The sequence below is a fragment of the Pseudomonas sp. PS02303 genome (genome assembly GCF_029959925.1).
Taxonomy (GTDB): domain Bacteria; phylum Pseudomonadota; class Gammaproteobacteria; order Pseudomonadales; family Pseudomonadaceae; genus Aquipseudomonas; species Aquipseudomonas mandelii.
The window spans coordinates 53,412-110,007 of the sequence record NZ_JASCOM010000002.1 but is presented as its reverse complement, the minus strand read 5'-3'; the positions used below and the strand labels follow the sequence as shown (position 1 = coordinate 110,007).

The following is a 56,596-nucleotide window of genomic DNA, read 5'->3' as shown; positions in this document are numbered from 1 at the left end:
TCTCGAAGAGTGATAGGCCGACTCAGGTGGCGGGGGCATTTTTATGATGTTGTCGTACAACTGGGTTGGTTTGTATCGTATTCGAGTAGGCCGGGCAAGAGGGTTTCGAGCGTTGCAGGCTCTGGTATTGCGTTGGAGGGGTGATTTTTGCTTCTTTGGTTAATGATTGGAGATCGTATGACTAGGGTGCGCAGGCCTATTCCGACCATATTTTTGCTGGTTATGGCGATAAAAATGTTCGGCCAGACGAGAGCCTTTCAGGCCCTCTCCAATTGCCATACATCTTTAAACTAGCTATTCGCTTGAGGACTTGCTTGTCCGTTGCTTACCTTGAACCGATCCACGCTGCTCGACGCAAAGCGTGAGTTCCATGATGGCGGCCTCAAAGGCAAGCTGGTTCTGATAGATCTTGAGTAGCAGGGAAGGGAGCAGATCTGAATTTGGCATCGCGAATCCTCCGTCGAAGAGATCGGCGTAGCAGCACGAAAGTTTTTAGGACTGGAAGATCTTTCTAGTAGGGCAGAGCAATCCGCAGACCGCACAGGTTTTGATCGGTAGTTCACTCTTCTTCAAAACGACTCCCCGGCATCCAGTTTGGCGAGCAGCTTCTGGCCACGATCCCAGAGTGCTTGCTGCTTGGATTCAGTCATACGATCGAGGTTTTTATAGACCATGCCCATGCGCTGATTGCTGCGCAAAAGGTCGCCGTGACGCATCAGAAAATGCCAGTAAAGCGAATTGAAAGGGCAGGCGTCGTCCGTCGTGCTTTCACTGACTTTGTACGCGCAGTTACGGCAGTAGTCGGACATACGCTTTATATATTGGCCACTGGCGCAGTAAGGCTTGGAGCCCAGGTAACCACCATCGGCATGCATGACCATGCCCAATGTATTGGGTAGCTCGACCCAGTCGAATGCGTCCATGTAGATCGCCAGGTACCAGTCGCAAATCTGGCTCGGTGCGATGCCCGCCAGCAACGCAAAGTTGCCGGTGACCATCAACCGTTGGATATGGTGGGCATAGGCATGTTTCAAACTTTGGCCGATCGCCTGGCCCATGCAGTTCATCTTGGTGTCGCCTGTCCAATAGAACTCTGGAAGCGGCCTGCTGTTGCCAAACAGATTGCCGCCGGCGTAGTCGGGCATTTTCAGCCAGTAGACGCCCCGTACATATTCACGCCAGCCAATGAGTTGACGGATAAAGCCTTCGGCAGCGTTTAATGGAATGCTGTGCGCCCAGTAAGCAGCCTCGACGTCGCTGCACAATTGACGCAGATCCAACAGGCCAATATTCAGCGCGGCGCTGATCCGCGCGTGGAACAGGAAGGGTTCATCACTGGCCATCGCATCCTGGTAGTCGCCGAAGGCTGCCAGACCCCAGTCGAGGAAGTAGTCCCACAGCGCTTGGGCATCGGCGTGAGTCACCGGGTAGTCAAAGGTGTCGAGGGCGCCGTAGTGGCTGGAAAAGTTTTTTGCAACCAGCGCCAGCACGTCCTGAGTGATGGCATCGGCCGAAAAACGGAGGGGTGAGGGGGCTCTAACGCCTTTTGGCAGTGCCTTGCGATTTTCGGCATCAAAGTTCCAGGCGCCGCCGACCGGGCTGCCATCGCCGTTGAGCAACAAGCCACTCTTGCGTCGCATCTCGCGGTAGAAGAACTCCATGCGCAGCTGCTTTTTGCCTTCGGCCCAGGATGCAAATTCGAATCGGGTGCAGTAAAAACGGGTATCGGTATGCCACTGAATCGCCAAGCCGCAATCTTTGAGCGACTGCTCAAGGCGCCAGTCACCGCATTCTGTCAGGTGCAACTCATCCGGCTGCAGCAGCGACTGCCAGCGCCGTAACTCGCCCGGCACCGAGCCGCTATTTTGCGGATCATCGAGCGTGACGTATTGCACGCGAATGCCACGCTGCTGCAATGCCTCAGCAAAATGGCGCATGGCACTGAAGATCAGTGCGATTTTTTGCGGGTGATGGGGCACATGACTGGCTTCCTCCATCACTTCGACCAGTAAAACCGTATCACGCTCGCTGTCCAGCCCCTTCAATGAGGCCAGGTCAAAAGACAACTGGTCGCCCAAAACCAGGCATAGTCGGTGAGTCTTATTCATTCGACGGAGTCCAACGGAAGGTGACTCACCAAGGCGCAGTCAGCGAGAAAGGAATGCGTAACGGCTCAATGCGCCCTTCACGTGAGCCGCACATCTCGTCATGAACGCACTGCTGCACAAGCACGCAGGGGAATGGCGGGACAAACTGCAACAACTCACGCAGGTGATTGATGGAGCGAAGGTGCATAGGCTTCGCTGTATCGTCCAGCAACGTGAACTGGCCGTGATCCAGCCCGACTCGCGCCAGATAAAAACCGCCTTCCAGAGACAGCAGCTCCAACTCTCGTACTTCGCCATTGGCGGCCCGTTCGGTCAACGCTTGCAGATTCAAGGTTCACTCCCTGCCTACCACGGTAGGCGTTCTCCGTTATAAGCAAAGAAATCGCCGCTGTCGGCAGGCGCCAAGCGGTCAATCAGTGATAACAATTCGCGGGCAGCGAGGCTTGCAGGCCTGGCGGCAGAAGCGCCTTTAAAGGGCTGGGACAGGCCCGAAATGACCGTGCCTGGATGAAGACTCAGCAAGCGCGTCTGAGGGCGTGTTCGGGCTAGTTCAATCGCAGCCGTTTTAATCAACATGTTCAACGCTGCCTTGGAGGCGCGATAGGCATACCAGCCGCCCAGACGGTTATCGCCAATACTGCCGACCTTGGCGGAGAGCACGGCCATTGCGCCGCGAGCGTCAAGCAAGGGCAAGAAGTGACGCAAAATCAGTGCAGGCCCGAGTGTGTTGACTTGGAATATCGCCTGAAGCGCATCCGCTTCAATAGAGGTGTAACTTTTTTCAGGTTTGATGTCTTCGCGATGAAGCAGACCGGCAGCATGCAAAATCAACTGATACGGGGCTTCTTCGGCTAATTCGGCGGCTGCGCTGGCGATGCTGTCGGGCTTTTCCAGATCCAATCCTGGAGCACTATTGCGCCCCAGCTCACGAACAAACGAGCATCGTGGATCTTCGTTGAGCAACTCACAAAACGCCGTGCCGAGCGCTCCACTGGCGCCTATCACCAAGGCGCGATAGCCATAGCCGAGTGAGTTCATCTCAAAGGAACTGTTCATTTTGCCTCTCCCACACCTTGTGCAGATTTTGGGCCTTAACTGCGTCGCCCAATCAGTTGCAGGAACTCGAGACGCGTAGCGGATGACTCGCGAAAGGCCCCCAGCATCACTGAGGTCGTCATCACCGAGTTTTGCTTTTCCACGCCCCGCATCATCATGCACATGTGCTTTGCCTCAATGACCACGGCCACGCCGGCCGCATCGGTGATGTGATGGATGGCATCAGCAATTTGTTTTGTGAGGTTTTCCTGGATCTGTAAGCGGCGGGCGAACATATCGACGACTCGGGCGACCTTTGATAGACCCAGTACCCTTCCTGTGGGGATGTACGCGACATGAGCCTTGCCGATGAAGGGCAGCAGGTGATGCTCACACAACGAATACAGCTCGATATCGCGCACGATAACCATTTCATCGTTTTGCGATTCGAACAGGGCACCGTTGGTCACGTCTTCCAGACTCATCGTGTAACCATTGCAAAGGTATTGCATCGCTTTGGCTGCGCGCTTGGGCGTGTCCAGCAGTCCTTCACGCTCAGGGTTCTCGCCTACAGCGACGAGAATTTCACGGTAATGTTTGGCTATTGATGGGTTCATTTAGACTCCTCGCAGCCATGCTGCGCTTCATGTGGCGGCAATCCTTGGCAGTAGGAAAGTGCCTGCTGCGCACCAGAAAACACGTTGTGCACACGATCAGCTATGACCCAGGTTCTTCGTCGGGCCAATGTCAAAGCGAAGCGTTCTAGGGCTGCTTTGTTTTCAACGTGGGCCGCTCGTCTGGTGCGGGTTTTGACTCCGGCACCCTGCAACGGTCATCCACACAGCGACGGCGGCCATCAGGGTGAGGAAGCCATGCCAAATGGGGGCGTAAGCGGCAGAAGAAGCGATAACCTAAAGCAAGCAGCGGTCGGATGCACGCCATGTCAATGGCGCAGCCCAAAACCCCAGGCCTGCGGCTCGCCAGCTCCACAAGGTGGCGTCCAGACCGGTTACCCAGCGGCCATCGGCGAAACGGGCGTGCAGCGAGGACTGCATTTGCTCGAAAGTGAACCCGAGTGCCTTGGCGTCGAACGCACCGCTGCTGATGTCAATAAAAAGCAGTCGACTCTCTGTGGCGTGTCGATTCAGGATTTTGATTTCACGCGCACACAGTGGACATTGACCGTCGAAGTACAGCGTCAGTGGCCAATCCTTTTTATTGTACATTTCTAGCGACCTTGTATAGGTTTTGTACAAGATATGCTGAAAGAAAAGGACTGACAATGGGCACGATTCATTTGGCTGTTACGCTCAAACTGGAAGAGCGGCTGGTGTTCATTCGAAGGCTGCACTTTTCCCCGAGCATTTTGAGCAGGTTCGTCAATGGGAGTCCGGAATTTGCACATCAGGTCAAGTCGCAATTGCCAGGCTAGACGGACAGCATTGAAACCGCGCTCAGGAGCCTGGCGCTCATGTGCTACGTGTAATGTGCGATACCGTAAATCCGCCGGGCTTCATGAATCGCCTTGGTGAATCCCCCCGAAAATCAGGGTTTGCTGCAGTTGGTGCCGGTCATTAACCGCAACGACGACGACCACCGGGCCAAACACCTCGTGCTGAAGTAACTCGTCATTGTTGATCAGTAGCTCAGCGTCGGCTTCGAATAGCTGTGGATGAGCCTGGCTGCCTTCTTGATGATGGCCTGCTCGATGGTGAATTTGACCAATTCCAGACGGATCCACCGCAAATGGCGTCTGCCTCTGTCCTAATCTTGAATACTCAGTGCTTGCCAGCTGAACCTCCCTCGACAAGATCAACGACCCTATATTGCTTGGGCGGTTATGTTCGGCATTGAAAGAGGGAGGCTTCGGCCTGAGAGAAAGGGCTTATGTCCAATGCGGTCGTGAATGATTTCATCCCGCAGCGGATCAGCGTCGTCCGGTCCGGGTGCTCACGTCTATCCATACGGCCAACACCAAAATGCTGCCTTTGACGATCATCTGCCAGTAACTGTCGACGTCAAGCATGGACATGCCGTTGTCCAGGCTAGTAATGACCAGCGCGCCGAGGAGGGCACCGTAGACCGTACCGGAGCCCCCGCGCATGGAGGTGCCACCGATAAAGCACGCAGCGATGGCGTCTAGTTCGCCCATGCTGCCGGCCGAGGGCGAGCCGGCGGCCAGGCGCGCGGTGTTCACCACGCCGGCGAGCGCACACATTACGCCCATGATGCCGAAAATCCAGAGCTTCACGGCTTGCACATTGATACCGGACAGGCGCGTTGCTTCCATGTTGCTGCCCACGGAATAGACGCGTCGACCGAAGACGGTCTGACTGGTCACGTAGGTGAACACACCCAGCAGAATCAGCAGAAGCAGAACCGGCACGGGGATGCCGTCATAGCTGTTGAGCGTTTGGACGAATCCGGCCAGCACTGCACCGATCAACAGCACTCGAAAAACGTCACGCGCCAGTGAATGTGGCGCCAGACCATGGAGCGCGCGATTGCGCCGTTGTTTCCAGGTCAGGAACAGCGTCAATGCGAACAGCAGAACGCCCAGGGCCATGCCCATCGTGTGTGGCAAATAACCCTGGCCAATGTAGACAAACTCCGGCGACACCGGTGCGATGGTCGTGCCGCCGGTAATCCCCAGTAAAATGCCGCGAAAAGCCAGCATGCCCCCCAGCCCCACGATGAAAGACGGGATGCGCAGGTACGCAGCCATGTAGCCGTTGGCAAGACCGATCAGCAGTCCGCACAGGGCGACAAGGCTGAGATTCGCCAGCAGCGGTATGTGGTAGATCACGTCGAGGATGGCCGCCACCCCACCGAGCAAGCCCAGCAATGAGCCGACCGACAAATCGATCTCGCCACTGATGATGACCAGCACCATGCCGCAGGCAAGAATCCCGGTGATGGACATCTGCCGCAGCAGATTGGACAGGTTGCGCGGTGTTAGAAATCCGCCCTCGGTCTGCCAGCTGAAGAACATCCATATCATTGCCACGGCAACCAGCAGAGCGAGCATTTTGTAGCGGGTAAAAAGTTGTTTGACCTGATTCATTACGCGGGTATCCGATCATTATTGTTATAGCCACCAGATTGACTGAGTGCGGCGGCGAGTACCTGTTCCTGGGTGAGTTCACGGTTGATGAAGTCGCCACGCAACTGCCCCTCGCCGATGACCAATACTCGGTCGGACACACCTAGCACCTCGGCCAGCTCCGAGGAAACCATGATGATCGACACGCCTTCGGCCGCCAGCGCTCCCATCAACTTGTAGATTTCGTACTTGGCGCCGACATCCACACCCCGGGTGGGCTCATCGAGGATCAGAACCCGGGGTTTGGTCAGCAGCATCTTCGCCAACACGGCTTTTTGCTGATTGCCGCCGGAAAGACTGGTAATCGGCAGGAACGGGCTCGCGGTATTGAGGTGCAAGCGCGATATTTCCCGATCGATGCAACCCAGCTCGGCTTCAGCATCAATGCGGGTCAGTTTCGAGTAACCGTCCAGCACGGCCAGGGTGATGTTCTGGCCGACGCCCAGGTCTGGAATGATGCCTTGACGCTTGCGGTCCTCGGGCACCAGGCACAGACCGGCACGGATTGACTTGAGCGGCGTGCGGGTGTCGATGGGTTGGCCGTCCAGCCAGACCTCGCCTTCATGGCGGCCTGGGTAGGCGCCAAACAACGCGGTCACCAGTTCTGTACGGCCGGCGCCGACCAGGCCGGCAATTCCGAGGATTTCCCCACGTTTGAGAACGAACGAAATATCGTCGACCCGTTTCCGTTTGGGGCTATCGACGTCGTAGCAGGTGATGTGACGGGCCTCGAAAATCACGTCGCCGATGTCGTGCGGCTCGGTAGGGTAGAGGTTGCTCATTTCCCGTCCGACCATCTGGGTGATGATCTGCGCAATGTCCATGTCCGCCATGGCGGTCGTGGCGATGTGCTTGCCGTCACGGATCACTGAAATGGTGTCGCACACGGCGGCCACTTCGTCGAGCTTGTGGGAGATGTAGACGCAGGCAACACCCTTGGCCTTGAGGTCGCGGATGATGTCCAGCAACACTTCGATTTCTGAGCGGGTCAGGGCCGATGAAGGCTCGTCGAGGATCAGCAGGCGCGCTTGCTTGTTCAGTGCCTTGGCAATTTCCACCAGTTGCTGATAGCCGCCGCCGTACTGCGAAACCGGTAGCGACACGTTCATGTCCGGCACTTTCAGTTCACGCATCAAGGCTTCGGCACGGTGGATCATCGCCGGGTAATTCATGCGTCCACCGGGCAGCGTCAGTTCATGGCCCATGAAAATGTTCTCGGCCACCGACAGGTCGGGAACCAGCGTCAGTTCCTGGTGAATGATGACGATACCGGCGGCTTCGGTTTCGCTGATGGATTGGGCCTTGAGCGGTTGACCATCCCAGAGAATTTCGCCGCCCCAAGTGCCATGGGGGTAGACCGCCGAAAGGATTTTCATCAGCGTGGACTTGCCGGCGCCGTTCTCGCCGCACAGTCCAACGCACTCACCCGGCCTGACTTTGATGTCGATGCCATTGAGCGCTTTGACACCGCCGAAGGTTTTGACGATACCGTTCATTTGCAGCAGATAATCGGGCATGGCAGAGACTCATGAGCGTGAGGTATGTGGCTGACACTGCAGGAACCAGGGGCTGGCCGGGCTCCCGCAGCGGGCCGTTGAGACGTTACGCTCTGCTGTTCATTTCCCGGCAATCTGTGCCTTGGTGTAGAACCCGTCCTGCTCCAGCAGGTCAATGTTGTCCTTGGTCAACGGGGTTGGCGTGAGCAGGATGGTGTCCACTTTTTTGCTGCCATTGTCGTACTGCGAGCTATAGGCGGGTTTCTCGTTACGCGCCAGTTGTACCGAGAGTTTGGCGGCTTCGGAGGCGATGAGTTTCAGCGGCTTATACACGGTCATGGTTTGAGTGCCATCGATCACTCGCTTGACCGCTGCAAGGTCCGCGTCTTGCCCAGAAATCGGCACCTTGCCAGCCAGTTGCTGAGACGCCAATGCCTGTATGGCGCCGCCTGCCGTGGCGTCGTTGGAGGCAACGATGCCATCGATTTTGTTGTCGTTGCGGGTCAAGGCGTTTTCAACAATGCTCAGCGCTTCGGTCGGGCTCCATTCCTTCACCCATTGTTGGCCAACAATCTTGATGTCCCCCCTTGTCGATGGCCGGTTGCAGCACTTTCATCTGCCCTTCGCGCAGAACTTTTGCGTTGTTGTCGGTGGGCGCGCCACCCAGCAGAAAGTAATTGCCCTTGGGCGCTGCGTGCAGCACGCCGCTGGCCTGCATTTCGCCGACCTTTTCGTTGTCGAATGAAATGTACGCATCGATATCGGCGTTGAGAATCAGACGGTCATAGGACACAACCTTGATTCCGGCCTTCTTCGCTTCGGCGACGGCGTTGGTCAGGACGGTGGCATTGAACGGCACGATGACGATCACATCGACGCCGCGGGAAATGAGGTTTTCGATTTGCGAGATCTGCTTTTGCTCGTTGCCATCGGCCGATTGTACGAAGACCTTGGCGTCCATTTTATCCGCTGCTGCGACAAAGTAATCGCGGTCCCGTGACCAGCGCTCCAGCCGCAGGTCATCAATGGAGAAACCGATTTTCGGGTGGGCGGCATCGGCCATCACCGGCAACGACAGCAGAGCCAAGGCGCCGGCCAATAGCGTGCGTTTTACGTTCTTCATGGTGGTGCGTCCTTTTATTGTTGTTGGAAAGACACTGCCTGATGATGAGTATCGGGCTGGTAGGACTGTAGAGAGTCGGCAGGCGTTGCGGACACAGATTTGTCGCGTAAATGTCACAGCCCCGTTGCCGACTGACTTCGCTGGCGATCAGCGATAGATGAACCGGTTGACGACGTTCTCGAGCATCTCCTGCCTGCCGCTGACGGCTTGCGGGTTCAGCTCGTTAGCGAATGCATGTTCGGCCAGTGACTGGAGGTTGAAGTCACCCGTCAGCACCGCCTGCCCGAACGGCTGCTGCCAGCCGGAGTAGCGTTGATCCTTGAGTTGCTGCAGTCGGTCGTTCTGAACCATGGCGGCTGCCCGTTCCAGAGACAGGGCAAGAACGTCCATTGCACCGATATGGCCATGGAACAGATCAATCTCATCGAGGCTCTGGCGGCGGACCTTGGAGTCGAAGTTGAATCCGCCATTCATGAACCCGCCGGCCTTGAGAATTTCATAGGTCACCAGGGTCATTTCTTCGACGCTGTTGGGGAACTGGTCGGTGTCCCAACCGTTTTGCGGATCACCGCGGTTGGCGTCGATGCTGCCGAAAATCCCCAGCGAGACGGCCGTCGCAATCTCGTGATGAAAGCTATGGCCTGCCAGGGTTGCGTGGTTGGCCTCGATGTTGACTTTGATTTCCTTTTCCAGACCGAACTGCTGGAGAAAGCCGAAAACGGTCGCGCTGTCGTAATCGTATTGGTGCTTGGTCGGTTCCTGCGGCTTGGGCTCGATCAGCAGGTCGCCTTTGAAGCCGATCTTGTGCTTGTGCTCGACCACCATGCGCATGAAGCGGCCCAGTTGTTCGCGTTCACGTTTCAGATCGGTATTGAGCAAGGTTTCGTAACCTTCGCGACCGCCCCACAACACGTAATTGGAGCCTTTCAGGCGTTGGGTGGCGTTCATGGCGCTGAACACCTGGGCGGCGGCGCAGGCAAACACTTCGGGGTCCGGATTGCTGGCGGCACCGGCGGCAAAGCGTGGGTTGCTGAAACAGTTGGCGGTTCCCCACAGCAGCTTGATTGCGCTGTCTTCCTGATGTCGCTCCAGGTGATCAACCATTTGCGCGAAGTGGTTGCGGTACTCCTTCAGCGAATTGCCCTCCGGGGCGACATCCGTGTCGTGGAAGCAGTAATAGTCGATACCCAGTTTGGAGAAAAACTCGAACGCGGCGGCCGCCTTGTCAATGGCCACCTCCATCGGGTCGCCGGTGTGTTGCCACGGGCGCTTGAAGGTTGCTGCACCGAACACATCGGACCCTGGCCAGACGAAGGTGTGCCAATAACAGGCAGCCATGCGCAGGTGTTCACGCATGGGTTTGCCGAGGATGACTTTGTCGGCGTCGTAGTGCCGGAAGGCGAGAGGCGAGTTGCTGTCAGGGCCTTCGTAGCGAATCTGGTCGACGTTGGGGAAGTACGGCATCAGGCAAATGTCCTTGTTGTTCTTGGCGGTGTCCCGATACTAGCAACGGCCCCGTTACCGCTGATTACGAAAATCATCAACACAGGGTGCGATTTTGAGTATTGAGATTCGTCGACCGGGCGCCTAGTCTGTGCCAATCGCCGTCCAGGACGGCTTGCCTCCAGACCATAATAAAAACAATGAAAATCGTACCTCCCGTGCACCGCATCGCGCTGCTGTTCAACGGCAGCAAGATCTATGACCGCGGCATCATCAGCGGCATCGGCAATTACCTGAGCAGCACCCGTGCCTCTTGGGACCTTTTTCTGGAGGAGGATTTTCTCTGTCGCCTGAAAGGCATCGAACGATGGCAGGGGGATGGGATCATTGCCGACTTCGACGATCCGCTGATCGGTGAGGCGTTGGCCGGCATCGAGTTACCCGTGGTGGCGGTGGGCGGTTCTTACGAGGATGAGCGCGCCTATCCGAAAGGTATCCCGTATGTGGCCACCGATAACGACGCCTTGATTACCCTTGCCTACAAGCACTTGATCGAGGCAGGGCTGACACGTTTTGCCTGCTTCAGCCTGCCGGAAGCGCAGGCCAACCGTTGGGCGCAGGAACGGGAAAAATCCTTTCGACGATTGATGCAACGCGATGGTCTGCACGCTGAGGTCTATCGGGGCATGGGCACCAGCGCGCCACTCTGGGACAGCGCCGTCGAGCAGCAGATCGACTGGCTACAGAGCCTGCCCAAACCCATTGGTATCATCGCCGTCAGTGACGCCCGCGCCCGGCAGTTGCTGCAAGCCTGCCTGACCGCCGGAATCGCCGTCCCGGAGCAGGTGGCACTGATTGGCATCGACAACGACCCGTTGACCCGCTGCTTGACCCGGGTCCCCCTGAGTTCGGTCATCCAGGGCACCGAAACCATGGGGCGCACCGCTGCGCGATTGCTGCACCAGATGCTGCACGGCATGCCCTCCACTGGCATGCACATCCTGATACCCCCGGATGCGATCAACGTGCAGGTCTCGAGTTTGCACCAACCCTTGGGCAACCCATATGTCATGCAAGCCCTGCTGTTCATTCGCCAATATGCCTGCCAGGGCATCAAGTCCGCGCAAGTGGCGGCCTACGTGGGGGTGTCTCGCTCATCGCTGGAATCGCACTTTCGCGATGTGCGAGGCTGCAGCGTCCACGACGAGATCCTGGGTTTCAAATTGGCAGCCGCCACCAACGGGCTGGAGAACACCGATTCAGCCATCGCCGACATCGCGCGCAGTTGCGGCTTCAAATCGGCGCAGTACCTGCACACCGTTTTTCGCCGCGAGTTGGGGTGCACGCCCCGTGAATACCAGCAGGGCGCCAGATAGCGACGCGAGGCGTGTTTGGTCAATTGCTGTGGGTTGCGACAGTCAATTGCCTCCCTTTCTTTGCAAGGTCGGCGATACCGCCGCCCGCTGTCAGTGTTCTCATTGCCTTATCCGAGTGGCGCGGTGACCGGAGCGATCACTCCATGCGCCGCGAGGATGAGATCGGCTGCTCGCTCGCCAATGACGACGCAAGGAGCCATGGTGTTGCCGACGGTGATGCGCGGCATGATCGAGGCATCGGCGATCCGCAATTTCTCGATGCCATACACGCGGAGTTGATGGTCGACCACCGACATCGCATCTCGGCCCATTTTCGCGGTGCAGGACTGGTGCCAGTAGGACACTGCAGAATTGCGGATGAACTGCTCCATGGCGCGGTGATCTTTTGGCCCGGGGACCACCTCGCGCTTTACCAACCCATTGAAGGCTTCGCTGTTTCCGATTGCCCGGCAGAGGTCGATCGACGCAAACGCCGACGCAATGTCCTCGGGTGCGCTCAGCGAGTTCGGCTCAATCAGCGGTGCATCCAATGGCCCGGCGCCCGATAGGCGCAAGCGTCCTCGACTGAGAGGCCTGGCCAGCCCTGCGAACGTCGTCCAACCCTGTTGCGGCGGCGGGATACCCACTTCAACCGGGGAGGGCACCGCAAATTCAAGCTGACAGTGCAGCAGGTCTGGGGCGTCCAGGCGACTGTCGCTTTTCCAGTACACAGTGGTTTCACAACCACCGCCGCCCACAGCTTGGGGTCGCAAGTATTCCCAGGTACAGGCAAAGGCAATATGGTCCTGAAGATTCTGACCCACGCCGGGAAGGTGACTGATCGGAACGATGCCATGGGTGCGCAGTTCGCGCTCCGGGCCGATTCCTGACTGCATGAGCACCTTGGGCGTATTCACCGCGCCCAGGGACAAGACGACTTCGGCTTCGGCATAGAAGCAGTGGCGTTGACCTTCGATGATCACTTCGACACCGACCGCCCGTGAGCCGTCAAGAAGGACACGGGCCACCAATGCGCCGGTGAGAACCGTAAGATTCGGTTGGTTCAGCAGTGGCCGGATATAGGAATCGTAAACGGACTCGCGCCTGCCCTGATTGATGCGCAGATCGGTGATCGCGGCCCCGCCCGGGCCTTCCATCATCGCTCCGTTGGGACTGTCATATCGGGGAATACCGAGACGGCTGGCCGCTTCCAGTATTGCCTTGGCGAGGGGCTGAGGCGTAGCCGGCTGCTCGACATGCACGGGACCACCAGAACCCCGCCGTGCGGCATCCGGGCTGCCGTGCCAGTTCTCGATTCTCCGGTAGTAGTCCAGTACCGAATCGTATCCCCAGGCAGCGTCGCCGGACTCGGCAGCGAAGTGATCCCAGTCCGATCGATGCCCGCGTGCCCAGACCATCACGTTGATGCTGGATCCACCCCCGAGCCCCTTGCCCATGTTCAAGGAAAGACGACGACCGTTGAGGTGGGGATTGGCTTGTCCTTCGAATGCCCAGTCGCGCTCCGAACCGAGGTTCAGCGGCCACTGCGCGGGTTCTACAACCTCTGGGCCGTTGTATTCGTTGCCTGCTTCAATCAATAACACGCGTGCGTTGGACTGTTGGGCAAGGCGGGCAGCAACCACGCAGCCCGCCGTGCCTGCGCCACACACGATGAAGTCGTAGTTGCGCTCACTCAGATGATTCATGCGTCCGTTCCGTATCGATGCAGCGGTTGAGTTCTGGGTTATCAGTGGCGCCGCACGCAGCAATCACTGCTCGCCGACTTTTTTCACTGCCTCGAGAATCACCTTGGCCACTTCGGCTGGCTGCGACTGCTGCGGAACATGGCTGGTGCGCAGCTCCGCCAGGGTGGCGCCGATACGCTTGGCGGCAGAGCGCTGGACATCGGGATGGATCATCCGGTCCTCGGTGGCGAGCAGATACCACGACGGTTTGGTCTTCCAGGCCGAAACGGTCGTTTTATCCTCGAACGCGGAGGCTTTGATGGGGCCTTGAGTCGCGGTCATCACGGCGGTCTGCGTCGCAGGGAGGTCCTGGGCGAAGTCCTTTGCCATGCCTTCTGGCGTCAAGTAGAGGAAACCATTGCCGTCAGCCTTGATCTGGCTGATGCCCGGAGGCGTGGGCGCGCCTTTTCCTTGCTCGCCGCTTGTTTGACCGGCATCAGGCGCAAAGGCGGCGACGTACACCAGGGCGCGGACTTTTTCGTCGCTGCCGGCCTGAGTAATCACGGTGCCGCCCCAGGAGTGACCGACCAGAACGACCGGGCCCGGCTGATTGTTCAAGGTTCTTTGCGTCGCGGCGACGTCATCGGCAAGCGAGGTGAGCGGGTTTTGCACGACCGAAACTGCAACCCCTTTGGCCTGAAGAAGCGGCACGACCTTGGCCCAATCGGAGCCGTCGGCGAATGCGCCGTGTACGATGACCACCGAAGGCGTTGTATCTTTGGCCTGACTGACACCCGCGACCAATGTGCTTGCAAGGGCAAAGGCGACGGTGACGGCTTTCGATCTGAATGTTTTCATTGCATCAGCTCCTGTGTGGGAGCTCAAATTCTGCTGACTGGCCTGCTTCGTGGGCATCGGTCATTTATCCGACCCAAGGCATTTTTTCATGGATAGCGCGTTGCACCTGGACATCTCATTGAGCGGAGCGTTGCGGGCGATCGGCCAGGTCGGGGACCTCAGCATGGGACAGCCTCTTGGGCATTCCCGACGCGTTGCCGCACTGGCGCGGAGGTTGGCGCAGGCCGCACACGGCGAGGGCGAGCATCAGAGGGTAGCGGAGCAGGTCGCCTTGCTGCGCTGGTCAGGTTGCACCGCCAACGCCGAAGGGTTTGCAAATCTGCTGGGTGATGACGTCGATGGCCGCCGTGCGATGCTCGATCTGACCCTGAGCAAAGAGAAAATGAACGCGGTGCATCAGGCGATTCCGCTTGCCGTGGTGCACTGCGAGGTCTCTGGCGAAGTCGCGAGAACCCTCGAACTGGGTGCCGCTGTCGAGGCCGGCTTGTGCGGCGTATTCGAAACCTACGATGGGACTGGCCGACCGCTGGGCTTGACCCATGAACACATTCCGGAGGTCGCCTATCAGGTGGTGCTTGCAGGTGATCTGGATATTCTCAGTCGAGCACATGGCCTGGACGCGGCGCTGCGCTGGATTCGCGACCAGTCGGATCGGCGTTATCCCGCCTCCCTCGCGTCGTTGCTCATGGATAACGCCAGGGAGTGTCTGGCAGACCTGGAAGGCCTCTCGCAACACCCGGCCGACGCGCAGGCCGAACGTTCGGTCTCGCTGACATTGGTGGGGGACGTGATTGACTTGAAGCTACCTTGGCTGGCGGGGCATTCGCGGCGGGTGGCGCATGTTGCGATGGAGGCTGCACGTTTGTGGGGGCTAGGTGAACCTTCCCTGACTGCGATCGGCAAGGCAGCGCTCGTTTACGGTCTCGGCCGGGCAGCCGTTTCCAACCAGCTCTGGAATACCGCCGGGGCGCTTTCTTATAGCGCCGTGGAGCGGGTGCACCTCGTCCCCTACTGGACGCAGCAGGCGCTGAGGCCTATCAGTGAGCTGGCCGTGTCTGCGGAGATTGCAGCCCATGCTTACGAGCGGCTGAATGGCAGTGGTTATTTTCGAGGCGTGATGGGTGATGCACTGTGTGCCGAGCACCGACTGTTCGCCACCTCCGTGGCCTGGGTCGCACTAAGGGAAGCCCGGCCATGGAGGACGGCCTATGGCGAATCGGAGGCGGCCAGTCTGCTCGCACAGGATGCCGCCGGTGGCTTGTTCGACAAGGATGTTTGTGACGCGGTTATCGCCGCTGCCCGTGGCGAGCGTCGGACTCATCAGCCGAAGGGCTCGTTACTCACCGCACGCGAGTGTGACGTGCTCCTGGAAATCAGCCGCGGCGCTAGTAACAAGCAGGTGGCGCGACTGCTGGACATCAGTCCGAGCACGGTTCGCACCCACATGGAAAGCATATTTCGCAAATTGGAATGCTCGACCCGAGCCGCCGCGACCCTGAAAGGATTGACGCTGGGTTTGATCGCCTGATGCCGAGTAGCGCCAGGTTAATCGGCGAGTGAGGCTCGTTTGTACAATCGATGGGCGACGTTTACGCGGGTCCATCCTTGGCGGGCGGATTGGCGCGAGCCAGGGCGATGAATGCCTTGATCGCGGCGGAGGGGTTGCGGCGGTTCGGGTAGTACAGGCAGAGCTTGTCTCTGGGCGGCGTCCAATCTTCCAATACCCGCTCGAACTGTCCGGCCTCGATTTCATCCCGGACGTCCTGCTCCATGAAAAAGCCGAGCCCCATGCTTTCCTGTACCGCTGCTTTGACGACGCTCGGTTCATCAAGCGTGAGCGGCCCGCTTACATCGAGCCTGGTCACTTCTCCATCTCGCTCGAAATGCCACGGGAAAATCGCCCCATTGGGCAGACGGACACGCACGCACCGATGGTTGAGCAGATCAGGCGGTGTTCGTGGCCTGCCGTATTGGTCGAAGTACGCCGGTGTACCGACCACGGCGTACCGTTGCGGCAGGCCGAGGGGGATCACGATCATATCGCTCGGCACGAGGCTCGCGGAACGTACGCCGAAATCGAAGCCGTCAGCGACGATATCCACCAGGCGGCCTTCGGTGACAAGGTCGATGTGTACCTTCGGATGATGCCGCAAGAATTCCACCACCAATGGCAGGAGTGCTGCTCGAGCAGCGCTGGCGAACGCATTGATGCGCAGCGTACCCGAAGGGCCGGCATTGTGAGATCGCACCGCGTCGAGCGCCGCGCGCAAATCCTGCAGGGCCGGCCCCACCTGCTCCAGAAAAATCCTGCCGGCCTCGGTGACGGCCACGCTGCGGGTCGTGCGATTGAACAATCGCGTTTCGAGGCTTGCTTCCAGTTTAGCGATGGTGCTGCTTAACGCGGTGGTTGAGACATTCAGATCGATGGCGGCTTGTCGAAACGAAGCCCTGCGGGCAACCGCTATAACAGCGTCCAGCTCGCTCAGGCCTAAACGAGGGTCTGACATGAATTGTCCTGGATTATGGGATAGGTCATAAGGTTTATCCCAGTTGAGCAAACTATCAGTCAGGTCGCAAGATCACTCCAGGTAATCCATCCAGGAGATCAACAAATGAGCCTTCAGCTTCCCGTCGCCGTTGAGACGTACTTCGATGTCAGCAATGGCGGCGACCTATCACAACTTGCGAGCTGCTTCTGCTCGCATGCCAGGGTGTTCGATGAAAACAAAACGCATGAAGGCATTCAGGCCATCGACGTCTGGCAGAAGGAGGTCCGGCGGGCTTTCTCTTTTGAAGTCCAACCTCTGCAGGCAATGCAGGGAGAGGGCAGGCTGACCGTCATTGCACGGCTTACCGGCCATTTTCCCGGTAGCCCGGTCCAGATGAGTCACGTCTTCACGCTGGAGAGCGATCGCATAGCCTCCTTGGAGATCACGCCATGCTGAACCTTGGCTTGAGTGGTAAGCGAGTCCTCGTCACCGGAGGCACCAAGGGCATCGGGAAAGCTGTAGTCGACCTGTTTCTGGCCGAGGGCGCGAAGGTGATTACCTCTGCTCGGGAGCCAAACAGTGCCCTGCCGGATGGCCTGTTGGTTCTGGCCGATCTTTCGACCCGGGAAGGCTGTGATGCCGTCATCGCCGCGACCCGACAGCGACTGGGCAGTGTGGACATCATCATCCATGTCCTGGGTGGTTCGTCGGCACCTGGCGGCGGCTTCGCTGCACTGGACGAAGAGCAGTGGCAACGTGAGCTCAATCTGAATCTGTTTCCGGCCGTGCGCCTGGATCGTGCCTTGCTCCCGGATATGCTGGAGCGAAAGGAAGGGGTCATCCTCCACGTGACCTCCATCCAGAGTCGGCTGCCTCTGCCGGACGCTACGACAGCCTACGCAGCGGCCAAGGCTGCGCTTTCAACTTACAGCAAGAGTTTATCGAAAGAGGTTTCGCCCAAAGGCGTCCGTGTTGTCCGGGTTTCGCCGGGCTGGGTTGAAACCGAAGCCTCGGTCGCATTGGCCGAGCGACTCGCGCAGGAGGCAGGGACTGACTATCAAGGCGGCAAGCAGATCATCATGGAAGCACTAGGGGGCATCCCGCTCGGGCGCCCATCGACGCCGTCAGAGGTTGCCGACCTGATTGGCTTTCTGGCTTCGCCTCGAGCTTCATCTATCACGGGCAGTGAGTTTGTCATCGACGGCGGAACGGTGCCGACTGTCTAGCCGTCTTTTTCGCGCGAATTTGCCGAATGCCGAAACCAGCGACCAGCGCGTGTTCACTGCCGGTGGACATTTGGCGGATGTCCGCTTGGCCGTTAGCTGCATTTCATCATTGGCAGCTACCGACCCCGGCATTCGCCCCCTCGGAATCGGGCATCAGGACGGGACAATTTGCCTGATTGAGCTACTGTCTAATCACATTACCGCAGGCCACAGCGCTATGAGCAATTCGGATTCTTCGCCTCCCGTCCCTGAACCGGGCCGGATTGCACGTCGCGGTATCGGTAACGAAACGGGGTGGGGTCGCTGGCTTCCTGGACTTCGCACGCTACGCGGGTACCGGGTTGCCTGGTTGCGTCACGACATCATGGCCGGGCTGGTGCTCACCACGATGTTGGTGCCCGTTGGCATCGCCTACGCCGTGGCATCGGGCGTGCCCGGCATCTATGGCCTCTATGCGACCATCGTTCCTCTGATCGCTTACGCGTTGTTTGGGCCCAGCCGAATTCTGGTGCTTGGCCCGGATTCTTCATTGGCCGCCGTTATTCTCGCGGTCGTCCTGCCCCTTTCGGGCGGCGATCCACAACGCGCCATCGCACTGGCGGGCATGATGGCGATCGTTTCAGGAACGGTGTGCATCCTGGCGGGTATCATGCGCTTAGGGTTCATTACGGAGTTGCTGTCCAAACCGATCCGTTACGGGTACATGAACGGCATCGCGTTGACTGTACTCATCAGCCAATTACCCAAGCTCTTCGGTTTTTCGATTGAGTCAGACGGCCCGCTGAGAAACATATGGGCCGTCGTCACCGCGGTGATGGAAGGAAAGACCAACTGGACCGCGTTCATGATCGGCGCAGCCACCTTGATCGTGATCCTGTTACTCAAGGATTACAAACGCGTGCCGAGCATCTTGATTGCAGTGGCAGGCGCCACTGTCGTTGTCGGTATGCTGGACCTTGGTACACGCGCGGGGGTGTCGGTACTCGGTTCGCTTCCACAAGGTTTACCGGAGTTGACCATCCCCTGGATCACCCGAGCCGATATTATCCCCGTGCTCATCGGCGGCTGCGCCGTCGCACTTGTGTCGTTCGCCGACACCAGTGTGCTCTCTCGTGTCTATGCAGCACGGACCAGAACCCACGTCGATCCGAACCAGGAGATGGCAGGGCTCGGTTTTGCCAATCTGGCGGCCGGATTTTTTCAAGGTTTTCCGATCAGTAGCAGTTCCTCTCGTACCCCTGTCGCCGAAGCTGCGGGCGCCAAAACCCAGTTGACCGGCGTTGTCGGCGCATTGGCCGTGGCCCTGCTGCTGATGGTGGGGCCGGACCTGTTGCAGAGTTTGCCCAGCAGTGCATTGGCAGCGGTGGTGATCGCGTCGGCCATCGGTCTGATTGAAGTCGCTGACCTGCGACGCATTTATCGCATCCAGCGCTGGGAGTTCTGGTTGTCGATCGTCTGCACTGTCGGCGTGGCCGTGTTCGGCGCAATCGAGGGCATCGGCCTGGCCATCGTGGTCGCCGTCATCGAATTTCTGTGGGATGGTTGGCGGCCGTATTCCGCAGTGCTGGGACAAGCCAAGGGGGTCAAGGGCTACCACGATATCCAGCGCTATCCCGACGCAAGCCTCATCCCCGGCCTGGTGCTATTTCGCTGGGATGCGCCGTTGTTTTTCGCCAACGCCGAACTGTTCAATGACCGCGTGCTGGACGCAGTGGCTGCATCGCCAACGCCCGTGCGCTGGTTAGTCGTTGCAGCGGAACCCGTCACCAGTGTCGACGTCACTTCTTCCGACATGCTATTGGAGCTGGACGAAACCCTGCGCGCCGCAGGCATCAAGTTGTGCATGGCCGAGATGAAGGACCCGGTCAAAGACAAGCTGAAGCGATTCGGTCTTTTCGCGCGACTTGGCGAAACGGCATTCTTTCCCACCATTGACGATGCCGTCGACAGCTACCTGGTGATCCATTCGAGGGATGGGGCAGGGCAGGACGAGACACGCTGAGTGGCGATCGTGCTCGAGCGACTGCTATTGGGCCTGCAGCAGTCGCTTGCGAGTTGCAGAATCGGCGATAAGCGGTCCGCCTGCGTCCAGGGTGATGCCTCTGCATGCAGATAGGATCTCTGCCTATCGGCACTCCGACTTACGCTACGACCTACCGATTTGAAATAACTTGCAAACCTTGCGGGATTGAGAAACCCCACACGCCTCTCTAGATTTGAACTCGCAATGCCGGGCCCCTCTGACAGCTAACCGCTGCCATGTCGGAGTTGCAGTTTGTATAACTTCGACACCTAGAGGAGGGGCTTATGACTGCCCTGGAACCGTTCTTCCTGGCCGAGTTTCTCGGCACCGCCACTTGGTTGTGGCTCGCCTTTATCAGCATCGTAATAGGCCTGTTGGTGTTCGACCTCGGGGTGCTGCACCGTGAGCAGCGAGAAATCGGTGTTCGTGAAAGTCTGCTGCTGTCAGCCGGCTATATCACGGCTGGTTTGCTGTTCGGCCTCTGGGTCTGGCAGATCAAAGGCGGTGACGCCGGGATGGATTTCTACACCGGCTTTCTGATCGAGAAATCGTTGTCGATGGACAACGTATTCCTGATGGCGATGATCTTCAGCTTTCTCGCAATCCCCCGTAAGTATCAACACGAGGTGCTGTTCTGGGGCATTCTCGGTGTCATTGTGCTGCGTGCGATCATGATTGGCCTGGGGGCGGCGCTGATCGCCGAGTTCAGCTGGATTCTCTATGTGTTCGGCATTTTCCTGCTGCTGACCGGCGTGAAGATGCTGTTCAGCAAGATCGATGCCCAGCCGAACCTCAGCGAAAACCTGCTGGTGAAGTTTCTGCGCAAACACATGCGGGTGACCGAGCGACTGCATGAAGGGCGCTTCTTCGTCCGCCAGGCGGACGCCAGCGGCAAGTCCGTGGTCTGGGTGACGCCGTTGTTCCTAGCCCTGGTGCTGATCGAGTGTGCCGACCTGGTGTTCGCGGTGGACAGTGTGCCGGCGATCTTCGCCATTACCCAAGACCCCTTCATTGTCTACACCTCCAACATCTTTGCCATCCTTGGCCTGCGTGCGTTGTATTTCGCTTTGGCGGCGATGATTCACCGTTTCGCCTACCTCAAGTACGCGCTGGCACTGGTGCTGGTGTTTATCGGTGCCAAGATCTTCCTGGTCGGCATCATCGGCAAGATTCCCGCGGTCATTTCCTTGAGCGTGACCCTGGGGTTGCTGCTGAGCGGTGTGCTGCTGTCGCTGTGGAAAACCCGCGATCAGGCCTCTGCCGGCCCGCAGGTGTAAATCCCCAAAGGTGGCGGCCAGCACCGATTGTCGCCTCAGTTTCAACCGAAACTGACGCCCAAATCGGTCGACCACTCGGCGTCAGTGTCGGTGTCCTGGGCCGTGTTCAAGACGGGCGGTTCTGGCAAGAGCAGTGGCAAGGCGCACATAAACGTGGCGCCTTGTCCCTTGATGCTCGTGGCCCAGATCCTGCCGTCATGAAATTCGATGATCGAGCGGCAAATAGACAGCCCCATGCCCAGCCCTTCAGCCTTGGTGGTATAGAACGGGTTGAACAGTGACGGCAAATCGGCGACATCAATGCCTTCGCCGCTGTCATTGACTTCAATGATCACTTCGTTGCGCTCAACCCTCGTGCAAATGTTCAGCGAGCGCGCTCCTTCACTCAGATTGCCCATGGCCTGGCAGGCGTTCATGACGAGATTGATGATGACTTGTTGCAACTGCACGCGATCGCCATTGATGCGAGCGTCGGCGGCATCCAGCAACAAATGCTGTTTGATGTGTTTATGACTCATCTCATGCTGAACCAGCAGCAGAGTGTCAGTCACGATTTTGTCGAAGGCATGATGTTGACGTTGTGGGACGCACTTCTTCGACAACGCACGGATGCCGGTGATGACGTCACTGGCGCGCATCGAACGTTGCGCCCCGGTCAGAAAAGCCTGATTGTGGCGCAATTCATTAGTCGATGGTCACTATCCGGATCGAAAAAACATGCGCCGACATGAACAGCAGGGTGATGTAGAGCACGGCATGCGCGAGATCCGAGTCAATCAATAGATTGATGACGGAGATAGTGGCGATTGTTGAACCGCAGGTCGAGGCGAATGTAGCGCAGGATCAACTAGCCAAACCCCAGCGCCAGGAAGCCATAGACACCGAACAGGGCAGCGTGGGCATGTAGCGGGGTGGTGTTCAAACCTTGTATGTAGAACAGCGCGATTGGCGGGTTGATCAGGAAACCGAAGACTCCGGCACCGAGCATGTTCCAGAAGGCGCAGGCCACGAAAAACTGTAATGGCCAACGCACGCGTTCCATCCACGGGGCGCGGTCGCGCAGACGCCCGTTTTCCCCAGGCCAACTCAGTTTCCCACTCAAGTCGTTGGTTTCGACTACAGTGGTAAGACTCTGCATAAAGCCATAACAAGACGGAGAGTTTTCCATGCGAGTAACCAGTCGCTTTAGCCTCTTTGCGGCCACCGCTGCGTTGACAGTCTCGTGCGCAGCTAACGCCGCACCTGTGTTCATAAACATCCTTACAGGTGGTACTAGCGGGGTTTATTACCCCATTGGGGTTGGGCTGTCACAGATATACAGCGATGGGATACCGGGTGCGAAGACTTCTGTCCAAGCGACCAAAGCCTCGGTGGAAAATCTCAACCTTTTACAAGCTGGTCGTGGGGAGCTCGCTCTGGCGCTTGGTGACTCTGTGGCTGATGCAAAAAACGGCGTGGAAGATGCAGGATTCAAGGCCCCGCTGACAAAGTTGCGAGCAATTGCAGGCGCCTATCCGAACTACATTCAAATTGTTGCGAATAAAGAGTCCGGCATCAAAACCTTGGCGGATTTGAAAGGGAAAACCATCTCCGTCGGCGCCCCGAAGTCCGGTACCGAACTGAACGCACGTGCGATTTTCAAAGCGGCGGGATTGACGTACGAAGACATGAGCAAAGTCCAATACCTACCCTTCGCGGAGTCGGTAGAGCTGATCAAAAACCGTCAGTTAGATGCCACGCTTCAGTCCTCGGGGTTAGGCATGGCGGCCATCCGCGACCTTTCCTCAACCATGCCATTGAACTACGTCGCGATCCCTCCTGATGTGGTTACGAAAATCGGCAATGCCGCTTATCAGCCTGCACAAATTCCAGCCAATACCTATGACGGACAACCTGAGTCAGTGCCTACTGTGGCGATCACTAATATTTTTGTGACGCGCGAGGACGTCTCGGAGGATGTTGCCTACCAGATGACCAAGCTGATGTTCGAAAACCTCACTCGCCTGGGTAATTCTCACTCAGCCGCCAAGGACATCAAGTTGCAAAATGCTGCCAGGAACCTACCCATTCCACTTCACCCCGGTGCCGAGCGCTACTACAAGGAAGCTGGAGCGCTGTAATCCAAAAATGCGCCACGGGGATGGTCGCTAGAGCGATAGAGCGGTTCGTACCCTTCTATGTAGTTTTGAGGCAGGTACCCAATGAGCGAAGATCATCATGGCATCGCCGCCAACCCACGCGACTGGCCTAAGACGCTGTTCTACGTGGCGTTGTTGTTTTCAGTTTTCCAGATTGTCACCGCTGCGTTTGCGCCGGTTTCCAGCCAGGTGCTGCGCGCGGTGCACGTTGGTTTCCTGTTGTGGGTGGTGTTTCTGAGTTACCCGGCGTATGGCAGAGCACGTCCTTGGCAGCCGCTGGCCTGGATATTGAGCCTCGCGGGGATTACCACTGCTCTGTATCAATGGTTCTTCGAGGCGGATTTGATCCAGCGTTCAGGTGACCTGACTACAGCTGACATGGTGGTTGGGCTGGTATTGATCGCCTTGGTGTTTGAGGCGGCGCGTCGGGTGATGGGGATCGCTTTGCCTGTCATCTGTGGTTTGTTTCTGGCCTACGGTCTATTGGGTGAATACCTGCCAGGCGACCTGGCTCATCGAGGCTACGGATTCGATCAAATCGTCAACCAGTTGTCATTCGGCACCGAAGGTCTCTACGGCACACCAACTTACGTTTCCGCTACCTATATTTTCCTGTTCATTTTGTTCGGGTCCTTCCTCGAACAGGCGGGAATGATCAAATTGTTCACTGACTTCGCGATGGGATTGTTTGGCCACAAACTCGGGGGGCCGGCAAAAGTATCGGTCGCGTCATCGGCTTTGATGGGGACGATCACAGGCTCAGGCATTGCGAACGTTGTCACAACCGGGCAGTTCACGATTCCATTGATGAAGCGCTTCGGCTACAAGGCAGCATTTGCTGGCGGCGTAGAGGCGACTTCGAGCATGGGCAGCCAACTGATGCCGCCTGTGATGGGGGCTGTCGCGTTTATTATGGCGGAAACAATTAATGTCCCGTTTGTAGAGATCGCCAAAGCTGCGTTAATTCCAGCCATCCTGTATTTCGGTTCGGTGTTCTGGATGGTTCACCTTGAGGCAAAACGCTCCGACCTTAAGGGGTTACCCAAAGACCAATGTCCCAGCGCATGGGGTGCGGTAAAGGAAAGCTGGTATTTGCTGATTCCGCTTTTTGTCCTGGTCTACCTGCTGTTTTCCGGACGTACTCCGCTGTTCTCCGGAATGGTGGGTCTGGCGCTAACAGCCATCGTTATTCTCGGTTCGGCAATCATTCTCCGGGTGTCCAGTTTCGCGTTGCGGTGTGCGTTCTGGATCGCGCTTGGTGTCCTCTGCGTCGGTTTTTTCCAGTTGGGTATTAGCGTGATCTTTGCGGTGATCGCCACGTTAGTGGTCATCTGCTGGTTCATTCAGGGAGGCCGAGCAACCCTGAGTATTTGCCTGCATGCGTTAGTCGAAGGTGCTCGCCATGCTGTACCGGTCGGGATTGCTTGCGCGCTAGTGGGAATCATCATCGGCGTAGTGTCATTGACGGGGATAGCCTCGACTTTCGCTGGTTACATACTGGCCATCGGCAGGGATAATTTGTTGTTGTCACTCATACTGACGATGATTACCTGCCTTGTGTTGGGCATGGGTATCCCGACGATTCCCAACTACATCATTACCAGTTCGATTGCAGCACCTGCTCTGCTTGAGTTGGGTGTGCCGCTGATCGTGTCGCACATGTTCGTTTTCTATTTCGGAATTCTTGCAGACCTTACGCCACCGGTTGCTTTGGCATGCTTTGCCGCAGCGCCCATCGCCAAGGAAACAGGATTCAAGATCAGTCTGTGGGCGGTTCGTATTGCATTGGCTGGCTTTGTCATTCCGTTCATGGCGGTCTACAACCCTGCGCTCATGATGCAAGGCGACAATTTGTGGATGACGGCTTATATGTTGGTGAAGACAGTGTTGGCCGTTGGCCTCTGGGGAATGGCGTCCACAGGTTATCTGCAACAGAAGATGCCGATTTGGGAGCGTGTATTGAGTTTCGCCGCAGGTGCTTTGTTGGTCGTTGCGCTGCCGTTGACTGACGAAATCGGTTTCGTGCTGGGTGTGATGCTGATACTTCAGCATGTCTGGCGGTCTCGCCGTGGCGGACTGGCCAGAGCATGATCGGTTTGTGCCTGGGGCTGGCGGGAGTCGCCTGGGCCCAACTCCCAATCTCGAGCTTTACACTGGCTTGGAATCACACAATCGAAAAAATCCGTTGGGAGGAAGACTACCGCGTCTCGGAGCAGGGACTCGTGCTCACCGAGGCCAGGGTCAAAGGGAATGGCGCGGGTATGGAGATTCCCCCGGAGGCCAGGTTGGAAAAAGGCAGTTGGCACTATCAACGTCACCTGCCGCCCTTGCAGCCTCTGAGTCTGGGACGCACCCCGCAAGCAGGTGACTACCAGTTATGCTTCGATCAACAATGTCATGAGATGAGCGAGTGGCTAGGGCCTCCCGTCAGCAATCCGGCCTCAGTGGATCTATGGAGTTGCTGGACGTACTCAGGACAACGCTAAGTGGCCGGGGTAGCACAAACGTGAAAGCCCTGTCCGGATACGAACGTCCAGTACCCGGACAGGGGAGGCATCAGCTCATGCCCAGCCAGTTTGGTAAAGCCAGGGAGATCCAAGGCACGTAGGTAATCAGGATCAGGAACAGGAACAGTATCATCAGCCAAGGCATGGCGGCTCTGATGGTTGCCGGCAGTGTCATACCCGTCACAGCAGAGGTCACGAACAGGTTCAGACCCACGGGCGGCGTGATCAAGCCGATCTCCAGATTCACCACCATAATGATGCCCAGGTGAATCGGATCGATACCCAGCTTCATGGCGATGGGGAAGAGGATCGGTGCCAGGATCAGGATGATGGCCGAAGGTTCCATAAAGGCCCCCGCAATCAACAGCACAATGTTCACCACCAGCAGGAACATCATCGGTGTCAGACCCGCCTCTATCACCCACACGGTGATCTGTTGCGGTAGTTGCTCGGTGGTCAAAACGTGCGCGAAGAGCATGGCGTTGGCAATAATGAACATCAGCATGATGCTCAGCTTGGCCGAGTCCAGCAGGACCTTTGGCGTTTCGCGGAACGTCAGGTCTTTGTAGACGAACAAGGCGATGAAGGCCGAGTACACGGCCGCCACCGCCGCAGCTTCGGTGGGGGTAAACATCCCGGAGTAGATACCTCCCAGGATGATGAACATCAGCAGTAGACCCCAGATCGCCTTGCGTGCCGTGCCAAGCCATTCACGGAACGTCGCGCGCGGCATGGCGGGCAGCTTTTTCTTCACGGCGACGATGTAGATCGCCACCATCAGCGCCAACCCCAGCAGCAGGCCTGGTAACACGCCCGCCATGAACAGTTTGCCGACAGACGTTTCGGTCGCGGCGGCGTAGACCACCATGACGATCGAGGGTGGAATCAGGATGCCCAGGGTCCCAGCGTTACAGACGATCCCCGCGCCGAAGGCCTGCGGATAACCGGAGCGGACCATGCCGGCAATGGCAATTGAACCCACCGCCGCCACAGTGGCTGGGCTCGATCCTGAAAGGGCAGCGAACAACATGCACGCCAACACGGCAGCGATAGCCAGACCACCACGGATATGACCGACACAGGCATTGGCAAAGTCAATCAGCCGCCGAGCGACGCCACCGGTGGTCATGAAGGCCCCCGCGAGCAGAAAGAACGGGATGGCCAGCAGCGTGTAGTGCTCCGACGTTTCGAACAACTTGATCGCCAGTGAGCGCACCGAGTCCGGGCTGAAAAAAACGATGGTCAGTGAGCCTGCCAACCCCAGGGAGATAGCAATGGGAACGCCGATCAACATCAGCACGAACAATGATGCAAAGAGGAAGGCAATGGTCATGACTTGTCATCCTCGTGTTCGGTCAGCTTCAACGCATCTGCGGCTTCATCAGCCAGGCCCAGGCCGGTCTGCCTGTTTTGCAGGATGCGCACGAGAATTTCAGCGAAACGGATGAAAACCAAGGCGAACCCTACGGGGACGATCAACCCGATGTGCCATTGCATGATCCCGTATTGGCCCAGGTCTTCGGCGCCAATTTGGGCAACCATCAGGGTCTGGATCCAGCCAAAACTGGCGATGCTGAGCAGCCCGGCATAAGTCAGGCAGAAAAGGCAGGCGATAATGCCAATGAACCGTTGCACCGGTTTACTGGCCAACTTGACCAGGGCGTCGACGCCGATATGGCCCGCGGTGCGCACGCCGTACGACAGCCCGAAAAATATCAGCCAGCCAAACAGGGCCTTGGTCAGTGAGGTGCTCCAGGTCATGGCTTGCGCCATACCCATGACGCCGTCGCCGATGGCGAACAGCGATTCGCTGGCGCTTTCCCAGCTCTCGGCGAGACGGTAGAACAGGGTGTAGAGGTTGTTGAGGACAACGTAGACGAATGTTACCAACGTCATGGCCGCCAGAAGGAAGACGATGAAGCCTTCCTCGAAGTGTTCCCAGATGCGCCGAAGAGCATTCATGGATGGCATCTCCTGTAGCGGATGGCAGGCAGGTGCTGCCAAGGCGGCAACACCTGTCGTCCACCGATCATTGGGCCTGGTTGGCAGCTTCAGCCGCGGTGATCAGCTCGGCGCCGATATCGCCTTCGAACTTCTTCCACACGGGCTTCATCGCAACGCGCCATTGGTCGCGCTGCTCAGGCGTCAGGATGATGATCTCGGTGGTCTTGGCCGCAATGATGCTCTGCTTGGCGTTCTGATTCAGCTGCTCGGCCTCTTTGTTCACATGGGCGGTGACTTCGACGAGGATCTTGTCCAGCTCGCCACGAAGCTCTGGCGATAAACCATTCCAGAATTTGGTGTTGGTGATCAGCATGTAGTCCAGTACACCGTGGTTGGATTCGGTGATGTACTTCTGTACTTCATGCATTTTCTGGCTGTAAATGTTCGAGTAAGGATTCTCCGCTCCGTTGACAACACCGGTCTGCAAGCCTTGATAAACCTCGGCGAAGCTCATCTTGCGTGGATTGGCGCGTATGACCTTGAACTGTTCCTCTAGCACGGCAGAGGCCTGCACCCGGAACTTCAACCCACGGGCATCACCCGGCACTCGGAGCGCTTTGTTCGCGGACAGTTGTTTCATCCCGTTGTGCCAATAGGCCAGTCCTGTGATGTTTTTGTCTTCCATGGACTTGAGCAGTCCCTGGCCCTGCGGGCTCAGCTGAAAGCGGTCAACGGCGGAGATGTCATCAAACAGGAAAGGCAGGTCGAACAGTTGAACGGTCTTGGTGTAGTGCTCGAACTTGGCCAGCGACGGTGCAATCATCTGTACGTCCCCGAGCAGTAAGGCTTCCATCTCTTTGCCATCGCCAAACAACGAAGAGTTGGGGTAGACCTCTACTTTGACCTTGCCGGGCAAGCGTTCTTCCACCAGTTTCTTGAACAGCAGGGCGCCTTGGCCTTTGGGAGTCTGCTCTGCAACGACGTGGGAGAATTTTATAATCACCGGATCAGCAGCCATGACCGTGCTCATGGTGCCAAGGGCAAGGGCGCAGGCGAGTGCTTTCCACATGGGTTTGAACATGGGGGGAATTCCTCTTGTTTTAGTTTTTCGTGCGATTCCATGCTCTGAAAAGCATGCGCACGGCGGACAAGAGCAAGTCTAGGCAGAAAACCGCGATTTGAAAGGCGATGACTGAATGTAGTTAGAAATCTTGTCTGTAAGAGGGTGTCGCCTTCGGAAACACTCTCTTACAATATTAACGCTCGGCGTGAATGCGCTAAGGGTTAGCGGCGTGTCGTGTTTAATCGGTTTCGGTGATTTCGGCGTTTTTATCCGGCGTTTATTGCATGGTCAACGTCAACTGATATGCCCCCTGGGCCCGGTTAGTACGGATGACCGTCACGACGCCACTGCCCATTTCAAGTTGCACGTTCTCGCCTTTCAGTATCGATTCGTCAATCTTATGCGGTATTGATAAGCCCAGCGCTCTCACCGAGAGGCGCTTGGTGGCTTTGATCATTTCACGCTTGGCATCATCGGCGAGAGAGGGCGACGCGATATCGATGATCAGACTGAGATGTTCAGGTATGTGGTCGGCGCCTTGAGCAACAAATCTAATAGTATTGCCGCTAGTACTGTCGGCGCGGATATCCCGTACAGGACTCGAACAACCTTCCGTCCCATCCGCGCTGGTCGACCATGTATTCGCGCGCAGTCGAGTATCGCTGTCAGGGCCCGAAAACACAGTATCTTTCGCAATCCAGCTAGGCGGACCAGCGAATCCAAAATTCGCTATCGCAACAATAGCCAATAGCCAATAGCCAATAGCCAATAGCCAATAGCCAATAGCCAATAGCCAATAGCCAATAGCATGGGCAGAAATTTTATAGCGTTTTCTCCAATGCAAATATATGGGCTAAGACATCCCTCCACGGAACAGATTTATTGTCCGCTGAAAATAGCATTTAATGGCTTCTACGATCGGTTGCCTGACTAACCTCTTAGTGTGACCAGGTAACACCTAAGAATAATTACTTGGCTTGTCTAAGCGCTTCGATAACGAAGGTGACAGCTGCAATTGTGCGCAGTGCCTTTGTATGGCGAAATTATACAAACGCTGTGAATTGTCATGGTTCAATGAGGCGATAGGAGCGCCGAATCTTTATGAGGGCCGCTCATTGAGCAAATGCCCAGTCGCAAGAAAACGCTTGTCAAAGCGAACAGCGTTATCGCAATGTCCAGGTGGAATTGGCGCACGCTAACCGTGTCGCGACGATGGGCCAACTGGCAGCTTCGATAGCCCATGAAGTCAGCCAGCCTATTGCCGCCACCGTTATGGGGGCTCACGCTGCGCTGCGTTGGATGGGCGCCCAGCCACCTAATCTTGGCGAGATAAAACAGGTACTCGACAACGTGATTAAGGATGCTCATCGCGCGGCCGAGGTTCTGGATCGGATCCGGGGGCATATCCGCAAGGCCCCGCCACAAAAGGGACCCGTAGACATCGCGAAAATCATCGGCGAAATGGTCGAATTCACTCGCAGTCAGGCAACCAGTAATGGTGCTTCGGTGCATACAGACATCGCGCAAGATTTGCCGTTAGTACACGGCGATCGTGTAGAACTGCAACAGGTGTTGCTGAATTTGATTTTTAACGCTTTAGAGGCAATGAGCAGCGTCTACGGCGGCGAGAGACAGTTACAGATCAACGCCGAGATGGAAGAGCAGGGCAGCGAGCTGGTGCAGGTGAGCGACAGCGGCCCAGGGTTCGCTGCAGGTGAAACCGAGCGGGTGTTCACCGCTTTCTATACGACCAAGGCGACCGGCCTGGGCAAGGGGCTGTCAATCTGACATTCGATCATAGAGGCGCATGGCGGTCGATTATGGGCAAGTTCGAATCAGCCCCGGGGAGCGATGATTCAATTCTCTCTGCCGCCTCATACGCCTGCCTGATCGGTCGCGACTAGCCCTCTGCCTTGTCGATATTCGTGGGTAGGTCGTCCTGCCCCGGTAACTCAGTAATTACACTGAAGTCACTCACCTCAACGGCCCCCAACCCGTAGCCCAGCAAGTGAAAAGAGAACGCCTTGCGCGGCTGCGGATTGTCGAAACTGAAGTGCATCTCCAATGGCTGATCCGCAGTGACAATCATTTCTGCGGGGAGGCCCAATGGGACATCCTGTTCCCGCTCCTTGGCCTTGAGCAGAATGTAGGCATCCTGTTGTGGATCTACCGAGCGCACGGTCAGACGCACGCGAGTGAGTGAGCCCTTTGGCATTTCCAGGTACTGCGCACCAATGAGGTTATCGGCCCAGTCATCCTTGATCGCTGTCTGAAGAGGGATGATGGCGGAACTGCCGAACTGGTAGTGCTGGTTCAAGGGGGTGCGCAGCAGCGAATGATCCAGCGCCGTCGCTCTGGCTGCGATTTGACGGGCGCGCTTGCCTCCGTACTGACCAGTCAAGGTCGCATGTTCCGCGATGAAGCCTGGGCTGGCGTAATTCCGGCAGCGCTGTTGAAAGTCACACTCGGTCAATGTGCCCTGACCATTGTGATAGCGCAGCTTGTCGTTGGTGAACGACATGATTTCGCGGCCCGTTTCATAGTCGCGAAACAGCGAGCGACCGCTCAAGGCTGGGGGGAAGGGCAAGGCGAAATAGTCGAGTATCGAGGCACTCAGATCGACATGCCCGTAAACCCCGGACTTCACCTTGGGCAACTGATCCTGCTCGGGCGCGAGCATTAGATTGAAGCCCCAAGAGGACGCCAGGCGCACTCCATCGATACCGTGGGATTCATCCGAGGTGATCACCACCAGGGTGTCTTTCAACATTCCCTGACGTTCCAGGCCGTTGAGGAATTGCCCAAGCGCATCATCCAGATACCCGACGGCGGCCTGCTTGGGTGTGTCGTAGCGCTCCAGGTAGTCTTCAGGAGCCGAATAGGGCTGGTGGGTGCCAACTGTCAGTAGCGTCAGCATCCACGGTTTTTTCTGTTTTTTCAGCTGGCCAACGTACTCAAGGGCTCCTTCGAAGAAGGCCTTGTCGTCCTTGCCCCAAGGGAATTCCAGGTAGTTGCTGTTGGTGAACCATTCCAGTCCATGAGTGGCATCGAAACCGATGTGCGGCATGATCTTGTCTTTTGCCATGAAACGCAGGCCCGCACCCTGGAGATAGTGCGTGGCGAATCCGTTCTGGTGTAACTGGGCTGGCAGGCATGCTTGATTGCGTTCGCTCTGGGTCAACATTTCCACACCCTTCGGCGTGCCGTTGTCCAGTTTGTCGTAATCGCCACACAGCATTGCATACAGACCGCGAATGGTTTGGTGGCTGTGAAGGACGTAGTCCGGCGTATTCATGCCGCGCTCTGCCCATCGACTGAGATTGGGCATGAGATTTTCCTGATAGCTGCTGTGCAAGGCTTCGCGATTAACACCCACGTAGGCGCCGGGAATACCTTCCAGTGCGATGATCAACACATTCCGCGCCCGCCCGGGAGCGGCGAGCAGTTTCTGTCCGTCCAGATCGAGTTGGGTGAGTCCCGCCATTTGTGGAGGGACATCGACAACATCACCTGCCAACCATTCTTCAGCACTTGACTGAACGTCTCCAACGCTCGCGGACAGTAACTGATGCGGGAGGTTGAACAAGCGCCAGGGGTCTTCGTCGGTGGGGTAGAGGTGTTGGGCACCCCAGTGGCCGATCAACAGCAGCAACGGTGCTGCCCACACGCTGCGTGGTAAGGCTGGAGTAGGTTTGGAGCGGCCCATCCACTGCGTGATCAACCAGATCGCCAGTCCAAAGCACAGGGTGGCTGCCAGCCATGGCTGGGCGAAACCACCGCCGGCAGAGTTTTCCAAAAATTGAGGGTCAATCAAGTACTGCAGGTCTGTGGCGTTTGGAAACCTCCCGACCGCGCTGACCAGTTCAGCAGTCGCCAACGTCATAACTCCCCAAACCAGCAACACCGGCAGCGCTAACCACCAGGGACGACGATGCAGGGTGACGATGAGAAGACTGGCAATTCCCAGATCTGAAAGGTAGCCGAGTGGACTCGACCAACCCAGTGCCGCACGCAGGCATAGAGGCAAGATCAGGACCAATCCGATCAGCGCGACGAGGCGCGCATAGGGTTGTCGTAACCAGTGACGGATAACGTTCACAAAAAGACCTTCCAGACATTAAAGCTTCATACAAGTGTGCTGAATGGTATCAAGCGATGGCATGACTGGTCGGGACATTCGAAATAGGGGGAGGGGTACTGAAACGGTGGGTAGCCTGGATAATGGCCTGCCGGCTAAAGGCTTCAGCTCTTAACCCCCGTTCCAGAGCCCTGCATGAAGGGTGTTAATGCCGGTTGATGGTCGTGAACATTAACTGTTTCAGGCTGTTTAACGTGTTCCGTCCGATTGCGGGCGGACGTGCGCACGGCCACAATGCCGGGTGACGAGAACGTTGTAATTCGCCACACTTTTGGCTTTTGTCTGTGGTTAAACTATAAATCGAGTCACCATTCCACTTAGATCAACAGCCAGCCGTGACAACTCATTACTGGCCGCACTGGTTTGATTGGCACCTGCTGCAGACTGAGTCGACCAGATTACGATCAACCTCTCTAGATACTTGTGCCTGCTCCTCCGAAGCGCTTGCAATGACCAGATTTCGCTCGTTGCTCTGAGAAATAGACTCGGTTATCTGTGTTAAAGAATCACCCGCGGCATTTGCCAGTTCGAGCGTTGATTGTGTGCGATCGCTATTCCGTGACATGGAGAGAACGGCTTCAGTCGTACCACTCTGTATCCCTGCAACCATGATTTCGATTTCTTCTGTCGACTGGGCGGTACGATGTGCCAATGCTCGCACTTCGTCGGCGACAACGGCAAACCCTCTGCCGGCTTTACCTGCGCGTGCCGCTTCGATCGCGGCATTAAGCGCTAAAAGATTGGTTTGCTCGGCGATTGATCGGATCACATCCAATACGCGACCAATATTGCGACCCTTTGCTGGTTTTGCCACTCGCTGTATTCAGCGTGAGGCTGATGGAGTTATCTGCGATGCCACTATGGGGTTTGGCTTGGGCAGCCGCCAGCTCGCCAGCTTCGAGAGGCCTTCCAGTCGATGAGCGAAGGACTGACTGGGAAATGTTCTTGTTGGTCTCAGCCAGTTGCAAAAGCAGCGATGCGCCCAGATTTTGGAACCGGCCGGCCGTCGACGAACTTCCGAAATTGCCCCTCATGTGCAAGGACACTTTGTCATGCTGCGTGTATTCCCAGGAAAGCGGTGCGTCAAGCTGCGCTATCCCGCCCCGGGAGGTATACGTCAGTGCATCGACGGCTTTGTTATCTTGCAGCAAGGTGACTATCGACGAGGGCGATTCACCACTTGAGGTCCGATCCCGGAGGTATTGCCGGAAAACGACAACCTTGCAGGGATCAGATACCAAGCCCATCACCTTATGATCAGTCTCTTGTTGCCTGGCTGTAGAATCGTGCATCAATGCCCGGGCGATCAGAGGGAAGGGCACAAACACTCGGGGCCAAGAAAACGTGCTGCCAGAATTTTTTTTGAAATCAAGGGGTTGCCAGCCTCAGGAAATGAGTACATAATTCACGCCATCGAAAGCACAGACGGCTGAAAAAGCTCAATGTTTTCAAGGAGATAGAGCGTGAATCATAAGCTCGTTTCCTGTTCCAGGTTTGTACACATTTGATGTTGCGCTACATGACGTCAAATGTTTGAGGCCGAGTAGCAAAATGGTTATGCAGTGGATTGCAAATCCACCTACGCCGGTTCGATTCCGACCTCGGCCTCCACTATAAACAAGCTCCGTAGATCTATGATTTACGGAGCTTTTTTATTTGCGCTACCTTGCAAGATTTTGTCTTGAAAAGGGGATCTGCGAACTTGCTTCACCGGGGCGGGATGTATATATTTCGTCCTCTGTTGCACAAGCCAGACAGCTTCACCGCGCTACCGCCCGAATGGCGAAACTGGTAGACGCATGGGACTTAAAATCCCCCGCTCGTAAGGGCGTGCCGGTTCGATTCCGGCTTCGGGCACCATATATATCAAGGGCTTGCGTGAGATACCTCACGCAGGCCCTTGTTCTTTTGCTCCGCAAAAACCAATCCCTGCTCCGCAATTCGTCACCACCGGTCATTTGGTGGGCGTTACCTTCATCCCTTTGCGCATCCGAATGTACTGCTCTGTCATACCTACTGTGGTGTGCCCCAACTGATCGCGTGCTGCGCGTATGTTGCCTGTCGACTCCTCTTTGTCCGTCGCTGCCTTCGCCCGCAAATCACGCATCTGAAAGTCTGCTTTAGGAATGCCGGCGGCCTCCCGCGCATCATCAAACCTCTTTCTGAGCATGCTTTTCGTAATCGGTTGTCCGTTCTCCATTACGACCAAGCGAGTCGATCGAATCTTGTAGCCGGCCTTGCGAGCCTTAATCCGATCAATCACAACTTTCAGTTCACCGACGATTTCAATGCGTCGTTTTACGCTTGTTTTCCCTTGCTGAACGTAAAGCTGCCCATCGCGAATATCGCGCTCGTCCATCTTTAACGTATCGGCAACTCGCTGTGCCGTGAGATAGAACAGGTCTAAAGCATCTTTTAACGGCTGCTCTGCATGCTGGTAGACCTTCAATAAGAGGTCATCCTCGACATAGTTGTCCCTCCCGGTCTCTTTATTTCCTTTTATCCCCGCACAAGGGTTCGCCAGTGCGGTGTAACCGCTTTGACGCGCGAAATTCCAGATTGAGCTGAGCAAAGCTTTTTCACGATTTGCTCGGACAGGGGCTTTTTTTGAGCGATACCTCAAGTACTGCCTGACATGCTGGGGCTCTATTGACTCAAGCGGCGCAGGGGGATCATTAAAGAAAACGAGCAATTGCTTCAATTCGCGCGCGTTGTCTTTTTGGGTTTCCGAAGCCTTGGTAGGTACGACTTCCTCCATATAGAGATTTGCCACGTATTCGAAGGTAAGTACTGTTTTCGCCAACGCAACCGAGACGCGTGACTTCTCCAGCTTGGCGTATTCGAGAATGGCTAAGCCGTAATCAGAGCCCAGTGGGATTTCCCGACGTGGCTTTGATCCTGTGTCGTAGTAGTAATAAACAACACCGCTACGCTGCTTGCGTGGCCTTAAACGGGCGATGCTTCCCGGGTTGGATGGTTTACGACCCATTTATAATGCTTTCCTTGGCTGCCAGGTGACGGGCGCCACTGATTGGCTCTGATTGCTGTCGATCAACGCTGCCGTGGTGACACACGGCCATCCATTTCGTTTGATCGTGTGGCGGATGCCGTTTTTGCTCAATACGGTCAGTTGGCCGGCTCTTGTCCGCGCAGCGGTCAGCTCACAGACTTGATCGTGCGTTAAAAACTCAATACTGCTCATAGCTCGCCTCCTTGGCGGAACGTCCCACGGCTGGCTCCTAGCGCGTCCTCGGTGCGTGGTCATGCACGATTTGTCCTGTGTCAGGCAGTTTTAAATATCCAGCAGCGCACAGTGGTTGGTTTTTTTAACATCGTGTTGCAGGCCGCTTGTGAAGCTCGAACGGCGCTGTAGGTTGCCTTGTTGGTTTCCAGCCACTTGTGGCTTCGGCTGTTTATCAAGAGGGGGCGCAGAGTCTTGAGGTCAGCCAGGTTCTGCCGATGCTCACTGGCCATTTCGGCAAACTCGTTAAGGTTGATAGCGATAAGTTTCGGGTCGATGCTGTGATTGACCTGCGGACCTTCACCCAGGCTTTCGAGGTATTCGTAGACCTCCCAGAATTCAGCCACCAGCGGATGGTCAGCACTGATCGCGGACTGCCGCTCCATGGCCATGGCGGTGAGCTGCTGGTGAGTCGTCACCACCTGGTTCTCATCCAGCGGGCAGATCAGACACAGGCAATCGACCAGGGCCATCATCTGGCTGTGGTTTTTGACGATCCGCTCCACGCGGATTTCCTTGATTAGTCGCAGGCGTTGCTCGTGCACAAGCACGCGCTCGGCGAATCTCGCTAGGACCTGCGGTTCTGCGCGAACCGCCAGCACCAGAAAGTGGCTCAGCTGTTCGACTGGAATCACATTGAGATTGTCAGCGGCTGCGCGGCTCTCGGTGGTGACTTCTGGCCGGGCAAAGTGCGATTTGATAATTCGGGTGAGGATGGCTTCAGATGCGCTGACGTCGGCATTCTGGCTGATGGCAATGGCGCCGCGAAACGGCGGCTCATAGGTTTCGTTACCACTGGTCTTCATGCCCTTGGTGCCGAGCGTGCCGCCACCGAAGAAGTCTTTAAGCTCATCCCAGTCGAAGCTTTTGGCGTGAGCTTTATCCGGCTCGTTGCGGTCGCCTTCGATCAACACCACCGGCATATTTGACACCTGGCCCATGGCACGCTGCCGGCCGGCTCGGGTTGATTTAGATGGGTCAAACCCTTCATGTTCCCGGCCCATTAGCTTCCAGAGAAAAGTCAGCAGCGTGGTTTTGCCGGCGCCGGCTTCGCCCGTGACCTCCAGGAACGGAAAGGATTTGTACTTGGCCCGGATCTGTTCGGCGAACAGCGAGCCGAACCAGAACGCCAGGGCAACGATGCCCTTGGCGCCAAAGCACAGCCAGAGCATTGGCAGCCAGTCAGTCCGGTACTGCTTTTGATCCCGCTGAATATGCATCTTGATCGACTTCTGCAGCGTCTTGAGTCGCAGCTTTCCGAACTCGAAAAAGTCCTCTTTGTTCACTTCGCAAACCAGCCCATTACGCATGGCCACATCACCGAATACATAGGCGCCGTATTCTTTGCTGTATCCCACGTAATCAATCGTCTCGACGGTTTTCAGCCCATACAGCTGGTCCTTGAGGATCTTATCGAGCTGCTTGCCGCTACCTGTGAACACCGCGCCAGCAGCCATGCTCAACAGGCGTTTTTTAAACTCGCTGGCTGCGGCGACCTGGCCACCGGTAAAGGTGTTTTTGACACTGCCGCCGTCGTGAGGGAAGTCGATGCGGTAGTAGTACCAGGACTCATCGGTGACATCATTGCGCTGGAAGTACAAGGCCTGCGGATAGCAGTTCGCAATCTCCACGACGCCGCCGCACTGACGTAGCGCTTTGGCACGGCGCTGTTTGTCGTTGAGTTGCTGATCCTCATGGCGCTCGGACGTGTCGAGCGCCTGCATGGCCTTGTTGAATTTATCCAGGTCCATTTTGAACCAGTACAGGCGGTTCTCGTACCCGAAATGAAACTCATGGCTTTCACGCCATTCATACATCAGCACGCCTTTCTCGGCGGCGCTTTCGGCGATCAGCAGGGCGCCGTGGTGGCGTGCAGTCCTGAGATCTTGTTCGACCAGTTTGGCGCGTTGCTCGCCGTCTTCGATGAATTGCCAACGCTGGTGCAGATCGTTCCAATCGATCTTGCGGTTGTCGGGCTGCGGGATCTGCGCGGCGTCGCAGATGTAGCCCAATGCGCGCGCTTCGCGGACCCAGCGCTTTGTATAGCGATGAGCGCCGGGCTCGTTATCCAGTGCCCAAACCAATTTGGGAAGCTTTCCGCCGCGGTGGCGGGAGAGTTCTTTGAGTGATGTTTCGGGGAACACATTAGAGGACATCGCTGACACGGCTGCGATGCCATGGTGGGCCAAGGCAATCGCATCGAAGATGCCTTCGACAATCCACAGCTCTTTGACCTCAAGCATTTCAACACAGGGCGGGCACCACCAAGTGCCTCGGTAGCTTTCACCTGGTTGAAACCGGGCTTTCATTTTGCCGAAACGGTGCGGTCGATCGATCAGCCGTTCCCAGTAACCGCCCTTGTCCAGGGCGAAACGCACGGTCGCGCTGCCAGCGTTCAATTCGTCGGAGTAATAACTGTCTTGGGTAAACCAGCCCTGGATCAATTCAAAGCGAAAGCCTCGAGCAAATTCAAGGTATGCCCGGGCCGTCGCGGTGGGGAACTGATCGGAGGAGGGCGCGCGCTTGCTCCAGTCGTCGAACAGGTCCTCATAGATCTCCTTCAGGTGCCAACGCTGCCCGCATTTACTCTCGCGACCACAAATAATCAGCCAAGGATTGGAGTAGCGCGTGTACAGCTCCTTTTTGCCGCACGCCGGGCATCTGCCGCCGCGCATGTAATCGGTGCTGAGGCGCCGCTTCAACCCGTAATCGGCCGTAAGCCGTTGCAATACATCAGCGCGAAGCGCATTAGAAAGCTCCATTGTCACTAAACCCTCAGAGGCCTCGAATTTTGAGCGCACCTCACCCAAACCCATCGCGGCTTGGGTTGAAGTGTGTTGAGCGGGGGTTACAGCGATCGGGCTAAGTCGAAATCGATTACGTCGAGCGGGGGTGGCTGATGCTCGTCACCTTGAAGCTCACTCCATGCCAGATGCACCAGTCTCGTCGCGAGGCTGGCCGGCACTTCAAGAGCGACGATCAAGTGACGTACGCCGTTTTCGAATAACTGCTCGGAGTCAGCGAGGTGCTCTGCCCAATGTCGCAGCAGGTAGGCTCGAGCAGCGTCCTGCATGCAGGCTCGGTAGTCATGAGAGTTGTGGGAGGGTGTCATGTGCAGTCTCCAATCCTTGGTTCGGCAGCAATTCCAGCTGATCGCTGGTGTTTTTCATGGCTTCACGACGCAACGCCGTGTCGGCTAGCGGGAGCTTGACGGTCGGATTGGCCATCCCGCTGGGGCTCATCTCGTGAGTCATCTCGAATTCAGCGCGTACTGACCAACCGCAGGCTTCATTGGTGCACTGCAAGTAAGCGACACGCAGAAAAATATGGGTCCCTTCGCTGGTGCGTATCCGCATTCGGGAGTGGCAGTGAGGGCAGACCAGTTTGTAAGTGCTCACAAAGTGCATCCTTGCGCTGTTCTAACAACGAGGTAGAGCGTCTAGCTCATTAATCGATGGTGCCTTCCTTGATGCCCAGTAACACAGCCGCTCGATGCGCCTGACCACGGCGTCCCTTTTTCCGTCCGTTTAACAAGTCGCTGACCAAGTTGCTGTTTAACGCGTGTTGGCGAGAGAACTCGGCGAGGCTGATTCCTTTTCGATCAAGTGCTGCTCGGGCTTGCTCGGTGGTTAGAGGGGCGGGCATAGTGTCCATTCGTGGGCATCCGGGTTGAATTTTTCGCCATTATGCCCAAACATTTTGGCCTGTAAAGGGTGAAAGCTTGAAAAGTTGTGCATCTAATGAACACTTGGACGTTGCCGTGGGTGAGCGCCTGCGTGAAGAAAGGACGCGACTGGGCCTGAATCAAGAAGCCTTTGCGCAACTGGGGGGCATCACCCGCAATACCCAGGGCAGTTACGAAAAGGGTGAGCGAAACGCTGATTCTGTCTACCTCTCAGCCGTGGCCGCGGCCGGTGTTGACGTGCTGTACGTCCTGACTGGCGGGCGTGTGCTGCGTGCGGCTGAAGGACTGGACGAGGCCGAAGAGCGGCTGATTCAGCAATTCAGAACCCTTTCTGATTATGACCAAAAAGCTGTGCATCGCATTGTCGGCGCCATGTCCGAAGTCACCTGCCTTTCGAACGCCAAGAAATAACTCGTCGATATTTACCATTCGTTACGACGGATTTCGATTTTGATTTTTCACGCTCCTAAGTAACGTTGCGCCTGCAATCACTTAACGGAGTAGTGTGCATGTTGGATCAGGATGATAAAGAGAACATTCGCATGGCTAACGCCAATAGCGAAAATTCTGAGCTAACACAAGATGAGTGGAAACTTCTTACATGGTACAGAGAAGTGCCTGAGGCGGATCAGGGCTATATCCTGCGTATCGCGCAATCGCTGGCAGCGCTCTGACTGGTGTAGGGCAATAGGGAAGCCGGTTAAATAGTGTTTGACTGCACCAAGTACTCTTAAAAGAACCCGGCTATTCGCCGGGTTTTTTATGCGCGACTCGTTTACGACTACTTGGCGACTTTCATGCTCGCTCTGACAGGGCGTGGCGTAACGGCTTTGACCACATCATCAATCACCGCCTTTCCCATCGCCGTCAAATAGTGCGCGGCCCACGAAAAACGGTCGGTTTCTCTGTCGTAAGCCGCGTCTTTTGAAAGCGCTTTGGCAAGGAACAGCAGATCGGATGCCATGGCCAAGGCAGCGTCGACAGGAACGCCGGCGCTGACGTGGAACAGCGGATTGTCTACACAATAGATGCAGGGGGTGAGGCCGATGGTTTTAGCTTCTAATGGCTCGGTCATTTGCTACCTCCATTCATGACGAGAGGGAGGCCGAGTGAAGGAGCATTACGCGACTTGGCGCGGTGAGGGAGAAGGCTGAGTCTGTACGGATTTACGGTGTGCATGTGTCTAACTCCTTGACGTGAGGAGCTGCCACTTTTCGTTACCAAGCGAATGGGTGGCAGCTGCGCGCAGGTTGGTAAACCGGGAGTCAAGGAGACCGGCACGCCCGAAGGCGTCCCACGCACAGCCGCCATAACATAGCTGCAAGCCTGAAAAAGCCATGAGCTATGAAGGGGCGCTGTTGCGCAACTCGTCGGGTTACCAAGCCCGATCGCTGAATATGCAGCGACGTCTGGAGAGTATCCGCCGAAAGAAAGGCCAGCAAGACGATAACTTGCTGAAAAGCACTGTAACGCGCTTCCTTACGCAACTCTCAGATTTTGCCTACAAGTTCGACATGAAGCCACCCAATATTCTGAAAAGAATACTGGCTGGGGTGGGAAAGTGAGGGGGGACGGCGGTGACACCGCATTGATCGAGTACCATGACGCAGATGGTCTGTTTATCGGAGATGTCGCGGGCGTAAACGGCATCGTCGACTCCCATGGCGAGCCAATTGTTGCGTCACAAAACCTTACTGAGACCGTCGCAGATTGACTGGTGGCGTCATCAAGCCGGGCGCAGCCTATACCTGGAACAAAAATAAAGACGCTATCCCAACGAATCAAACCTCGCCCACCCATCGCACTCGATATGAGAGCACTGCCCCAAGCCCAACACACAAATCAAGACCCAAACGACATGCCAAAAAAAGCGCTTTTGCGGGGCGGTTCTTTGTAAATATCAGCATGCGGCTGGAACTTGGTCCGTATCAAGGGGAAACTCTGGCGTAGATCGACACCATTTGCTCTTCCCAATCCTTGCAACGTTTTTTGCCTCCCGTGACTGGCAAAGTAACTGCGCAGGCTTGCTCACCCCTAGACATTGGACCAGACCAGACCAGACCAGACCTGACCAGGCATTTGCATCAGATTTGACCAGCACGCTTTGTGGCCATAACCGGCAGAGAACGGTCCAGACAAACTCAAGCAATTGGGAGCCACCTCGTTCTCCGGGGCGAGGTGATTGCCGGGAACAAGGATGAGCCATTCTGCTTGAAATAATCGCAATTTTAGGGTTGATCTCATTAGCTTTGTTGCACATTGCGGTCCAGTTACAGCAACGTGGAGACTTTGCAAGCAAGAGGACACGTTGACGAAATAGGATCGCGTAGTGGCTTTTAGCCTTTATGTTGTGTAATGATAATCTCTGACCTAATTGATCGCCAACCCGGTTCTCGTGTTGGATTCGTCCCATAGCAAAAATTAACATAAAGGAACTGCATGAAACACTTTTGGATGCTATATAACTCCCTGTTTAAAGTATTGCCTAGTTGCTGTAGTGTTTTGGCTTTAATATCAACCGTGCTGCTAACATTCAGCCTTCTACTAAGTTGCGCAAGCAAGAGTTTTTTTGTTGCCTCTTGGATTTGCTCGGCGAACCAATTCGCGATTGACGAAGTGCTGTCACCCGTAAGCCCTTTTATAATTGCAGCGTTACTTTCACCTGGACTACTCATTGTAATTGTCGCAACCATTTTTAATATATGGCATAAAGATGTTTATATTCAGTGTGTTGAAATGTTAAGGGGCGAAGAAGTTAGCTTTCAGGATATTTGTTCTGGTGTGTTGTTCACGCGGTGGGGGAAGCGTGTAGGATGGTTTGCAGTATTGTTTTTTGTAATGGATTTTTTGGCTATAAAGATTAATACAACTTTCAATGGTGTGGTAATTGGCTTGGTGCTCTATTTGCAAATTCTCTCGTCGACACATGGACTGCTGCTACTCGGATTGTGCGGTATGTCGTATGTGCTCATGATCTATCCGGCTTTCATTAAGTGGCGGGTTGTTTCTGGCTCTAAAGTAAAACAAGCTGATTTTCTCTCCCAATAGGAGTGGCTGCAAAAGACCTGGCGGTCGCGCCTAAATCTGCCATTTCAAATTAAGAGTATCTATAAATTTGGCGCAAATACTTCCAAACATCTCAAAAAACAAGCTAAGAAGATATTAAGATGACAAAACTTGCACCGCAACAGCTGTATAAGTATCGCGATGACTCTGAACGAACAGAAGAGATTATAAAAAGCCAAAAAGTTTGGCTGTCAACACCTGCACAACTCAATGACCCATTAGAGTGTCGTATCGGCGAGATCCCAAAGGAATGGGAAGAACGCACAATTCGAGACATGGAGAATGCCCAATTGATGGGCATATTCGGCTTTCCACCTAAAGCGCCAAAAACCCTTTTTTCATTGAGTGAGATACAGACAAAAAAATGGCTGGAGAAATTCAAGACCAGTTCGCATGATCAACGCATTTCAGATATGCGCGAATTACACTCCAATCACGGAATGCAACTGTCAAATCCAAAAGATATATTTCTTGATATGCGAAAGAGACTTTTATCTGTTGGGGTGTTTAGCCTGAGCGAAGACTGCCAAAGCGAGTTGATGTGGGCGCATTATGGGGCAAACCATGAGGGGGTTGCTATTGGTTTCGCGGCATCTCCACACTGCAAGCTCGGAAATTTCAGACACACGATTCCGGTTGAGTACACGGCTCAAAAACCAAATTTCAAATCAGGGTTTAAAAGCGAAGTGCAGATATTTTCGCTAGGGAGCGGGCAGCAAAACATAGTCCGTGTCTCATTCGAAGATGAAGTTTTTCGAGCCGCCCTCAGCACCAAAACTCCAATATGGCAATACGAAAAGGAATGGCGCTACGTTGAAGAAAGTCATGGGCTATACGACGCTCCTGGCAGAATAACAACCATGGTGTTTGGCTTGCGAATGAATTCCGACCGGAAGAAGCATTACAAAAACTTAGCTTCGGAATTCATACCTAATGAAGTGCATTTTTTCGAAGTTAGCGAGAATTCAAATTTAAGCGGATATGAGATTGTAGAAGCGTAAATTTGGCTAGTTGCCTAATGGGCATTTCAACGCGGGGGACATCAATATAGGCCATGACCTAGATGTTCGCCGGCACTTCGACTTTTGCGCAGGGTAAACTGTGAGCTAAATCAATCGGGCATGAAGGGGCTGAGGGGGGCCAACATCTACTTTGGGTCGTGGGAAACCGTTCACGCCGCATTCGTTCCAGCTTTGTACCCCTGCGATCACGAATCATTGCCTTATGGCGTGGTCGGCGCTAATGGCCACCAACATCCTCAACGATCAGAACCCAGAATTGGTTAGCAGCATAAAGGAGGGAATAGCGGTGTCTAGTGAGTTTTGCTAGACATCGCTAGATGCGCACATCAGGTGGTCAAGCCACTACCGCGTATTCACATGCGCTGATGCTCAGAGACCATAGTGGCGGTTTTCTGCCGATCATGGTCGCAAAGCGTGCTGGGCAACTCCGATGCAATTGGTGGTCAGAACGAATGGAAACATGTGGCAAAGTGGAGTGAAATTTCGCAGCTGGTGCCACTGGAAGCATGGGAACACATTTTTGATGCTCGCTGTTCGATCGCTCTGAACAGCGATGTGGTAACACTGCCCGAAGCGCTGCGCATACGATCAATATCTAAACTGAGGGCGAAAAAAAACCGCCTTTTGCGGGGCGGTTTTTTGGCAGCCTCAGCTTGCGACTGAGGCTTAGTACGTCTCATGGGAAGCACTGGCGTGAATCTATGGTATTTAGCTTTGGTCGTCCTTGCAACGTTATTTTACCCCGTCGGGTTAGCCAATTGATGTACGAAAGCAGTTTTGTGCGGTGAGTTTTGATTTGTAGACCCTGACAGAAATAACGATTTACAAAAAAAGCCATTCCATTGCTCGGACAACCCCAATACGAGCCATTTCCACCTGCTGCTTGTGAAGTTCTAGGTTAATATGCCGTCGCTCGCACGCTAGCGCATCACTGGGGTTTGGCTGGTGGCATAACAGTTTTATCCCCTCTGACACGGTTTTGCACCCGTGCCGGAATGATGGTTCGGAGGGAACTCAACCGGCCGCCTCATTGGAAGCACTGGCGTGCCTTCCTGAAGGCACGCGTGATCCGGTAAGTGCGCTGGAGGTTTGGCCCCCAACCTGGAGGCCAAAACGTATGAAGCTATTGCTGCGTACGCTGAGCCTCGTATGGAGATTGTTAAAAGCGTTTCGCTTTTACGAGTTCCTGCGAGACCACTTTGACGACCTGAAGTAACGGTCGTTAATGCGGGGGAAGCCCGTTTCAGTTTCGGCTGAGACGGGCTTTTTTTGTTCTGGAATAACTGTCAAAAGTAGGATTTATCCTTCATTGATTTTTGATGTCTGTAGGACGCTTCGTCGGCATCTGTAGGTGACATCCGAAGATTCTGAATATACTGGTTATGCGTACAGTATTTGGCTTGGAGTCGGACTTGATGAAAACCTCAACCACAACGGCAGTCCCCGTCGTCGAAAATGATTTATCGCACTGGCAAGCCATGTTCGCAGATAAAACCGCGCTACTCGCCCAACCAGGTGCTCATCACAAGGCTTTGCTGACTGAAGCTCACGCGCTGCACGAAAAAAAGCTGATTGATAGCGATGACCTCTCTGACCTGCTTGAGCTGGCAGACGGGGCGCTGGCTTTTGCGGTGGAATCAATGCTCGATATCGATAGCGACGAGTAGGGCCACCACATGCACCTACTGGTCACCCCGATGAGATCACGCGGCATCGCGCTCGACGCTCAGGCACGGCGCCGCTACCCCGCGATCAAAGGCAATGTCATGGTGAATTCATCGGTCTGCAAGGAGTTGGGACGGGCCACGAACGTCGCTCGTGTAGAAGTGGGCATGCCACTTGATCCTGATCCCTTGCCGCCCTTACTAGATGCAACGCTTGCAGGTATGGCTGTTACTGGTTTTGTGCTTAGTGGCATTGAGTACATCGAAGGTTGTGCCTACGCACAGTCTTGGTGGTGTCGAATTGGGTAGGTATGTAGGAAGCGTCCCATTTGGGTCGAGAATTGGTCACTCATCGTTGAGCTTTCCATCTGCATCGGCGGGTTTGAACTGCTCGGCATATCGCAATAGCTCTAAGTTGATGCTATCTGTTTCCGGAGAGAAGTGAGCGTCGCGGTGACAGTTCGGGCAGAGCGCTACGCAGTTCCAGACGCGATCGCCCATTTTTATTCCCAGAATATGATGAACGTCGAGGAAGCCGTTGTAGGTGCGCTGGCTCATACATCCATGCCGTTCGCAGGAATGGGTTCGTTTGAGTACGGCTTCCCTGACCCTTCGATCACGGGGGTATTCAGCACGAAGCACAGGGCGTTGCACTGGAGCGTCGGTGCCGAGCATGGAGTAATTGATCGGAGGGGGGCAGTCGTCCATGGCGTCCTCGTTAATCAAGGAGGTCAGCATAGGCAGCTTCACCAGGTCGACTACGGCCGGCCAATTCCAAAGCACGTCAGCCACTTGGTGTGAGCCTGGAGTTCGTTCATCCATGAGATAGACAGTCGGACTGCTTCCGTTTTTGGCGTGATTCTTTTGGATGTTTTTCATCTGGCCGCTGTCGATCAACTCTTGGCTCACTTTAGCCTGAGCGTCGAAGATGCCTTTCAGATCATTGCTGGGTATTAGCGCCGCGTAAACGATGACAGCGCCATCTCGCTGCAGGATTAGGTTGTGCGTTACCCCCTGCTCCAGATCGCGCTGCATTATTTTTTGAAGGGTCGTGTCCCAGTTATCGTCAATCAATCGTGCTCGTAGCTGGGCTGCGGAGAACCTCAAGTCCTCGACACTTCGTCTTCGCCAGCATAACCGAACCCGCATCTTCACCTGTTGGCCTTGAGGAGTCGTTACCGAGATGAGTTGGGTGATGGCTGAACCCGAAACGTGCCTGCTTTCATTGATGTTTTGAAAACCACAGGCTGCGAGGAAGGGGGCAACTGCATCCCGGGTGATTCTTTCGGCGTGGATGCTTTCCTCTGTGCGGAAGGGACGTGTCAAGGTGGAGTTCTCCTTTTGGCAACTGGCGCACTGAATCCCGTAAAGCCATATGGGTACCGAAACGAAAGCAGGGGCCAATGGCCCCTGCTGTAGTGCGTTACACCTGTTGAAGAATCCTGATCAGGCGGATCGACCAATATGCGGTCTGCAACGCTCGAATCAGCTCTTCAGGAAGGTACCGGCTAATGAATTTCTTCATTCGCTCAAACTCCAAAGGAAAGATAAAAGCTGCGCGTCTATTAAAGAACTCACAGCACCTCCCACCCAGCTCAGTGACGCTCTCTGCAAAACGTATAAACATTGTATCTACAACGTTTTACTTTGTTGTCGCCCGGTTGTGTGAATACAATTCACATAACTTATGCCATATATTGACAACCTAACCGGGTTGACGAGTGCGTCACGTAGCCATACCCTTCGAAGTGCCAGCAACAAAGAAGTATGTTTGTAAGTGGTTGAGCAAGATGCTACCACAGGTTTTCGGTAACGAATCAACCTGAAAACGTCTGCCTGAAGCCCGCACCCTGTGCGGGCTTTCTCGTTTCAGGACCCGGCCCAGGCTCAAACCAGTTCGGGCTGTATCGGGATTTTCCGGCAACTGGCGGATTTACTAGGGTCGAGCAATTTTTCGGGGTCTAGTCGGCACTAACGGCAACAAATTATTGTAGTGGCGTAAACACCACAGGGTATCCGACGAACGGTAGTGATCGTCTTTAGATAACTAAACTGCAACGCAGCCATTTCCGAAATGGTAGGCGAGGTACATAAGTACAAAGGTACGTAAGTACATAAGTACATAAGTACATAAACAACAAAGTGCATGCGCAATTAATTAACCATATATTGACAAGGCGAAGCGTTTTGACCGCTCTCAGCTCATTACCCCACCCTTATCAACGCCCGTCCAACCCACTCCGCGACCTGCGTAACAACGGCGTTTCCGGCACCGAAAGCCTCTGCAAGGTTGGCCGCATCCAGTCCGAGGCAAAGCCCATCATCTTCAGCCGCTCGCTGCCGCTGAGCCATCTGATCCCATCCGTTCGCGTGAGCGACGAAAGTGGTACAGCCCAGAGAGATTTGTGAGCCGGCTTTGCTGGCCAATAAAGTATTGGCAGCCCAGGCATCCGCGGGGCGTGGCCACTGGATCGATTGAGACGCTGGAGGTATTGCGTCCACTGGCGCGGCGTCAGCCAGGAACTCGAAGGGGGGCATTCGTCGATAACCGGCGACCAGGAATATTCGACGACGCTGCTGGGGGACTCCGAAATATTGAGCATTAAGCACTCGCCAGAATCCCACATACCCGCAGTCCGCAAGGGCCCGGATGACTGTTTCAAAGTCTTGGCTATCGTTGACAGCGAGCAGGTTAACGACGTTCTCAAGGACCACCCAGCGAGGTTGTATTTCTTTGAGGATTCGTATGACTTCCCAAAACAGGCCGCTGCGTTCGCCGCGCAGTCCGCGGCTGTCTCGGTTGCTTTCCCGTTGTCCGGCGACGCTGATGTCCTGGCAGGGGAAGCCGGCCGTGAGGACATCGACGGGGGACAGGTTGTGAGCGCCGCAGTGGCGCACGTCTTCAAATTGGCGTGCATGGTGAAATCGATCGGCAAGCACAGCCCGGTTGACTGGGTTGAGTTCAACTTGCCAGGCGCTGCGGAAACCTGCGTTTTCAAATCCGACATCAAAGCCTCCTATGCCTGCGAACAGGCTGCCAAGGGTGGGTTGCTGCATTCATGAACTCGTTGTTCTGGATGCTCGCGGCACGCTTGGGGGAGGCTCTGGGCCTTCAAATGGTTGAGTGTCCGGCAACGCGGGCACTTGATCTGTAATTCAATGAAGCCGCTGACGGCGGCGAGTTTGCGGTGGCAGTGGCCGCAACGGATGTCCTGCATGGAATCGTCCTTGATGGGTCTAAGTAACTAACGGGTTCTGTAACCCGTTAGGGTTCATGTTTTATCTGCCTGCATCCGGCTCCACTCCCGATCAACTGCGCGTTTCGCCGCTTTCTCAGTGGCGTACAACCACCGCATGCGTTTCGGCTTGCTCTGACCCCCAGCCGTCACCGTCTTCTCCTTCCCGGTTCGCCGATCGCGGTAGCGGGCAACGGCCCCGGTAAAGCCCCCATTGTTTTCTTCGACCAGGTCCTCGACAGTGTCATCCGGCAGCTTGCTCTCCAGTTCCAGGCTGACGGTGTAGCCATTGTCCGCGTTGAGGGTGTGCTGCACGTTCCCGCCGTACCAGATGATTTCATCGATTTCGTCCTTCACACCCTGGAGCGTGTATGTCAGTTCCGGGATCAGATCCGCCCGCCCCAGTGCCAGCGTGTAGCTGAGCGTGGCGCTACCACGTTGCAGGCGATTGAACTCGGCCCGGGCCGCGCGCAGGGCGGACTGGCGGTCGCTGTAGGTGTGGCGCAGGTCCTTGAGGTGTTCGCCGCTGCCCGCAATGGCTTCCTGCTTCTTGGCGCTGTTCACGTCGTAGAAGTAGGCGCGCACGCCGTCGTAGCGGTCGCGGTCAGCTTGCAGGTAACGGTGCTGGTCGCCGTCGGCGCGGGTGAGGGTGATGTGCGGCAGCTCGGTGCCTTTGGCGGTCTTGCCGCCGCCCGCCGGCAGGCACAGCAAGCCCCCGGCCTTGATGGTGACCACGGCGTCGAACTCCTCACCGATACGGCTGATCAGGTTGGCGTCGGATTCGTTGGCCTGATCGAGCTGCAGGATGGGCAAGACGTGGAGGACGTCGGCAATGGTTGCGGTCAGACCGTTGCCCAGGGCGATGTCGCCAAGCACGTCGCCGAGCGTGGTGTCGCTCCAGCTGCGTTCACGTTTGGTCTTCAGGCTTTTACGAAAGTCAGCTGATCGAGCGCGGATGCTCAGCACGTCCGGGGTGCCGCTGTGTTCGGTTTCATCGACGGTGTAGGTGCCTTTGTCCACCAGGCCAGTATCGCTCCAGCCGAGCCAGAGCCGAATGATTGCGCCTTTGGGCGGAATCGCCAGCAAGCCGTCGTGGTCGCTGAGGGTGAGAGTCAATTGGTCGGCCTCGAGCCCGCGGTTGTCCATCAGATCGAGGCTGATCAGCCGAGGGATGATCGCCGGGGCGATGTCTGTGTCATCGACGGTGATGCGGATGGCGGGGACGGGATACGCGGCGGCGCGCTGATAGCGCTCGGTGGCGTCATTCAGAAAGCCGGTCACTCGCGAGAGCGCTGCATCGATCACAGCAAAGCCCTCATGATGCTGACGCCCACGCTTGTCCCGGCACCAATCAAGTCAATGCGGTCGTCGTCGATTCGCTTGAGGCTGAGGCTGAATTCGATCCGGCGCGGTGTGCCATCGCGGAAAAACACCGTCTTGGTTTCGTTCGAGCTCTCGATCACCCACAAGCCGTAGATACGGCCGCTGCCTTCCACGATAGGCCAGGCCTTGCCAGTATTGGCCATGAGGCGAAGGGCATCGAGGCTGAGCGCGCTGCCGGCCAGCTCCGGGAGGATGACGCCGGGGAGGGTGATGGCGTCGTCGCCACGCCCGACAAATTGCCGGGCCGGGGCTGCGCCGACGCGCGAGTTGGTGACATGGCGCCATTCGGTCTGGCGTTGCAGTGTCTGATAAGCCGCGGTGGAAAGGCTGAAGACGAACATGCCCAGGGCAAGCATCATGGGGATTACTCCAGGTCGGCCAGTCGGCTGCGTTGACGGGCATCTTTCTCGTACTGAACGCGGGTCAACTCAGCACGCACTGCGCGACCGACCGCCAGCGCATCCATACCCGGTGTGGTGTGGATGTTGATTTCGTAACTGTCGTGGCTGTCGAAGGCTGGCGGCGCAGCGGGTTTAAGTGCGGGGCGATTATCAACTTTCCATACAGGCGGCGACGGTTCAGGGCCTTGCGCGAGTCCGATGGCTCTCGCAGTAGCCATGAGTCGCTCGCTCATTTCGGCTATCGCACCGATGGGTAGCTTCTGACGATGTTGCAAGCCTTGAGTAGGGTTTGGTGCGGTGAAACCGTGGCGCAGCAATCCATGTGGGTGAGGTTCCGTATTGGACCTGACCGAGAGCGGAGTGCGTTGATCGGGTTCTGTGGGCATTGAAGGATCGGAGCTTGGCGTGGATGTGATTGCTCGCGCGGTGGCAATAATTCGCTGACTCGTCTCGTCCATCGCATTGATGGGGCCATTCTGGCCACGCTGCAATCCTTGAGTGAGGCCGGCCATGGTGAAACCGCCCAGTTCGGCAAACACCCGCGACGGGCTCTGAATGCCAAGCTTTTCCTTGAACCAGCCAATGGTTGAATCACTGATCTCGCCCATCACGTCTTTGACTTTGCCGAAGCCTGCCTTCAACCCGCTCACCAAGCCGTCGATGATCATCCCGCCGAACTCGGTAAAGCGGCTGGGCAGTTCGATACCCAGGTACTTCATCACCGCCGAGAAGGCGCGGTAGAGCAATCCGATGGGGCTGAAGTTGGCCAAGGTTTTGAGGATGGCGTCGGTTCCTCCGTTAAACCCGGCTTTGATTTCTTTCCAGGCATCGGTGAAGTAGGCCTTCACCGCGTCCCAGTTCTTGTAGATCAGGTAGGCCGCTCCGGCGATGGCGGTGATTGCCAGGCCGATAGGGTTGAGCATCAGCGCACGCCCAAAAACGAGCAGTGCTTTGCCCACGAAGGGCAACACGAATCGGCCAAGCTTCCACAGCAGGCTGATCAACCCGGGCAGCCGGATGCCCAGCACGGCAAACATCAAACGCAACGCGGCAAACGGCAACAGCACGCTGGCCGCGACCATCAACAACCCGCCGAGCGCGATGGCCAGTGCTGCGATGATGGCGATGGTTTTCACCAGCCCAGCGGCAAGGTTCGGATTTTCGTTGGCCCAGTTTTTGATGCCGCGGATGACCTCTGTGACGGACTGAATCAGCCCGCGCAATGGCCCGTCCTGCTGGGTTTGAAGCTCGATGCCGAGATCTTCCCAGGCACTGCTTAAGGTCTTCAAATCACCCTTGAGGTTGTCGGCCATGACGCTCGCCGTTCGCGACGCTTCGCCCTGACTTTGCCGCAGGCTCACGATGAGCTTTTGCAGCTCGCCTGTGCCTGCTTGCTCCACCAGCTGGGCCATGCCTTTGACGGCTTCTTCGCCGGCGATAGCTTTGAACAGTCCACCTTTTGACGCGGTGCCCAGGTCTTGGGTTTTGTCGTAGATCTCTTTGAGAATGTCCGGCAGGTTGCGCAAATTGCCGTGGGCGTCGGCGGTGGTGATGTTCAGTTGTTCCAAGGCTTTTTCCGCGGCCTTGGGTGGGGCGGCCAAGCGGTTCATGATCGAGCTGAGCGCGGTGCCGCCCATGCTGCCTTGCAAGCCCGCGTCGCCCAGTTTGCCGGCCATGGCAGCGGCCACTTCCAGCTCAACGCCGTAGGTTTTTGCCATGGGGGCGGCGTACTTCATGGTGTCGCCGAGCATCTGCAGGTTGGTGTTGGAGCGCGTGAAAGTGCCCACCAACACATCGCCCAATTTGCCCATTTGACCGGCGCTCATGCCGAGCCCGGAGAGGATGTTTGAGGCGATGTCGGCGGTCTGCGCCAGATCGGCGCCGCCGGCGGCCGCGAGGTCGAGCATTCCCGGCATGGCGGATTTGATCGCCGTTGGATCGAAGCCCGCCATGCCCAGAAAGCCTTGAGCGTCCGCTGCCTGGCCGGCGGTGAACTGGGTTTGGCCGCCCAGCTCGCGCGCCTGGTTACGCAATGCACTCAGCGCTTCGGAGTTCTTATCCAACCGCGAAATCGCCTGCACTTTGCTCATGCTGGCGTCGAAGTCGATGCCCGGCGAGAGCAGCTTTGCGCCCGCATACAAAGTCGCACTACCACCAGCGGTGGCGGTTGCACCTTTGCCTGCCACGTCACGGGCGAGGTTTTTGGACTGATCAAAGGCCGTTCGAGCTGCTGCCAATCGCCGCTGGTGAGCGCCCAGCGCCGCCAGACGTTTGGTTTGTTCGCTGATGCTGTTATTGGTTGAACGGACCTGCTCTCGCAGTTGGCGCTCATGGTTGCCGAGATTCTTGGTACTGATGCCGGCAGCGTTCAATCGACCACGCAGGCTTTGAAGCTGTGCGCTGTTGAGTTGATGCTGCTGCTTGAGTTTCTGCGCCTCCCGCACAGCCGTGCGAAAGTCCTTGGCCATGGCTTTCGTGGGCGCGCCCATGGCCGAGCATTGCTGACTGAGCGCCTTGACCTTGTCACGTGCGGCACCGAGGGCCTGTTCGGTGTGCTCGGCGGCCGCCCGTTGTGCGCGCCAGGCGCTGATGTCCTTCTGCTGTGCGTTGAGTGCCTTGAGGCTGTCGCGCGCCTCTTTGAGTGCGCGAGCGGCGCCGATGCTGCCGTTGTTGATGGCCTTGAGTGGGCGTGTCGCCTTGTCGATGGCGCTGAGCAGCACCCGAAGTTTCAAGTCATTTGCCATCGGCGACACTCCGCACCCTGGCGCGCTCGCGCCACTCCATCAGTTCTTGCAGGCCCAGCTGATTCATATCAGCCGGTGCCCAGTGAAAGACCACCGCCAGGTCAGCCATGGCGTCCTCTACGCAACGAGGAAGGCGTCCGTCTTCGCCGATTTCTGCAACAAAAAAGCGGAGATCTTGCTGCCACAGGCGAGCAGGTCGGCGGGGTCCATGCCGGCGGCTTCCGGGGCGGTGATGCCGGGAGTGGTGATGCGCGGCAGGATTTTCATCAGGGTGGCCACGTCCATGTTCAGCAACTCCACCAACTGCACGCCGCGCAGTTCGCCTGACGAGGGTTTGCGCAGCGTGATGACGTCGATGGTGGTCTTGCCGCGTTTGATGGGCGCGTCGAGGGGGACGGTGTTGTCGTCGGCGAGGGGTTGTATTTCTACGGTCTGCATAGAGTTTTCCAAGGGTTAGAGGCCGAGGGCGGCGCGTTGTTTTTCGAGCAGGTCGACGCCGTTGACCTTTTCGATGAAGTTGAGCAAGTCGATTTCGATGATGTCTTCGCTGTCGACGATCAGCTTGTAGTAGGTGCAGGTGGTGGTGACGCTGTGTTCGGTGTCTTCGCCGGGTTCGTGGTCACCCATCTCGATGGTTTCGTGACGGCCGCGCAGCACAACCTCCACGGCGCTGACGTCCCCGGTGTCGTCCTGCTGGAATGAGCCGGCGAACCGCAGCGCAACGCCCGACGCGTTGACGGCGCCGAACTGGCGCAGGGAAATCAGGTCGAGGCCGCCGGTCTTCCATTCGAACTGAATGCCGTCGTCGGAGAAGCCCAGGTCGGCCTTGACCGGGCCGTTCATGCCGCCACCGCGATAGGCTTCCATCTTGCGGCCCAAGGGTGGCAGGACGACCGACTTCACGACGCCGACGTAACTGTTGGCATCGTTGAACAGGTTGAGGTTTTTCAGTTTGCGCGGCATGGCCATGGCGCAGCTCTCCGGTTAGCGATTGATCTGGCTGGCAAAGTTGATGAGGTAGCGATCGGTGATGCGCTGACGCAGGGTGAGGTCTTCCAGCGGTGGGACTGGGGTGTAGTCGTAATCGAGCCAGAGCTTGCCGGCCTTGAGGGTGTCCTTGGTGTTGATGTCTTCGGGGTACCAGCAACTCCCGCCGATCAGGTAACCGGCGGACACCTTGCTGCGGAATTCGGCGTTGACGCCTTCGATCATGTCGCGCACCAGAGAGGCGTGCAGCGGCTTGTCCATCGCCCACATCTGCGTACCGGCCATGGTGTCGGCCAGCACTTGCGCGGTGCGGGTGTAGCTCTCGAACGCAAACAGCGGATCGTCGCTGCAGGTGCGGCTGCCCCAGAAGCGCAGGCCGCCCTCGTTGATCAATGTGGTGACTTCGTGACCGTTGAGGTAGTTGGCGTCGGTGGCGGGGTTTTGCAGGTCCCAGAACACGTCGGCGTTGATGCCGGTGACGCCGTTGACGGCAATGTTGGACAGGGTTTTGTGCCAACCGGTTTGCTGGTCGATCTTGGCGCGTAGACCGAGCGCGCGAGCGGTGGCGGTGGCGTTGACGGTTTTGTTGGTGGCGGTGTCCCAACTGAGGAAATCGGGCCAGATGACCATGACTTCCCGGGCTCCGAAATTGTTGCGATAGGCGACCGCTTCCTCTTTGGTGTTGCAGCCCCAGGCGCTGACGTAGCTGAACGCTCGTAACTGCTGAGCGATGGCCGCGAGCGCGGTGGCGACGGGTAGGGTGTCCAAGCCTGGGACACCGAGAATGCGCGGCACCAGGCCGAGCCGTGATTTGGCAGCGAGCAGGGCTTTCATGCCAGTGTATTTGCCTAGTTCGGTGGTGGTGCCGATCAAGGCACTGGTGGTTTCCGCTTCGTCCTGACCTTCCTTCACGCGCACCACGATGACGTAGGGTTTGGTCTGGTCGGCGATGGCTTGGAGGCTGGCGGCAAGGGTGCCTTTCACACCGGCTTTGCCGATGGCGGTCTGGACGCTGGTGATCAGAACGGGGGTGTCGAAGGGGAAGACCGTCGCGTCAGCATCGTCGGCGGTGCACACCATGCCGATGACGGCGGTGGGGATGGTGCGGATGGGGCGTGAGCCATCGTTGAGTTCGATGACTCGCACGCCGTGTAGGTAGTCGGACATGGTGCGGCCTGTACGGTGAGGTTAAGTCAGTGCACAGGCTGCCGCGCGCGGGTCATTTCGTCGCGCGGTGAGGGTTGTAGGCGGTATGACTACAGCACGCGTGTTTATCGGCGCTGCTGTTGAGGTTGGGCAGGCCAAACAATCGTGCTGGGGAATGGGTCCTGCTGCTCGATGCGGTTGAGCTCGACGCTGTAGCGCATCCACTCCAGGAGCGAAGCCTGTTCTTCAGGTGTCGCGGTGCCCAGTTTTTCTGCGTATTGAAGCGGCGCGATACGCAGTTGGGCTTGACGTTGCAAAGTATCTCGATGGTCGAGGACTTGAGCGCTTAGCGCCGCGCGTTGGGCGGATTCGTCGAGGGTCCATTGCCCATCGATCCATTTGAAATGTTTCCCTGGCCACCGCTGGCTGGTGAGCCCGTCGGGCAGTTCTCCCAGCTGTTGCCATGAGTGTTCCGCGCCGTCTGCGGTGCGGTAAACGGTGCCCCGCATGTCAAGTATTTGCTGAGTGGCGCCGTCAATCAACGCCCATATTTTGCCTGACTCTGGTGGGGCAAGCGTTTTGGGAAGTTGCACTGCATTACCGGGCAGTTGCGGACCGAAACCGGGAATGGCCGGGAAGGTGACCGGGCCGGAAAGGGCACCGGTTTCGTCAATCAAATAAGCAATCATCAAAACCTCAAATCATTTTGATACGGCCGGGGTAGGCGACGTTGCGGGGACGCGTTTCTGCGTCGCCATTGCGAGCGATATAGGAAGGTGACGTGTTTCTGCTCACCACATAAGCGTGGTCTGCGGTACTGGGAAGGATTCGAGGCGTAAGGGTGTCATGGCTTCCGGTTCCCGATCCAAACGAGATGCCGTGGGTGTGACGTTCAAACGTGCCGGGAGCCCATGATCCGGCAACCCGCCCGATTACTTTGAGCTCCACAGGTCCATCCGATGTTGATGCATGCGAAGCCACTATCACGGAGTCTTTGAACGAAATGATCG

Annotated in this window: 53 protein-coding genes, 2 tRNA genes and 5 pseudogenes (1 of these 60 running past the window's edge); 20 read left to right on the top strand and 40 right to left on the bottom strand. The window is 56.5% G+C overall.

Translation table 11 applies throughout. From position 1 onward, the window contains the following. Positions 1–569 precede the first annotated feature (569 nt). From QMX98_RS01350 to xylA, 10 genes and pseudogenes are all read right to left on the bottom strand, one after another. Positions 570–2,108 (bottom strand): cryptochrome/photolyase family protein, encoded by a 1,539-nt coding sequence (locus QMX98_RS01350; protein WP_282410118.1) that lies wholly within the window; start codon positions 2,106–2,108, stop codon positions 570–572. Positions 2,109–2,133: 25 nt separating this feature from the next. After that, complete coding sequence (locus tag QMX98_RS01345) at positions 2,134–2,439, bottom strand: DUF6482 family protein (protein ID WP_010460813.1); 306 nt, start codon at positions 2,437–2,439, stop codon at positions 2,134–2,136. 14 nt (positions 2,440–2,453) lie between these two features. Then, positions 2,454–3,164, bottom strand: coding sequence for an SDR family NAD(P)-dependent oxidoreductase (locus tag QMX98_RS01340; RefSeq protein ID WP_154504893.1), 711 nt, complete (start codon positions 3,162–3,164; stop codon positions 2,454–2,456). A gap of 35 nt (positions 3,165–3,199) precedes the next feature. Continuing rightward, positions 3,200–3,760, bottom strand: coding sequence for a GTP cyclohydrolase I FolE (folE, locus tag QMX98_RS01335; protein ID WP_010460809.1), 561 nt, complete (start codon positions 3,758–3,760; stop codon positions 3,200–3,202). A gap of 145 nt (positions 3,761–3,905) precedes the next feature. Next, positions 3,906–4,369, bottom strand: a pseudogene (locus tag QMX98_RS01330) (DUF393 domain-containing protein). A gap of 329 nt (positions 4,370–4,698) precedes the next feature. After that, positions 4,699–4,860: pseudogene (locus tag QMX98_RS01325) on the bottom strand (aldehyde dehydrogenase (NADP(+))); the annotation flags it as partial. Positions 4,861–5,070: 210 nt separating this feature from the next. Further along, complete coding sequence (locus QMX98_RS01320) at positions 5,071–6,207, bottom strand: sugar ABC transporter permease (RefSeq protein WP_282410117.1); 1,137 nt, start codon at positions 6,205–6,207, stop codon at positions 5,071–5,073. Then, a complete protein-coding gene (xylG, locus tag QMX98_RS01315) occupies positions 6,207–7,763 on the bottom strand; it encodes a D-xylose ABC transporter ATP-binding protein (RefSeq protein WP_282410116.1) in 1,557 nt (518 codons plus the stop codon). Before xylG ends, QMX98_RS01320 begins: the two co-directional genes overlap by 1 nt. A gap of 99 nt (positions 7,764–7,862) precedes the next feature. After that, positions 7,863–8,865: pseudogene (gene xylF, locus QMX98_RS01310) on the bottom strand (D-xylose ABC transporter substrate-binding protein). A 147-nt stretch (positions 8,866–9,012) separates the two neighbouring features. Continuing rightward, positions 9,013–10,329 carry a xylose isomerase gene (gene xylA / locus QMX98_RS01305; protein WP_154504885.1) on the bottom strand — a complete coding sequence of 439 codons (1,317 nt, stop codon included), beginning with the start codon at positions 10,327–10,329 and terminating at the stop codon, positions 9,013–9,015. A gap of 179 nt (positions 10,330–10,508) precedes the next feature. Here xylA and QMX98_RS01300 point away from each other — a divergent pair, with 179 nt between their 5' ends. After that, positions 10,509–11,684 (top strand): DNA-binding transcriptional regulator, encoded by a 1,176-nt coding sequence (locus QMX98_RS01300; RefSeq protein WP_282410115.1) that lies wholly within the window; start codon positions 10,509–10,511, stop codon positions 11,682–11,684. Between the two features lie 107 nt (positions 11,685–11,791). Here QMX98_RS01300 and QMX98_RS01295 read toward each other — a convergent pair whose 3' ends face one another. Continuing rightward, the gene (locus QMX98_RS01295) at positions 11,792–13,369 is read right to left on the bottom strand and encodes a GMC family oxidoreductase N-terminal domain-containing protein (protein ID WP_282410114.1); all 1,578 of its coding nucleotides are present in this window, start codon (positions 13,367–13,369) and stop codon (positions 11,792–11,794) included. 63 nt (positions 13,370–13,432) lie between these two features. Then, the gene (locus QMX98_RS01290; protein WP_010460794.1) at positions 13,433–14,206 is read right to left on the bottom strand and encodes an alpha/beta hydrolase; all 774 of its coding nucleotides are present in this window, start codon (positions 14,204–14,206) and stop codon (positions 13,433–13,435) included. An 88-nt stretch (positions 14,207–14,294) separates the two neighbouring features. Between QMX98_RS01290 and QMX98_RS01285 the strand changes: the two genes are divergently transcribed. Then, positions 14,295–15,734, top strand: coding sequence for an HD domain-containing phosphohydrolase (locus QMX98_RS01285; protein WP_282410113.1), 1,440 nt, complete (start codon positions 14,295–14,297; stop codon positions 15,732–15,734). Positions 15,735–15,795: 61 nt separating this feature from the next. Here the strand turns inward: QMX98_RS01285 and QMX98_RS01280 are convergent, their stop codons facing one another. Beyond that, positions 15,796–16,713: a LysR substrate-binding domain-containing protein gene (locus QMX98_RS01280; RefSeq protein ID WP_083376609.1), complete on the bottom strand. Its 918-nt coding sequence runs from the start codon at positions 16,711–16,713 to the stop codon at positions 15,796–15,798. A 105-nt stretch (positions 16,714–16,818) separates the two neighbouring features. Here QMX98_RS01280 and QMX98_RS01275 point away from each other — a divergent pair, with 105 nt between their 5' ends. From QMX98_RS01275 to QMX98_RS01260, 4 genes are all read left to right on the top strand, one after another. Further along, positions 16,819–17,151, top strand: coding sequence for a nuclear transport factor 2 family protein (locus QMX98_RS01275; RefSeq protein ID WP_010460787.1), 333 nt, complete (start codon positions 16,819–16,821; stop codon positions 17,149–17,151). Next, a complete protein-coding gene (locus tag QMX98_RS01270) occupies positions 17,145–17,921 on the top strand; it encodes an SDR family oxidoreductase (protein ID WP_145307842.1) in 777 nt (258 codons plus the stop codon). The genes QMX98_RS01275 and QMX98_RS01270 overlap by 7 nt, the downstream gene beginning before the upstream one ends. Before the next feature lie 217 nt (positions 17,922–18,138). After that, positions 18,139–19,923 (top strand): sulfate permease, encoded by a 1,785-nt coding sequence (gene sulP / locus QMX98_RS01265; protein WP_282410112.1) that lies wholly within the window; start codon positions 18,139–18,141, stop codon positions 19,921–19,923. 305 nt (positions 19,924–20,228) lie between these two features. Further along, positions 20,229–21,221, top strand: coding sequence for a TerC family protein (locus tag QMX98_RS01260; protein WP_282410111.1), 993 nt, complete (start codon positions 20,229–20,231; stop codon positions 21,219–21,221). Between the two features lie 41 nt (positions 21,222–21,262). Here QMX98_RS01260 and QMX98_RS01255 read toward each other — a convergent pair whose 3' ends face one another. Both QMX98_RS01255 and QMX98_RS01250 read right to left on the bottom strand, forming a co-directional pair. Beyond that, positions 21,263–21,901, bottom strand: coding sequence for an ATP-binding protein (locus QMX98_RS01255; RefSeq protein WP_282410110.1), 639 nt, complete (start codon positions 21,899–21,901; stop codon positions 21,263–21,265). Positions 21,902–22,068: 167 nt separating this feature from the next. Further along, complete coding sequence (locus tag QMX98_RS01250; RefSeq protein WP_282410109.1) at positions 22,069–22,389, bottom strand: cbb3-type cytochrome c oxidase subunit I; 321 nt, start codon at positions 22,387–22,389, stop codon at positions 22,069–22,071. On the opposite strand from QMX98_RS01250, the gene QMX98_RS01245 reads away from it, so the two are divergent. From QMX98_RS01245 to QMX98_RS01235, 3 genes are all read left to right on the top strand, one after another. Continuing rightward, positions 22,388–23,341, top strand: a complete 954-nt coding sequence (locus QMX98_RS01245; protein WP_083376616.1) for a TAXI family TRAP transporter solute-binding subunit — start codon at positions 22,388–22,390, stop codon at positions 23,339–23,341. The two genes, QMX98_RS01250 and QMX98_RS01245, sit on opposite strands and share 2 nt — an antisense overlap. A gap of 81 nt (positions 23,342–23,422) precedes the next feature. Further along, positions 23,423–25,450, top strand: a complete 2,028-nt coding sequence (locus QMX98_RS01240) for a TRAP transporter permease (protein ID WP_282410108.1) — start codon at positions 23,423–23,425, stop codon at positions 25,448–25,450. Further along, a complete protein-coding gene (locus tag QMX98_RS01235; RefSeq protein ID WP_282410107.1) occupies positions 25,447–25,845 on the top strand; it encodes a DUF1850 domain-containing protein in 399 nt (132 codons plus the stop codon). The genes QMX98_RS01240 and QMX98_RS01235 overlap by 4 nt, the downstream gene beginning before the upstream one ends. 70 nt (positions 25,846–25,915) lie before the next feature. Here the strand turns inward: QMX98_RS01235 and dctM are convergent, their stop codons facing one another. The 4 genes from dctM to QMX98_RS01215 form a co-directional block, all read right to left on the bottom strand. Then, positions 25,916–27,199 (bottom strand): C4-dicarboxylate TRAP transporter large permease protein DctM, encoded by a 1,284-nt coding sequence (gene dctM, locus QMX98_RS01230; RefSeq protein WP_010460767.1) that lies wholly within the window; start codon positions 27,197–27,199, stop codon positions 25,916–25,918. Then, positions 27,196–27,828, bottom strand: coding sequence for a TRAP transporter small permease (locus QMX98_RS01225; protein ID WP_102594151.1), 633 nt, complete (start codon positions 27,826–27,828; stop codon positions 27,196–27,198). The genes dctM and QMX98_RS01225 overlap by 4 nt, the downstream gene beginning before the upstream one ends. A gap of 67 nt (positions 27,829–27,895) precedes the next feature. Beyond that, positions 27,896–28,879: a C4-dicarboxylate TRAP substrate-binding protein DctP gene (dctP, locus tag QMX98_RS01220; protein WP_224795503.1), complete on the bottom strand. Its 984-nt coding sequence runs from the start codon at positions 28,877–28,879 to the stop codon at positions 27,896–27,898. Between the two features lie 271 nt (positions 28,880–29,150). Then, positions 29,151–29,663 (bottom strand): hypothetical protein, encoded by a 513-nt coding sequence (locus QMX98_RS01215; protein ID WP_282410106.1) that lies wholly within the window; start codon positions 29,661–29,663, stop codon positions 29,151–29,153. Positions 29,664–30,001: 338 nt separating this feature from the next. Between QMX98_RS01215 and QMX98_RS01210 the strand changes: the two are divergent. Further along, positions 30,002–30,763 (top strand): annotated as a pseudogene (locus QMX98_RS01210) (ATP-binding protein); the annotation flags it as partial. Between the two features lie 10 nt (positions 30,764–30,773). Here QMX98_RS01210 and QMX98_RS01205 read toward each other — a convergent pair. Both QMX98_RS01205 and QMX98_RS01200 read right to left on the bottom strand, forming a co-directional pair. Next, positions 30,774–32,972 carry an LTA synthase family protein gene (locus QMX98_RS01205; RefSeq protein WP_282410105.1) on the bottom strand — a complete coding sequence of 733 codons (2,199 nt, stop codon included), beginning with the start codon at positions 32,970–32,972 and terminating at the stop codon, positions 30,774–30,776. Between the two features lie 327 nt (positions 32,973–33,299). Continuing rightward, positions 33,300–33,813 (bottom strand): annotated as a pseudogene (locus QMX98_RS01200) (methyl-accepting chemotaxis protein); the annotation flags it as partial. A gap of 735 nt (positions 33,814–34,548) precedes the next feature. On the opposite strand from QMX98_RS01200, the gene QMX98_RS01195 reads away from it, so the two are divergent. Then, positions 34,549–34,622: transfer RNA gene (locus tag QMX98_RS01195), tRNA-Cys, on the top strand. Between the two features lie 162 nt (positions 34,623–34,784). Beyond that, positions 34,785–34,871, top strand: a tRNA-Leu gene (locus QMX98_RS01190). Between the two features lie 94 nt (positions 34,872–34,965). Here QMX98_RS01190 and QMX98_RS01185 read toward each other — a convergent pair. The 6 genes from QMX98_RS01185 to QMX98_RS01160 form a co-directional block, all read right to left on the bottom strand. Next, the gene (locus tag QMX98_RS01185; protein ID WP_282410104.1) at positions 34,966–36,000 is read right to left on the bottom strand and encodes a tyrosine-type recombinase/integrase; all 1,035 of its coding nucleotides are present in this window, start codon (positions 35,998–36,000) and stop codon (positions 34,966–34,968) included. Further along, positions 36,001–36,213, bottom strand: coding sequence for a DUF4224 domain-containing protein (locus tag QMX98_RS01180; protein ID WP_282410103.1), 213 nt, complete (start codon positions 36,211–36,213; stop codon positions 36,001–36,003). Positions 36,214–36,293: 80 nt separating this feature from the next. Then, positions 36,294–39,014 carry a toprim domain-containing protein gene (locus QMX98_RS01175; protein ID WP_282410102.1) on the bottom strand — a complete coding sequence of 907 codons (2,721 nt, stop codon included), beginning with the start codon at positions 39,012–39,014 and terminating at the stop codon, positions 36,294–36,296. Positions 39,015–39,100: 86 nt separating this feature from the next. Continuing rightward, positions 39,101–39,364 (bottom strand): hypothetical protein, encoded by a 264-nt coding sequence (locus QMX98_RS01170; protein WP_282410101.1) that lies wholly within the window; start codon positions 39,362–39,364, stop codon positions 39,101–39,103. Beyond that, a complete protein-coding gene (locus QMX98_RS01165) occupies positions 39,339–39,650 on the bottom strand; it encodes an ogr/Delta-like zinc finger family protein (protein ID WP_282410100.1) in 312 nt (103 codons plus the stop codon). The genes QMX98_RS01170 and QMX98_RS01165 overlap by 26 nt, the downstream gene beginning before the upstream one ends. 49 nt (positions 39,651–39,699) lie before the next feature. Beyond that, the gene (locus QMX98_RS01160; protein WP_258668307.1) at positions 39,700–39,897 is read right to left on the bottom strand and encodes a DNA-binding protein; all 198 of its coding nucleotides are present in this window, start codon (positions 39,895–39,897) and stop codon (positions 39,700–39,702) included. A gap of 115 nt (positions 39,898–40,012) precedes the next feature. Between QMX98_RS01160 and QMX98_RS01155 the strand changes: the two genes are divergently transcribed. Both QMX98_RS01155 and QMX98_RS01150 read left to right on the top strand, forming a co-directional pair. Then, positions 40,013–40,348, top strand: a complete 336-nt coding sequence (locus tag QMX98_RS01155) for a helix-turn-helix transcriptional regulator (RefSeq protein ID WP_282410099.1) — start codon at positions 40,013–40,015, stop codon at positions 40,346–40,348. A 98-nt stretch (positions 40,349–40,446) separates the two neighbouring features. Beyond that, positions 40,447–40,611: a hypothetical protein gene (locus QMX98_RS01150; RefSeq protein ID WP_282410098.1), complete on the top strand. Its 165-nt coding sequence runs from the start codon at positions 40,447–40,449 to the stop codon at positions 40,609–40,611. 107 nt (positions 40,612–40,718) lie between these two features. On the opposite strand, the gene QMX98_RS01145 is transcribed toward QMX98_RS01150, so the two are convergent. Continuing rightward, positions 40,719–41,012 carry a DUF3077 domain-containing protein gene (locus tag QMX98_RS01145; protein ID WP_282410097.1) on the bottom strand — a complete coding sequence of 98 codons (294 nt, stop codon included), beginning with the start codon at positions 41,010–41,012 and terminating at the stop codon, positions 40,719–40,721. Between the two features lie 262 nt (positions 41,013–41,274). On the opposite strand from QMX98_RS01145, the gene QMX98_RS01140 reads away from it, so the two are divergent. The 6 genes from QMX98_RS01140 to QMX98_RS01115 all read left to right on the top strand — a co-directional run bounded on the left by QMX98_RS01140 (position 41,275) and on the right by QMX98_RS01115 (position 45,998). Continuing rightward, the gene (locus QMX98_RS01140) at positions 41,275–41,502 is read left to right on the top strand and encodes a hypothetical protein (protein ID WP_282410096.1); all 228 of its coding nucleotides are present in this window, start codon (positions 41,275–41,277) and stop codon (positions 41,500–41,502) included. Between the two features lie 874 nt (positions 41,503–42,376). After that, positions 42,377–42,985: a hypothetical protein gene (locus QMX98_RS01135; RefSeq protein ID WP_282410095.1), complete on the top strand. Its 609-nt coding sequence runs from the start codon at positions 42,377–42,379 to the stop codon at positions 42,983–42,985. A gap of 119 nt (positions 42,986–43,104) precedes the next feature. Beyond that, complete coding sequence (locus tag QMX98_RS01130; protein WP_282410094.1) at positions 43,105–44,004, top strand: DUF2971 domain-containing protein; 900 nt, start codon at positions 43,105–43,107, stop codon at positions 44,002–44,004. Positions 44,005–44,439: 435 nt separating this feature from the next. Further along, positions 44,440–44,688 (top strand): hypothetical protein, encoded by a 249-nt coding sequence (locus QMX98_RS01125; protein WP_282410093.1) that lies wholly within the window; start codon positions 44,440–44,442, stop codon positions 44,686–44,688. A 752-nt stretch (positions 44,689–45,440) separates the two neighbouring features. Next, positions 45,441–45,692 carry a hypothetical protein gene (locus tag QMX98_RS01120; RefSeq protein ID WP_282410092.1) on the top strand — a complete coding sequence of 84 codons (252 nt, stop codon included), beginning with the start codon at positions 45,441–45,443 and terminating at the stop codon, positions 45,690–45,692. 9 nt (positions 45,693–45,701) lie between these two features. Next, on the top strand, positions 45,702–45,998 hold the full coding sequence (locus QMX98_RS01115) for a hypothetical protein (RefSeq protein ID WP_282410091.1): 297 nt from the start codon (positions 45,702–45,704) through the stop codon (positions 45,996–45,998). A 36-nt stretch (positions 45,999–46,034) separates the two neighbouring features. Here QMX98_RS01115 and QMX98_RS01110 read toward each other — a convergent pair whose 3' ends face one another. From QMX98_RS01110 to QMX98_RS01055, 12 genes are all read right to left on the bottom strand, one after another. After that, positions 46,035–47,015, bottom strand: a complete 981-nt coding sequence (locus tag QMX98_RS01110) for an HNH endonuclease signature motif containing protein (protein ID WP_282410090.1) — start codon at positions 47,013–47,015, stop codon at positions 46,035–46,037. 879 nt (positions 47,016–47,894) lie between these two features. Beyond that, positions 47,895–48,746 carry a DNA cytosine methyltransferase gene (locus tag QMX98_RS01105; protein ID WP_282410089.1) on the bottom strand — a complete coding sequence of 284 codons (852 nt, stop codon included), beginning with the start codon at positions 48,744–48,746 and terminating at the stop codon, positions 47,895–47,897. Beyond that, the gene (locus tag QMX98_RS01100; RefSeq protein WP_282410088.1) at positions 48,707–48,907 is read right to left on the bottom strand and encodes a Com family DNA-binding transcriptional regulator; all 201 of its coding nucleotides are present in this window, start codon (positions 48,905–48,907) and stop codon (positions 48,707–48,709) included. The genes QMX98_RS01105 and QMX98_RS01100 overlap by 40 nt, the downstream gene beginning before the upstream one ends. 54 nt (positions 48,908–48,961) lie before the next feature. Next, a complete protein-coding gene (locus QMX98_RS01095) occupies positions 48,962–50,230 on the bottom strand; it encodes a phage late control D family protein (RefSeq protein WP_282410087.1) in 1,269 nt (422 codons plus the stop codon). Then, the gene (locus QMX98_RS01090; protein ID WP_282410086.1) at positions 50,227–50,667 is read right to left on the bottom strand and encodes a phage tail protein; all 441 of its coding nucleotides are present in this window, start codon (positions 50,665–50,667) and stop codon (positions 50,227–50,229) included. The genes QMX98_RS01095 and QMX98_RS01090 overlap by 4 nt, the downstream gene beginning before the upstream one ends. A gap of 5 nt (positions 50,668–50,672) precedes the next feature. After that, complete coding sequence (locus QMX98_RS01085) at positions 50,673–53,453, bottom strand: phage tail tape measure protein (RefSeq protein ID WP_282410085.1); 2,781 nt, start codon at positions 53,451–53,453, stop codon at positions 50,673–50,675. Further along, positions 53,443–53,562 carry a GpE family phage tail protein gene (locus QMX98_RS01080; protein ID WP_282410084.1) on the bottom strand — a complete coding sequence of 40 codons (120 nt, stop codon included), beginning with the start codon at positions 53,560–53,562 and terminating at the stop codon, positions 53,443–53,445. Before QMX98_RS01080 ends, QMX98_RS01085 begins: the two co-directional genes overlap by 11 nt. An 8-nt stretch (positions 53,563–53,570) precedes the next feature. Beyond that, positions 53,571–53,891 carry a phage tail assembly protein gene (locus QMX98_RS01075; protein ID WP_282410083.1) on the bottom strand — a complete coding sequence of 107 codons (321 nt, stop codon included), beginning with the start codon at positions 53,889–53,891 and terminating at the stop codon, positions 53,571–53,573. Between the two features lie 15 nt (positions 53,892–53,906). Next, a complete protein-coding gene (locus tag QMX98_RS01070) occupies positions 53,907–54,422 on the bottom strand; it encodes a phage major tail tube protein (RefSeq protein WP_282410082.1) in 516 nt (171 codons plus the stop codon). Positions 54,423–54,437: 15 nt separating this feature from the next. Beyond that, positions 54,438–55,607 (bottom strand): phage tail sheath protein, encoded by a 1,170-nt coding sequence (locus QMX98_RS01065; protein ID WP_282410081.1) that lies wholly within the window; start codon positions 55,605–55,607, stop codon positions 54,438–54,440. A gap of 104 nt (positions 55,608–55,711) precedes the next feature. Further along, positions 55,712–56,275: a tail fiber assembly protein gene (locus QMX98_RS01060; protein WP_282410080.1), complete on the bottom strand. Its 564-nt coding sequence runs from the start codon at positions 56,273–56,275 to the stop codon at positions 55,712–55,714. 7 nt (positions 56,276–56,282) lie between these two features. Further along, a protein-coding gene (locus QMX98_RS01055; protein WP_282410079.1) for a phage tail protein crosses the window boundary here: on the bottom strand, positions 56,283–56,596 show its end. The gene runs 1,186 nt beyond the window's last position; only the last 314 of its 1,500 coding nucleotides appear in the window; its start codon lies off the right edge, out of view; its stop codon occupies positions 56,283–56,285.

Excerpts from the sequence above, each read along its gene's own strand:
- QMX98_RS01060 (WP_282410080.1), bottom strand. The coding sequence starts at position 56,275 with ATGATTGCTTATTTGATTGACGAAACCGGTGCCCTTTCCGGCCCGGTC.
- QMX98_RS01285 (WP_282410113.1), top strand. The coding sequence starts at position 14,295 with ATGGATAGCGCGTTGCACCTGGACATCTCATTGAGCGGAGCGTTGCGG.
- dctM (WP_010460767.1), bottom strand. The coding sequence starts at position 27,199 with ATGACCATTGCCTTCCTCTTTGCATCATTGTTCGTGCTGATGTTGATC.
- QMX98_RS01300 (WP_282410115.1), top strand. The coding sequence starts at position 10,509 with ATGAAAATCGTACCTCCCGTGCACCGCATCGCGCTGCTGTTCAACGGC.
- QMX98_RS01170 (WP_282410101.1), bottom strand. The coding sequence starts at position 39,364 with ATGACACCCTCCCACAACTCTCATGACTACCGAGCCTGCATGCAGGAC.
- QMX98_RS01225 (WP_102594151.1), bottom strand. The coding sequence starts at position 27,828 with ATGAATGCTCTTCGGCGCATCTGGGAACACTTCGAGGAAGGCTTCATC.
- QMX98_RS01290 (WP_010460794.1), bottom strand. The coding sequence starts at position 14,206 with ATGAAAACATTCAGATCGAAAGCCGTCACCGTCGCCTTTGCCCTTGCA.
- QMX98_RS01130 (WP_282410094.1), top strand. The coding sequence starts at position 43,105 with ATGACAAAACTTGCACCGCAACAGCTGTATAAGTATCGCGATGACTCT.
- QMX98_RS01185 (WP_282410104.1), bottom strand. The coding sequence starts at position 36,000 with ATGGGTCGTAAACCATCCAACCCGGGAAGCATCGCCCGTTTAAGGCCA.
- QMX98_RS01235 (WP_282410107.1), top strand. The coding sequence starts at position 25,447 with ATGATCGGTTTGTGCCTGGGGCTGGCGGGAGTCGCCTGGGCCCAACTC.
- QMX98_RS01135 (WP_282410095.1), top strand. The coding sequence starts at position 42,377 with ATGAAACACTTTTGGATGCTATATAACTCCCTGTTTAAAGTATTGCCT.
- QMX98_RS01075 (WP_282410083.1), bottom strand. The coding sequence starts at position 53,891 with ATGCAGACCGTAGAAATACAACCCCTCGCCGACGACAACACCGTCCCC.
- QMX98_RS01270 (WP_145307842.1), top strand. The coding sequence starts at position 17,145 with ATGCTGAACCTTGGCTTGAGTGGTAAGCGAGTCCTCGTCACCGGAGGC.
- QMX98_RS01240 (WP_282410108.1), top strand. The coding sequence starts at position 23,423 with ATGAGCGAAGATCATCATGGCATCGCCGCCAACCCACGCGACTGGCCT.
- QMX98_RS01080 (WP_282410084.1), bottom strand. The coding sequence starts at position 53,562 with ATGGCTGACCTGGCGGTGGTCTTTCACTGGGCACCGGCTGATATGAAT.
- QMX98_RS01280 (WP_083376609.1), bottom strand. The coding sequence starts at position 16,713 with ATGTCAGACCCTCGTTTAGGCCTGAGCGAGCTGGACGCTGTTATAGCG.
- QMX98_RS01105 (WP_282410089.1), bottom strand. The coding sequence starts at position 48,746 with ATGCAGCAACCCACCCTTGGCAGCCTGTTCGCAGGCATAGGAGGCTTT.
- QMX98_RS01120 (WP_282410092.1), top strand. The coding sequence starts at position 45,441 with ATGAAAACCTCAACCACAACGGCAGTCCCCGTCGTCGAAAATGATTTA.
- QMX98_RS01175 (WP_282410102.1), bottom strand. The coding sequence starts at position 39,014 with ATGGAGCTTTCTAATGCGCTTCGCGCTGATGTATTGCAACGGCTTACG.
- dctP (WP_224795503.1), bottom strand. The coding sequence starts at position 28,879 with ATGTGGAAAGCACTCGCCTGCGCCCTTGCCCTTGGCACCATGAGCACG.
- QMX98_RS01085 (WP_282410085.1), bottom strand. The coding sequence starts at position 53,453 with ATGGCAAATGACTTGAAACTTCGGGTGCTGCTCAGCGCCATCGACAAG.
- QMX98_RS01320 (WP_282410117.1), bottom strand. The coding sequence starts at position 6,207 with ATGAATCAGGTCAAACAACTTTTTACCCGCTACAAAATGCTCGCTCTG.
- QMX98_RS01140 (WP_282410096.1), top strand. The coding sequence starts at position 41,275 with ATGAGCTATGAAGGGGCGCTGTTGCGCAACTCGTCGGGTTACCAAGCC.
- QMX98_RS01295 (WP_282410114.1), bottom strand. The coding sequence starts at position 13,369 with ATGAATCATCTGAGTGAGCGCAACTACGACTTCATCGTGTGTGGCGCA.
- QMX98_RS01065 (WP_282410081.1), bottom strand. The coding sequence starts at position 55,607 with ATGTCCGACTACCTACACGGCGTGCGAGTCATCGAACTCAACGATGGC.
- QMX98_RS01160 (WP_258668307.1), bottom strand. The coding sequence starts at position 39,897 with ATGCCCGCCCCTCTAACCACCGAGCAAGCCCGAGCAGCACTTGATCGA.
- QMX98_RS01070 (WP_282410082.1), bottom strand. The coding sequence starts at position 54,422 with ATGGCCATGCCGCGCAAACTGAAAAACCTCAACCTGTTCAACGATGCC.
- QMX98_RS01100 (WP_282410088.1), bottom strand. The coding sequence starts at position 48,907 with ATGCAGGACATCCGTTGCGGCCACTGCCACCGCAAACTCGCCGCCGTC.
- QMX98_RS01250 (WP_282410109.1), bottom strand. The coding sequence starts at position 22,389 with ATGGAAAACTCTCCGTCTTGTTATGGCTTTATGCAGAGTCTTACCACT.
- QMX98_RS01145 (WP_282410097.1), bottom strand. The coding sequence starts at position 41,012 with ATGACCGAGCCATTAGAAGCTAAAACCATCGGCCTCACCCCCTGCATC.
- xylG (WP_282410116.1), bottom strand. The coding sequence starts at position 7,763 with ATGCCCGATTATCTGCTGCAAATGAACGGTATCGTCAAAACCTTCGGC.
- QMX98_RS01260 (WP_282410111.1), top strand. The coding sequence starts at position 20,229 with ATGACTGCCCTGGAACCGTTCTTCCTGGCCGAGTTTCTCGGCACCGCC.
- QMX98_RS01150 (WP_282410098.1), top strand. The coding sequence starts at position 40,447 with ATGTTGGATCAGGATGATAAAGAGAACATTCGCATGGCTAACGCCAAT.
- xylA (WP_154504885.1), bottom strand. The coding sequence starts at position 10,329 with ATGCCGTACTTCCCCAACGTCGACCAGATTCGCTACGAAGGCCCTGAC.
- QMX98_RS01115 (WP_282410091.1), top strand. The coding sequence starts at position 45,702 with ATGCACCTACTGGTCACCCCGATGAGATCACGCGGCATCGCGCTCGAC.
- QMX98_RS01180 (WP_282410103.1), bottom strand. The coding sequence starts at position 36,213 with ATGAGCAGTATTGAGTTTTTAACGCACGATCAAGTCTGTGAGCTGACC.
- QMX98_RS01245 (WP_083376616.1), top strand. The coding sequence starts at position 22,388 with ATGCGAGTAACCAGTCGCTTTAGCCTCTTTGCGGCCACCGCTGCGTTG.
- folE (WP_010460809.1), bottom strand. The coding sequence starts at position 3,760 with ATGAACCCATCAATAGCCAAACATTACCGTGAAATTCTCGTCGCTGTA.
- QMX98_RS01350 (WP_282410118.1), bottom strand. The coding sequence starts at position 2,108 with ATGAATAAGACTCACCGACTATGCCTGGTTTTGGGCGACCAGTTGTCT.
- QMX98_RS01340 (WP_154504893.1), bottom strand. The coding sequence starts at position 3,164 with ATGAACAGTTCCTTTGAGATGAACTCACTCGGCTATGGCTATCGCGCC.
- sulP (WP_282410112.1), top strand. The coding sequence starts at position 18,139 with ATGAGCAATTCGGATTCTTCGCCTCCCGTCCCTGAACCGGGCCGGATT.
- QMX98_RS01090 (WP_282410086.1), bottom strand. The coding sequence starts at position 50,667 with ATGATGCTTGCCCTGGGCATGTTCGTCTTCAGCCTTTCCACCGCGGCT.
- QMX98_RS01275 (WP_010460787.1), top strand. The coding sequence starts at position 16,819 with ATGAGCCTTCAGCTTCCCGTCGCCGTTGAGACGTACTTCGATGTCAGC.